This is a genomic window from Paraburkholderia sp. Tr-20389 (assembly GCF_017104565.1).
Classification (GTDB): Bacteria; Pseudomonadota; Gammaproteobacteria; order Burkholderiales; family Burkholderiaceae; genus Paraburkholderia.
This window is the reverse complement of the sequence record NZ_JAAGPD010000007.1, coordinates 229059-276443: the sequence shown is the minus strand read 5'-3', so window position 1 is coordinate 276443 and position 47385 is coordinate 229059. Positions and strand designations below refer to the sequence as shown.

The window sequence follows — 47385 nt, the reverse complement described above, 5'->3', positions numbered from 1 at the left end:
CGCAACCTTGCGCGGGGCGGCGACGGGCGCCGTGTGACGTACGGCGCGTTTGGCAGGCGCCGCGGAGAAGCTGCCGCCCGCTTCGTCGACCTGGAACACCGAGACGGTCGTGCGCAGCTTGGCCGCCTGTTCTTCCAGCGATGATGCCGCTGCCGCCGCTTCCTCGACGAGTGCCGCATTCTGCTGCGTCACCTCGTCCATCTGCGTAACCGCGCGCGCGACCTGGTCGATGCCGCTGCTCTGCTCTTCCGAAGCCGCCGCGATTTCGCCCATGATGTCCGTCACGCGCTGCACCGCGCCGATGATCTCCGTCATCGTGCGGCCCGCTTCGTCGACGAGCGCCGAGCCTACCTGGACGCGCTCGACGGAGGTGTCGATCAGCTCCTTGATTTCCTTCGCCGCCGCCGACGAGCGCTGCGCCAGGCTGCGCACTTCGCCCGCGACCACCGCGAAACCGCGGCCTTCCTCGCCTGCGCGCGCCGCTTCGACGGCTGCGTTCAGCGCCAGGATGTTGGTCTGGAAAGCAATGCCTTCGATGATCGCGATGATGTCCGCGATCTTCGCCGAACTCTGGTTGATGTCGCCCATCGTGCCGACCACCTGGCCGACCACCGAGCTGCCCTTGTTGGCGATCTCCGACGCGTTCGCCGCGAGCGCGCTCGCCTGGCGGGCATTGTCGGCGTTCTGCTTCACGGTGCCCGTGAGCTGTTCCATGCTCGACGCCGTTTCCTGCAGCGCGGACGCCTGCTCTTCCGTGCGCGACGACAGATCGATATTGCCCGCCGCGATCTGGCGCGTGGCCGTCGCGATCGACTCGCTGCCCGAGCGCACCGTGCGGACCGTGTCCGTCAGGCTGCGCTGCATCTTGCCGATGCCTTCGATCAGCTGGCCCATTTCGTCGCGCGAGGTCGGCACGACGGGACGGCGCAGATCGCCTGCCGCGATCGCATCGAAGTGGTCGAGCGCTTCCGACAGCGGCCGGGCGATCGCGCCCCGCAGCGTGACGTACGAAAAGAACGCGGCGATCACGCCGGCCGCGAGCGCAACGATGCTGATCACGCGGAACGTCGAGAAGGTCGACTGCGCGCTCTCGTAGCCCTGTTTGGCCTGTTCGAACTGGAGTTTGCGCAGCGCGTCGTCGGCGTTCGACAAGTCGTTGTAGGTCGCCTGGAGACGCTTCGCGCCGTCGAGAACCTTCGGTTGATCGTTTGCGCTAACGATTGCGTAAAACGCTTCCATAGCCTGATGCAGCGTATCGCGCTTGCCCGCGACGTCCTGCGCGAGGCGATCTTCTTCGGGGCCGCGCGGCGTCGAAAGATATCGCTTCCACCAGTCGTCCGAGGTCGAACGCATCGAACGGGCACGCTCCAGCGTCGCGGCGACCTCAGGCGTGCCGATCATGAAGGCGGCGCGGTCGAGCGCGAGACGCTCGCGCGCGGCGTACAACTCCGCATTGCCGATATCGACGGCGCTCGGCATCTGGTTCGTGAACACGTCGCGCAGCGCATCGTTGGAGCGGCTCAGGCCGAACAACCCGAGCAGCCCGATGGCGACCAGCAACGCGGCGAGAAAAGCCATCGTCAGGCCAATTCGTGCCTTGATGGTGATGCCCTTGTTCATGCTTCTTCCTGTGAGATGTCTGTGAGAGGCGCGTTGTCGCTTCAACGCATGTCGTACGCGGTGGTGTTGCGTGGCGGTATTGCGTGGCGCCGCTTCTTGTGGAACGTGGTGCTCTGACCGCGTTTACGGCATTCGGGCGGAAGACTTGAAGGTTCTATATGGTCTGACGAATACGACCGGACGGCTCTGTAATTATTACAAACGCGATGTGCGCGGACGGCTGAGCGCCCGCGCACGGAAGGTGGGAAGGACGGATCAGGCGCCGATGACTTCGGCGCGGGTGGGAATGGATGGCTGCGCGCCCGCGCGCGTCACCGAAATCGACGCCGCGCGCTGCGCGAAGCGGATGGCGTCGGCAACGTCGCCACCGCGCGCGAGCTGCGCCGCCAGGCCGCCGATGAAGGTGTCGCCGGCCGCCGTCGTATCGACGGCCTTGACGCGCGGCGCATCGAAATGCTCCGGTTCGGCATCGCCGAGCGCCGCGACGACGCCTTGCGCGCCGATCGTCACGATTACGTTGCGGGCGCCCGCGTGGCGCAGCGCGCGAGCCGCCGCCTGCGCTTCCTGCGGCGACGTCACGGGCAGGCCCGTCAGCGTCGCGGCTTCGAGTTCGTTCGGGATCAGATAGTCGATCAGCGGCAGCCAGTCCGCGGGCAGCGGCCCCGTGGCGGGCGCCGGGTTCAGGATCACGGTCTTGCCGAGCCGGCGCGCGGTGGCGAGCGCCGCGTGCACGGCGGCGGGCGGCGTTTCCAGCTGACAGATCACCACGTCTGCCGCGGCCAGCGCCGCTTCGTGACGCGCGATGGTCTCGGGGGTCACTTCGCCGTTGCTGCCCGCGATGATGACGATCGCATTCTGGCTGCCGTCGTCGACGATGATGAGCGCGACGCCCGTCGGCGCGGCCGGGCTCGTTTCCAGCGCGGCGCAATCGATCCCTTCCGCTGCGAGACCCGCGCGCAACTGTGCGCCGTTCGCATCGGCGCCGACGCAGCCGAGCATCGTCACCTGCGCGCCGAGCCGCGCCGCTGCGACGGCCTGGTTGCCGCCCTTGCCGCCCGCGACCTGCGCGAACGCATGGCCCGCCAGCGTTTCGCCCGGCTGCGGCAGGCGCGGCGCGCGCGCGACGAGATCCATGTTCAGACTGCCGACCACCGTCACGTGTCCGCGCGCTTCATCCGTTGCCACTGCTGTCTCCTTGCTGTCTGCTGGACGGACAAAAGCATGCATGCAATGCCCGCTTGCGTCCGCCTTGCATCGGGCGCGCTTCGTTGCGCCCGCATGCATCGCCCGATGGGGCGCCGAGCTAATTCGTTATGCCGCCTGAGCCGTGCGGCGCGCGCCCGCGAATGCGGCCGTCGATTCGCGCAGGATCAAGCGCGGCGCAATCACGCGGCGCCGGAACAACGCGCCCGTCGACGCGCCGCTGATCCGCTCGATCAATGTCTGCGCGGCCATTTCGCCGAGCGCGCGGACCGACTGGCCGACCGTCGACAGCGCCGGATAGGTGAAGCGCCCCAGTTCGATGTCGTCGAAACCGATCACCGAGCAGTCCTGCGGCACGCGCAGGCCGCGCTCGGCAGCGGCGCGCAGCGCGCCGATGCCCATCATGTCGTTGCCCGCGAAGATCGCCGTCGGCTGCACCGTGTCGAACAGCTGCGCCGCCGCACGGTAGCCGCCGCTGCCCGAGAAGTCGCTTTCGACGATCCCGTTCGGCGCGATCTCGATGCCGCGTTCGGCCATCGCGCGGATGAAGCCGTGCACTCGCATCGCGCTGACGGCCGTTTCGATCGGACCCGTGATGCAGCCGATCTTCGAATGCCCGAGTTGCAGCAGATGGCGCGTCGCCAGATAGGCGCCCTTTTCATGGTCGATCTGGACCAGATCGGCGGACAGGCCTTCGATGTTCCGGTCGACGATCACGAGCGGCTCGCGCGAATCGGCGAGCGTCTGTGCGAGCGTCGCGTCGTCGCCCGCGGAGGCGACGATCAGCCCGTCGATACGCTTTTCCTGCAGCACGCGCAGATAGTTGCGCTGCTTCGCGGGATCGTCGTCCGAGTTGCAGAAGAACACGCAGTAGCCATTGCGCGCGCAACCGTCTTCGATGCCGCGCGCCAGTTCCGCGAAGTACGGGTTCGTGCTGTTCGGCACGACGAGCCCGATCGTCGCCGTCGAACGCGCCTTCAGCGACCGCGCGACGGCGGACGGCACGTAGTTGAGCTGGCGGATCGCCAGCTCGACCTTCGAGCGCACATCCGCCGACACCGGACGCGTATTGTTCACGACATGCGACACCGTCGTGAACGACACGCCGGCTATCGCCGCCACATCCTTGATCGTCGCCATAAGCTGATACTCCCCTGCCTGTTTTTTACTGCTGGCCAATGCAGCTCATGCTGCATCCGCGGTGCTCTCGTTAGGTTCTTACCCGGCGGCCGCCGTCCCGCGCCACGACGGCCGCCCTGTGCTCAACTGCGTCTTCAGCTGCGTATTCAACTGCGCTTGCGCCTGCTGCGGTACGTGTCCAGCACGACCGCCACCACGATCACGGCACCCGTGATGATGCGTTTGGTCGGTTCGTTCGCGCCGATCTGCGCGAGGCCGGCCGCCAGCACCGAAATGATCAACACCCCGAAAAACGTGCTGATGACAGAACCGCGCCCGCCCATCAGACTCGTGCCACCAATCACGACAGCGGCGATCACCTGCAGTTCCAGGCCGACGCCCGCATTCGGATCGGCGGCTTCCAGACGCGAGATCTGAAACAGCGCCGCGAGCCCGGACAACGCGCCCATCAATGCAAACACGATCACCTTGTACGGCTTCGGGTTGACGCCCGCGAGCCGCACCGCTTCCTCGTTCGTGCCGATGCCGACCAGGTAGCGGCCGAACACCGTGCGCGTCAGCACCAGTTGCGCGACGATCATCACGGCCACCGCGATCAGGAACGCCGGCGAAATGCCCAGCGCGATCGGGTTGGACAGGAAGTCGAACGCATCGCCGATGTACGCCGTGCGCGAGTTCGTCATCTGGTACGCAAGACCGCGCGCCGCTTCCAGCACGCCGAGCGACACGATGAACGACGGAATCCGCCAGCCCACCGTCACCGCGCCCGTGACCGTGCCCGTCAGCGCCGCCGCGACGAGACCCAGCGCCGCAGCCGCGAACGGCCCGAGTTGCCACTTCAGCGCGGCGACGCTCACGACGGACGCGCCGAGCGCCAGCACCGAGCCGACGGACAGGTCGATGCCCGCGATGATCAGCACGAACGTCATGCCCACCGACATCACCACGAGATCGGGAATCTGGTTCGCGATCGTGATGAACGTGTCGTACGTCAGGAAGTGCGAACTCAGCACCGAAAACAGCGCGATCATCGCGACCAGCGCGCCCGCGAGGCCGAGATAGTTCGAAAAGCCCAGCCGCGTGCCCGCCGGTTTGCCGCTCGCGAGCGGCGCCGACGGATCGGCGGTGCTGGCCGTGGCCGCACTCGCGTCCTTCTCCGTGACCCTCTGATTGCTCATGACTGCGTCTCTCCTTCGTGGGTGTCGTGCGTGTGCAGCAGCGCCTCGCGATTGCGATAGCCGGCGAATGCCGCGGCGAGCAGCGCATCCTGCGTCCACTCGTCCCGTTTGAACACGCCCGTCATGCGTCCCGCCGACATCACGCCGATCCGGTCGCAGATCAGCATCAGTTCGCGCAGGTCGCTCGACACGACCACCAGCGCGCGCCCTTCACGGGCCAGCGCACCCATCAATCCATAAATATCGAACTTCGCGCCGACATCGATGCCGCGTGTCGGTTCGTCGAACAGCAGTACCTTGCACTCGCGCGCCAGCCACCGGCCGATCACGACCTTCTGCTGGTTCCCGCCCGACAGCTCGCCGACCGGCTGCGCCGGACCCGAGGTGCGAATGCGCATCGCGTCGATCTGCTTTTTCGCCAGCGCGTTCTCACGCTTCGCGTCGACGATGCCATGCCGCGCGACGGCGCCGAGATTGCCCAGCGACACGTTCGCCGCGATCGGCTGCGGCAGCAGCAAACCTTCGCCCTTGCGGTCTTCCGTGATCAGCGCGATGCCGTGCCGCACGGCATCGACGGGCGTGGCGATCTGCACAGGCACGGGCGCCGCGCCCGGCGCGGCCGCCAGCGACACCGTGCCGCCGTCCTTCTGGTCCGCGCCGTAAATGAGCCGCATCAGTTCCGTGCGGCCCGCGCCGATCAGCCCGCTCACGCCGAAAATCTCGCCGGCCTTCACCTCGAACGACACGTCGTGCACCACGGGCGCGCGGCTCATGTGGTCGACCTTCAGCAGCGTCGCGCCGATGTTGCGCACACCCAGATCGATCCGCTCGCCGAGTTCGCGCCCGACCATCAGCGTGACGATCTGGTCGCTCGTCAGGTTCGCCATCGCGTCGACACGCACCAGCCTGCCGTCGCGCAGCACGGCGATCCGCTCGGCCACGCGCGCCAGCTCCTCGAGCCGGTGCGAGATGTACACGAGCGCGACGCCGCGTGCCTTCAGCGCGTCGATCTGCTCGAACAGCAGATCGACTTCGCGCGCCGTCAGCATCGCCGTCGGCTCATCCAGAATCAGCACGCGGCAATCGCCGATCAGGTTGCGCGCGATCTCGACCATCTGCTGATGACCGATGCCCAGTTCGCCGACGAGCGTGTCCGGGTCGATCGCCTCCAGCCCGACTTGCGCCATCGCCTCGCGCGCGTGCTCGCGCAGCGTGCTGCGGTCGATCCAGCCGAAGCGGTTGCGCGGCAGCCGGTTCAGGAACAGGTTCTCCGCGACCGACAGCGTCGGCAGCAGGTTCAGCTCCTGCATCACCATCCGGATGCCGAGCGCTTCCGCTTCCGTGCGGCTGGCGGGCGCGTACGGCTTGCCTTCGAGCTGCATCGTGCCCGTCGTCGGATCGACCAGCCCGCCGATGATCTTCGACAGCGTGCTCTTGCCCGCGCCGTTCTCGCCCGTCAGCGCGAGCGCCTCCCCGGCGTGCAACGCCAGCGAGACGTCGGCCAGCACGGGCTCGACGTAGGTCTTGCCGATGCCCGTTACGGACAGCACGGCAGGCAATGCTGCCGGGTCGGCTTCTTGGTCGCTAAATGCCATCGTCATCCAGATCTCGTAGCCGCCGCGTGGCGTTGGCGCGGGTTCCGGCCATGCCGGCCACCCGTCGCGAACGCCGCCCGGCGGCCGCGCAAGTCATGCGGGCAGCAGGCGCACAGTCTTGCGCACCCCGAAGCAAAGCCGCTCGGGCTGTGCGCTGTCCGTCCCTGCGTTGCGCGGCTCGCCGGCCGTCATGACGCTTATCTCTGGCATAACGGCGGCGCGGCGGATTTCTTGAGCGATTGGTGAGGATTCGCACGCGGGCAGGCAGCGGCGCCTTCGCGACGCCGCCCGCCGCCGTGCGGCCGTTACTTCGTGACGAGATCGACAGGCGTTTCCACGACGCCCGACAGGTCCGCCTGCTTCTTGTGCTCGGCGATGCCCTTGAGCGCCACGTCGATGCCGAACACGGCCTGCTTGGCTGCGTACTGGTCAGCCGTGGCGAGCACGCGGCCATCCTTCAACATCGGCTTGATCGCGTTGATGTTGTCGTAGCCGACGACGTACACCTTGCCCTGCTTGCCCGCCGCGCGCACCGCCGACACCGCGCCGATCGCCATGTTGTCGTTGCCGCACAGGAGCGCCTTGATGTTCGGATATGCATTGAGCATCGAGGACGCGATCGCATTGCCCTTGTCGATTTCCCATTCGCCCGACTGCACCGTGTCGATCTTCGCGCCGACCTTCTGCATCGCCGCCTTGAAGCCGGCCGTGCGCTGCTGCGCGTTGGTCGTCGTGGACACGCCTTCGATGATCCCGACTTCGTCACCCGACTTCAGCTTCTTCGCGAGATAGTCGCCGACCTTCTCGGCGCCCTTCGCGTTGTCCGGTCCGACGAACGGCACGTTCAGATCTTTCGACTTCAGCACATCGGGGTCGAGCCGGTTGTCGATGTTCACGACGATGATGCCGGCGTCCACTGCCTTCTTGACCACAGGCACGAGCGCCTTTGAATCGGCCGGCGCGAGCACGATCGCGTCGACTTTCGACACGATCATCTGTTCGACGATACGGATCTGGTTCGCGGTGTCGGTTTCATCCTTGATGCCGTTCGTGATCAGGTCGAACTGGTTGGCGTTGTGCTTCTGGTAGTCCTTCGCGCCCGTTTCCATCGTGAGGAAGAACTCGTTGGCGAGCGACTTCATCACGAGCGCGACCTTGGGCTTCTTCGCGCCCTGAGCCCAGGCGGACGAAAACGGCATCGCGGCAGCCGCCGTGAGTACGACGGCAGCGCTCAACACGCGGCGACGAATGCGTTGGTTCATGCAGTATCTCCAGTTGTTGGACTCGGACGAGCCCGTTTTTTGATTGTGCGCAAACGTTTGCGAGCGCTATTCTCGGCGGCGCCTGTTCGCGATGTCAACGACTGGCGGTGCTGCGCTGCACAGCGCGCCGCGCCCCGGTGCGCGTGGCTGGATCCGCTGGCTGCCGTGCTGCTTCGGCGATACGGCGAATGACGTCGTGACAAGAATGGCTCGCTTGTTCTGCGTGGGTCAGCCGATACGAACGACCCGGTCCCTGCGTGGGTGACGTTTCGTTCGCGACGGCATTCGTGATGCCCGGCGTCACAACGCGCCGGCACTGCCTTTCTGATGCTTCCCATCTTCCCGCGAGCCGCAAGTTCTGTGGCAGGCAGGACGCATATGCTGGCCCTTTATTGCGTACGCTGCAAGGGAAAAAGCGGATGCCGTCACGATCTGCGCAACAGCTGGGACGTAGGTAACATGAGTTCCAATGAGTCTGGTCAGCGGGTCGGCAACGAAGCCGGCCGGCTATTCATGCGTGGAGTCGCCATGTTCGGCATCAGCCAGTTTCCGCTGTTTCTCGTCGCCGTCACCGTGCTCAATCTGACGCCCGGACCGGATATCGCGTACGTCGCGGGTCAGAGCATCGCGCAGGGTCGGCGCGCGGGCCTGCTGTCCGCACTGGGTGTCGCATTCGGCGGCTGCATGCATACCGTTGCATGCGCGCTCGGCATCACGGCGCTGCTCGCGGCGTCGCCGGGCGCCTTCAATGCGGTCAAGTGGATCGGCGCTGCGTATCTGATGTACCTCGGACTGCGGATGCTGCGGCCTGCGGCGGCGGCCGTCGCCAACGGCGATGCCATACCCGACACGCCGCGCCTGTCGCGCGTTACGCTGCTGTTTCGCGGCTTCGTCACGAACGCATCGAACCCGAAAGTGCTGCTGTTCTATATCGCGTTCTTCCCGCAGTTCGTCAACGCGGACAGCCCGCACAAGACCCTCGCGTTTCTCGTGCTGGGCGCCGTGTTCGTGATGCTCGGGCTGATCAACGATTGCGTGATCGCGTGGATCGCCGCGACGGCTGCGCGCGCCGTGCGCTCGCAGCCGGCCGTGCGGCGCTGGATCGATCGTGTGGTGGGTGCGGGCTTCATCGGTCTGGGCGTGCGGCTCGCGTTGACGAAGCGTTGACGCATCAAGGTCGCGCGGGCGAATCGTCGGCGCGGGGTTCGCACGCGCTACAGCCAGTTCGCCTTCTTGAAGCCCCGGTAAAGCGCGATGTCGATCAGCAGCATCACCAGCAGACAAACGGGATAGCCGTATTTGAAGTGCAGTTCGGGGATCTCCTGGAAATTCATCCCGTAGATGCCGGCGATCATCGTCGGCACCGCGAACAGCGCGGCGAATGAACCGAGCCGCTTGGTCACTTCGTTCTCGGCGAGCGAAATCATGCCGAGGTTGACCTGAATGGCCGTGACGATGATTTCGCGCCGGCCTTCGATGGTGCGCACGATCCGGTCGAGATGATCGTAGACATCGCGGAAGTACGCCTGCATGCCGACGCAGATGGCGGGAATGCGTCCGCCCGTCAGCCGGCTGATGCCTTCGAGCAGCGGCTCGATGTGATGCTGCAGCATCACGAGCCTGCGTTTCAACGAGTACAGGTCTTCGATGATCGCGCGCGACGCCGCCAGATCGTGTTTGTCGAAAATGCGGTCTTCGATCTCCTCGATTTCGGCGCCCATCGCCTCGAGAATCGGAAAGTAGCGGTCGACGACGTTGTCGGCGAGCGCATACAGCACGAACGCCGCGCCTTCCTTCAACAGTTGCGGCTCGCGCTCGCAGCGCGCCCGCACTTCCTGAAACCCGTGACGCGTGCCGCGCCGCACCGACAGCGCATAGTTCGGGCCGACGAACACATCGACCTCGCCGATCACGAACTCGCCGTCGTCGTCGGTCTCGATGGTGTGCATCACGGCGAACAGCGAGTCGCCGTACTCCTCGATCTTCGGCCGTTGATGACCGTGGCGCACGTCCTCGACGGCCAGTTCGTGCAGGCCGAACTCATGCTTCATCACTTCGAGTTCGCCGGGACCGGGATCTTTCAGCGCGACCCAGACGAAGCACTCGGGCTTGGCGACATACACGCTGATATCGTCGATCTCGATGTCGGCCAGTTTGCGGCCATCCTGGTACGCGGCGCAGTTGATCAGCATGGGTGGATACCTTGAATTCGAATCGGCTTTGCGGATTACAGATTGTCAGTTGGGATGGACGGTCCGACGTCTCCTGCCGGACCGGCATGCAAAGCCGCGCAGCGCGCGGTGTCAAGCCCGGATGTTACGTGGAGTTGAGTGGCTGCGCTGTGTCGAATTGTCAACGACGCAGCCGGCGTGCCTGCCGGTACTCTCAATTGGCGACGCGCCGCAGCATGATGCGGTGATCGTCGTTGAACGACACGCTTGCGCGATTCGAGTAGCGCTGATCGGACGTGACGATGAAGTTGATCTCGACGACGGGATCGAACTGCGTCGATACGCCGATGCGATGCGTACCTGGCGTGAGCCAAAGGACGATGTGCTCGCCGTTCATGATGTCCGCGACCCGCTCGCCGTCGACGTAGACGAGCGCGTCGCGGAAACGCACGATGACGTTGTCGGTCCGCTCGCGGCGCAGGTCGACGGCGACCTTGCCTTCGCCCGGCTGCGTGTAGCCCGGCTTGACGATGCGCTCGACGGGAACGTCCTTGAACGGCACTTTGTCAGCGGGCGTGGATGCGCAGCCGGCGACGAGTGTGGCAACCGCGAGCGCTGCTGCCAGAACGGCGGCAGTTGCCCGCGTCGTGAGGCCTTGCGGGCGTGTCATGATTCGTGTCCCCGTCGCATCATGGTCCTCTTCATTGTCACGCACGTCGCGAGGCAGCACCTTCTTCGTTGCACACCGGGTGTCGCCTGCGGTATGTCATGCGTCCAGCGTCTGGAACGGATTCAGAACCCGTGCCCCCGTGCCATCGAAGTCTGCCACGTTACGTGTCACGACGGTCAGGTTGTAGATCAACGCCGTTGCGGCGATCAGCTTGTCCAGCGCGTGTCCAGGGTCAGGCACGCGCAGATGCCCCCAGGTCTGCGCGACGTCGGTGCCGACATTCAGAATGTGGCTGCCGAACGAGTTCATGATCGTGTCGAGCCACCCTTCGAGGCGCAACGCCTGAAACCGGTCACCGCGATGCCGGATCAGGTCGACACCGCGCCGCAATTCACCCACTGTCACCACCGACAGATACAGGCGATGTTCGCCTTCCCTGGCAGCATCAAAAAAAGCCTGTACGCCTGGATTGGCGCGGCTGCTCTTGCGCATTTCGCTAATTACGTTGGTATCAATCAAATACACCCGGTCCCTCGCTTTCGTCAGTTGCGTCATTGAGGCGCTTGAAGTCGGCGTCTTCGCCGACATCCGGCATGCTCATCAGCAACTCTGCGAAGCTGAGCTTCTTGGGCTGTACGAGCGCCTGCGCCAGGATTTCCCGATGCTCTGCTTCGACGCTACGCCCGTGTGCCGCAGCCTGCTCCCGCAGGCTCTGCACCAGCGCATCGTCCAGACCTCGGACCAAAAGATTTGCCATAACGACTCCCCGATACACGTGTGATAGCAATGATATCACTGCAATTCGCGCCGTCAATCGGCCAGATGGCATAGGGGTTGCGACTAGTCGTCATCCCGTTCAAGATCGGCGTTCGCCGTCCAACTTCCACACTGGGGATTCATCGACGTGACGCATCTGGTGTTTATCTGCGGCCATGCCGGCACAGGCAAGACGACGCTTGCCAAACGGCTGATCGGTCCGCTGATGAAGGCAACAGGCGAAGCCTGCTGCCTGCTCGACAAGGACACGCTGTACGGCGTCTACAGCGCGGCCGCGATCGGCGCGCTGACGGGCGATCCGAACGATCGCGACAGCCCGCTCTTTCTGCAGCACTTTCGCGACCCGGAATATCGCGGCTTGTTCGATACGGCCGCCGAGAATCTGCGGCTCGGCATCGGCGTGATCGCCGTCGGCCCGCTGTCGCGCGAAGTGCGCGAGCGCAAGCTTTTCGATCACGCGTGGCTCGGCGTGCCGAAGGATGTGAAGATCAGCGTCGTCTGGGTCTCGACGTCGGAAGAAACGGCACGCGAGCGCATCACGGCGCGCGGCAATCCGAACGACGCCTACAAGCTCGCTCATTGGGACGACTACCGGCAGCGGCGCTTTATGCCGGCGGACGACACACGCGAAGGCCTTCTGATGTTCGACAACACGTCGCCCACGCCGGCCGATTTCGACGCGCTGCTCGCGCAGATCGTGAGGTCGCCGCAATCGTCCGGTGTCATGTTGCCGCCGATGCCCGTATGAAGGCGCCGCGCATCGGATAACACAACGCCACAAACACAAAACGGGCGTCCCGCCGGAAAAGCGGGACGCCCGTTTCGCTGTCGATTCACACGCGGCTCTCTACGGAGCCTCGATCATCCCAGTTGGCCCCCGGTCCGGCCGACGTCCTGCAAAAAATCAGACCGTCGCCATGGCTTCCAGCGTGCTGCCCTCGTACAACTGGCCAAAGCGGTTCGCGAGGAAATCTCGCAGCGACACCTGCTCCTGACGCACGAAACCGCTTTGCGGCAGCTTCTTCTCGCGGAACAGGTCGAGGACCGCGCACATCGCGCCTGCCGTCGTGATCTGGATCGCGCTCATCGGCACACCGCACACGGTCTTCGCGAAGATCTTGCGCGTGAACACTTCCTGCACCAGCTGGCCGTCGCGCATGCCCGTCACGGTAATGAAGACGAGCACGACGTCCTGAGCCGTCGACGGCACCGAGCGGCGCATGATCGTCTTCAACGTGTCGCGGTCGGTGGCGAGGCGCAGGTCTTCGAGCAGGAACTGCATCAGCTCGCGGTGGCCGGGATAGCGCACCGACTTGTAGTCGAGCGTCTCGACGCGGCCCGACAACGTCTCGCACAACGTGCCCAGACCGCCCGACGTATTGAATGCCTCGTACTCGATACCGTCGAGCGAAAAGTGTTCGAGGCCCTCGAGCGGCTGCACCCATTGCGTACGGCCATCGCGAATCGCCTCGCAGGGCTGGCAGTATTCGTTGATCAGACCGTCGACGCTCCACGTCAGGTTGTATTTCAGCGCGTTGGTCGGAAATTCGGGCAGTGCACCGACGCGCATCTTCACATCGCGGATTTCGGTGAAGCGGTTCGCCAGTTCATGCGCGGCAATCCCGATGAAACCCGGTGCGAGACCGCACTGCGGCATGAACGCATGCTCGGCGCTGTCGGCGATCGCGCGGATCGCGTGGGTGGCCCGCACGTCTTCCGTCAGATCGAAGTAATGCACGCCCGCGCCTTTCGCCGCCGACGCGACGCTGACGGCCAGGTAGTAAGGCAGCGCATTGACGAGGGCATCGAAGCCCTGGATTTCGGCGCGCAATGCAGCGGCATCGGCGGAGTCGACGCGGCGCGTCGGAATGCCTTGCGCGGCCAGCTTGTCGAGCGCGTGCTGATCGCGGTCCATCGCGACCACTTCGTAGTCGCCCGTCTCCCGCAGCATGTGCGCGATGGTGTGACCGATCAGACCCGCGCCTACGATGGCAACTTTCATGCGCTTCTCCTTTGTTCTCTGTCTGGTGAATGTCGGTCCGCCGCAGCGAACCTCTGCATAGAAGTTTAAGGAGAAGGCCCGTCGGTTCATAGGCGCAAAGTGCTGCGCTATGACCATGATTTTCGTCAAAATGACGATTAATGCTGACGAATCGTCGAAAACGCATCAAAACCGCGTAAACGGGACTGACAAGACAGCCGTGAAATCACCCGCCCGTCATGTCATGCCGCGATCGATCTTGCGCGACAGAATGATCGACGTCGTCGTGCGCTCGACGCCCGCGAGTCCGCCGATCTGATCGAGCAGATCGTTGAGGCGCTCGGGCGAATCGGCGCGCAACCATGCGACGTAATCGAACTCGCCGCTCACTGCGCACAACAACTGCACTTCGGGCATCCGGTTGAGCTTCTTCAGCACATCCGGCCCATACTTCGGCGCGATGATGATGCCCACGTACGCGTGCATGCTCGCGTCGAGCACATCCTGCCCGAGCCGCACGCTGTAGCCCGCAATCACGTTGGTCTTTTCGAGCCGCGCGATCCGCGCGATCACGGTCGTGCGCGCGACACCCAGTTGCCGCGCGAGATTCGCGACGTTTTCGCGTGCATTGGCTTGCAGCAGCGCGACGAGGTTGCGGTCGAGTTCGTCGAGTTGATCGAGGCGCGGTGGTCTCATCGTTTGAAGATCAAGGTCGAGGTTGAAAAGTGATAGTCCGGCAGACGTGACGGGCCGATGACGCGGATTATGCACCTTGCTCACGTCCGTGCGAATACATGCGGGTTGCACATATTGCGCGAGCGCGCTTCGCAGCGTGGATCGTGAACCTCACGCGCCGAAGCGTTCGATCACGAAGTCGATGAACGTGGTGAGCTTCGGCGTCGGTTGCCGGTCGCGCGGATAGATCAGATGCACAGGCGCGCCCTCCGGCAGATAGTCTTCGAGCACGGACACGAGTTCGCCCCGCTCGATCTCGCTGACGAGCAGCGCTTCCGGTTGCAGCACGAGGCCGAAGCCGCGCAGCGCCGCCATCTTCAGCGCCTGGCCGTTGTTCGCGCGAAAACGTCCCGGACGCAGCTGATAGTCCGCCTCGGCATCGCCGTCGAGCCGCCACAGCCCTTCGCGTCCCCAATGCAGAAAGCCGAGGCACTCGTGATGAACGAGATCGGCGGGCGTCCTGGGCGTGCCCATGCGTTGCAGATACGCGGGCGACGCACACGCTCGCATCCGGTAAGGCTTGAGCGGCCTTGCGACGAGGCTCGAATCAGGCAGTCGCCCGATGCGCACGGCCGCGTCGAATCCCTCATCGACGAGATCGAAGATGCGGTTCGACAGATCGAGTTCGAGACTGACTTCGGGATAGAGGTTCAGATAGTCGGTCATTGCGGGCGAGAACACTTCGACGCCGTACGTGAGCGGCACGGTAACCTTCAGCGTGCCGCGCGGCGCGGAGGTCATCGCTTCCGCAAGCGATTCAGCAGCCTTCACGTCGGCGAGAATGCGCCGGCACTGCTCGTAATACTGACGGCCGATTTCCGTCAGGCTCTGACGCCGCGTCGTGCGCGTGAGCAGCCGCGTGGAGAGCTGTGTTTCAAGCGAACGGATATGCTTGCCGACCATCGCGGACGACAGATCGAAACGCTCCGCGGCCGCCGTGAGGCTGCCCGCTTCGACGACGGCCACGAACACTTCCATGCTGACGAATTTATCCACCGGCTATTTCCGATCGTTTCGGTTGTAAGCAGTTGTCGCAATAGAGACGCAATGAAGCGATAACGTGTTACTAATAACGCACGGCATGATGCACGTCGATCACGATGCGTCGTCCAGCTTCAGCCTCATAGAGCAGACAACAGGAGTCTCAATGAAAAAAACCCTCGCCACACTCGTTACCGTTGCTTCCGCGCTGACCATGCACGCCGCATTCGCACAGACTGCCGCGCCTGCCGGCGCCTCGGCACCGGCGATGTCGGCTGCATCGCAGGCTGCGGGCAAGGCACGCCACGAGCAGCGCGTCGAAGACCGCATCAACTATCTGCACACGCAACTCAAGATCACGTCGGCGCAGGAATCGCAGTGGAAAACGTTCGCCGACGTCATGCGCAACAACAGTGAAACGATGGGCAAGCTGTTCGAACAACGCCGCGCCAACGCGAACGTCTCGGCGCTCGACGACATGAAGCAGTACGCCGAGATCACGCAGGCGCACGCCGACGGTACGAAGAAGCTCGTCGATGCGTTCGACCCGCTGTACAACAGTTTCTCGCCGGAGCAGAAGAAGCTGGCCGACGAAACCTTCCGCCGCCAGCCGCCCGAAGGCCGTCCGCAACATCGCCGCTCGGGCAAGGCCGCCGCGCCCGCTTCGGATGCAACCGTGAAGCCGTAATACACGCCGCTTCATATACTGCTTTGCGCACGACGCCTGCCCTCACCGGCAGGCGTTTTTTCTTGCGCGTCGCGAGAATCTGGCATCATGCGCGCGTGCGCCGCGTTTGCGACTTCCGCTTACGATACCCGCTTGCGATTTGCATCGGCAACGCGCGCTTCCGTCAATCTCTGCTCTTCGCCTTATGATCGAACTCAAGAACATCGACCTGCTCACCGACCCGGCCGCGCAACGCGTCGTCAAGGACGAAACCGTCGCCGTGCAATTTGCCGAAGGCGACGGCGAACTGATGAGCCTGGAAGGACCGAACCGCTATACGCGCGGCGACGCGCTGATCACGGGCTCGACGGGCGACCGCTGGGTCGTGTCGCGCGAACGTTTCGACGCGAAGTATCTGCCCGCCGATGCCGCGCTCGCACACGGCGAACCGGGCCCGTATCGCAACCGCCCCGCCGTCGTGCTGGCGAAGCGCATGGACGAAGCGTTCTCGCTGGCGCGCTCCGCGCAAGGCGGCGATGTGCTGAAAGGCACGGCGGGCGACTGGATCATGCAGTACGCGCCGGGCGACTACGGCGTCGTGCAGGCCGCGCGCTTCGCCAAGGTGTATCGCGTCGCGGACTGACTGAATGCGCGGGGCGAGACGCCCTCGCCTCAGGCGAATTCGTCGCCCAGATCCACTGTGACTTCGCGCGGCACGGCCTTGCCGGCCGCGTGTTCCTCTTCCAGCGATCCCAGCGTCGCTTCCACATACGCGCGCAGCACCGCGAAGCTGCGGCCCCGCACGCGCGGCGGCATCGCGCGATAACGCGCCAATGCAGCAGGCGCGATGGCGACCGTCAGTTCCATGCGGCGCGCCGTCGCGCCGAAACGCATCGCGACCCAATGCACGACGATCTGCGGCACGCCGTTCTCATCGGGACGCTCGATGAACTGCGTCTGCTCGGGAAAGAGATCGCTGATCACGCGCGCCAGCTCTTCGATCTCCGCGTTCGCGCATTCGTACTGATAGGCTTCCATGTCGATTGGCCTCTGGCCTGTTGTTCGGGTTGAGCGTTGTAGCCGTCGATCACACCACGCGGGAATCGCGTCCGCGCAAACGGATCAGCACGGCAGCGACGGCGATGGCCGCAACGGCGTAGATTGCATCGACGGTCACGAGCGACAGCAGCCCGGCCTGCGACATGGCCGCCGGCACGTCGATCAGCGCATGTGCGGCGATCGCGACGGGCAGTATGGCACGCCAGCCGGCACGCACGCCACGCCACATCAGCACCGACAGTCCGATCTGGAACACCAGCGCCGCCACGCGTTCGATCACGAACACGCCCGCCATCGCCGGCGACAGGCTCGCGAGCAGCAGATGGATACGCATCAGCGGTCCCGCCGGAAGATTGCCGAGGTACGTGTCGAGCTGCCCGCGATTTTCGAGCACGCCGAACGCGATCCATTGCGCCTGCACCATCACGCCGACGAGCCACGCTTCCGCGCCACCGTGACCCAGACCGTAAGCAAGCGCGGTGCCGTCAGGGCGCGTGCCGTTGGCGTTGCGTCGCGCGAGCCAGCGCATCGCAATGAAGCGCCCCACTTCCTCGCAGATGCCCGCGGCCAGCACACCGTAGACGACGAATGCGAGGGGGTCGGACAGCCACTCGCTGGTGGCTGCGTTCTGCCTCAGCAGATAGTCGTTGAGCGCACGCTCGACCAGCATCGCGGACAACGCGAACACGGCAATGCCCGCAATCGCGTCGCGCCGGTTCAACGCGAACGGCACGCGCCAGCGGCGATACAGAAAGATGGGAAGCAGCGCGACGAAGATCGTCGCGGCGGCGAGCACGGCAAGCGTGACGGGAGAAACAGGTAAACCGGACATGTGCGTGAACCAGGCGAAAGTCGGAACTCGCCGCGCATTGTAAGCGCATGCCGCGATGAAGGTCGATCAGCGCGCAGTCAACCTGCTGTCAACGCAGCGTCGATGCACGCTCGATCAGGACGCCCGGCAGCAGACAGTCGCGCGCGCTGGTCTGCTCGCCGTCGATGCGCTGATGCAGAAACTCGACGGCCCGATAGCCGATGTCGTAAGTCGGCTGACGGATCGTCGTGATACCCGCAAGCTCGGCCCATTCGGGATCGTCGATCGACAGCAGCGCGACGCGCTTCTGCCAGTTTGGGCCATGCCGCTGGTTTAGATGCCGGGCGAGCGCCAGCGCGACGGGACCGTTGGCCGCGAACAGCGCGACATGCGGCTTGTTCGTGGCGCCTTCGCGTTGTTCATGCGCGGCAATCGCCGCATCGAGTTCGGCGTCGAGCGCGCTCAAGCTTTGCGACAGTTCGTCCGCATCGCCGAGTTCGAGCACGACAGTCCGGCCGCTCACCTGTGGATACTGTTCGAGCGCCCGCCGAAACGCGGCTTCGCGCTGACGCCGCGAACTGATGCGTTCGAACGGCTGGACGACGAACCACAGATGCTCGAAGCCGCGTTCGACGAGATGCCGCGTCCCGAGCGTCGTCGCGCCTTCGTTGTCGAGGCCGACCATGTCCGTCACGAGCCCATCCACACTGCGGTCGACCAGCACGGCCGGAATCCCGCCGCCGCCCACTGGCCGCAGCGTTTCTTCGCTGACGCCGAGCGCATTGACGATCACGCCTTCCACGCGATACGTGGTAAGCAGTTGCAGAAAGCGCCGCTCCATGTCGACTTCGTTCGCGGCATGGCAGATGAGCGGCATGTAACCGAGCGCGTGACACGCGGCCTCGACGCCTTGCAGCACTTCGACGGAATAAGGATTGGTCAGGTCGGCGACCAGCATGCCGATCAGCCGGTTGCGGCCGCGCTTGAGGCCGCGTGCCATCTGGTTCGGCTGATAGTCGAGCCGCTCGATAGCGGCTTCGATACGCGCGCGCAGTTGCGGCGACAGCACGCTCAGTTCGCCGTTCAGATAGCGCGAGATGCTCGTCTTGCCCGTGCCCGCCTCGCGCGCGACGTCGCTGATGGTGGCGCGGCGCGGTGCGCCTGACGTCGGCGTACTCATTGCGAAAGCACGTCGCGATTGACGAGGTTGATCTTCAGCGTGCCGTCGAGCGCGCCGACGAGGTTCTCCGCCGCGCAACGCGCCATGGCGTGGCGCGTCTCGTGCGTCGCCGAGCCGATGTGCGGCAACGCGACCACGTTGCTCATCGTCAGCAGCGGCGAGTCGGGATCGATCGGTTCCTTGTCGAACACGTCGAGGCCCGCGCCGTGAATCGTGCCCGCTTGCAACGCCTCGATCAGCGCGAGTTCGTCGACGGTCTGGCCGCGCGATGCATTGATCAGGATCGCGCTCTTCTTCATCTTGCGCAGTTCATTCGCGCCGATCATGTGACGCGTTTCCGGCGACAGCGGCACTTGCAGGCACACGAAGTCGGACATCGCGAGCAGTTCGTCGAGTTCGACGCGGCGCGCGCCATAGCGCTGTTCGGCTTCCGCGTTCGCGCTGCGGTTCGTGTAGAGCACCTTCATGTTGAAGCCGAGCGCCGCGCGGCGCGCCACGGCGCCGCCGATGCGCCCTAGACCGACGATGCCGAGCGTCTTGCCCTGCACGTCGACGCCATACAGTTCAGGACCGATGCTCGCCCTCCACTCGCCCGCCTTGACCCAGTCCGCGAGTTCGACGACGCGCCGCGCGCTCGCGAGAATCAGCGAGAACACCGTGTCCGCCGTCGATTCCGTCAGCACGTCGGGCGTATGCGCGAGCAGGATGCCGCGCTTCGTCAGATCGGCGACGTCGAAGTTGTCGTAACCGACCGAGATCGTCGAGAGGGCCTTGAGCTTCGCTGCGCCGTCGAGCATCGCCGGCGTGATCTTCACGCTCGCGCCGATCGCGCCGTCGGCGTCCTGCAGCGCGGCGACGAACGCGTCGTGCTGCGCGGCGTCCGCCTGCACGACGTCGGCATGCTGCTGGAGATACGAGAGCACGTCATCCGGCAGCGGCTTGTACGCGACGATCTTTCGCTTCATCGATTCACTTCCCTTGGGTGGCGAGTGTTGGAGTCTGCATCGGCTGCGGCTTCACGGCAAGCGTCAGGATCACGGAGGCGAGCAGCGCGACGCTCATGAACGCATACGACGCCGCGGGCGAACCCGTCGCGCCGTTCAGATAACCGACCACATACGAGCCGACGAACGAGCCGAGCGCGCCCATGCTGTTGATCAGCGCCATCGCGCCGCCCGCGACGTTCTTCGGCAGCAGTTCCGGCACGATCGCGAAGAACGGGCCATACGGCGCGTACATCGCGGCGCCCGCGATCACCAGCAGCGCGTACGACATCCAGAAGTGCGTCGTGCCGAGCGCGTATGAACCCGCGAAAGCCAGCGCGCCGATCAGCAGGAACGGCCATACGAACGCGCGCCGGTTGTTGAGTTTATCCGACGCCCATGACGCCGCGAGCATCGCGATCGTCGCAGCCAGATACGGCAGCGCCGACAGCCAGCCCGTTTCGACCATGCCTAGCGACGAGCCGTTCTTCAGGATGGACGGCAGCCACAGCACGAAACCATACACGCCGATGCTCCAGCAGAAGTACTGCGCGCACAGCTTGACCACGGCCGACGAGCGGAACGCCTCGCCGTAGTTGCGCACCGGCTTGATGGCGGCCTGCTCCGCGCGCAGCGTGTCGGCGAGCTGCTTCTTGTCGGCGTCCGACAGCCACGACACCTGCTCGGGCTTGTCCTTCACGATGAACCACCAGCATACGGCCCAGACGATCGCGGGCACGCCTTCCGCGATGAACATGTGGCGCCAGCCGAACGAATGCACCAGGTAGCCCGATACGACCGACATCCACAGCACCGTCACCGGGTTGCCGAGAATCAGGAAGGTGTTGGCACGCGAGCGTTCGCGCTTCGTGAACCAGTTGCTGATGAAGATCAGCATCGCGGGCATCACGGCCGCCTCGACGACGCCAAGCACGAAGCGGATCACCATCAGCGACGGAATGTTGCTGACGACGCCCGTCAATGCCGCGCAGCCGCCCCACAGAACGAGGCTCCAGAACACGAGCTTCTTGACGCTCTTGCGCTCCGCGTAGATCGCGCCGGGAATCTGGAAAAAGAAGTAGCCGAGAAAGAACAGCGCGCCGATCAGCGACGACAGTCCCTTGCTGATGCCGAGATCCTGATTGATGCCGGCGGCGGCCGCGAAGCCGTAGTTCGCGCGGTCGAGATAGGCGAGGCTGTAGGTGATGAAGACGATCGGCATGATCGTCCACCAACGGCGAATCGCGAGCGATGAGGACATGGTTGTCTCCTGTATCTTGCTGAGGCGGTCGGTCGGCGTGCTGTTGAGCCGCGCGTCTTGCGTTGTCGCAATCGTGCGGCCGGGCATCTTGTCGTTGTCGTCCTGTACTGCTGACTGCTGAAATCTGAAGCGTGTTACGCGGCCAGTGCGGCGGCGCTTTCGAGCGCGTCGAGTTCGGCGCGCGTCGGCAGCCCTTCGGAGTCGCCGATCACCTGGATCGCGAGCGCGCCGATCCGGTTGCCGCGCGCCACTGCTTGCGGCAACGTGCGCCCTTCCAGCAGTGCGCTCACGACACCGACGGCAAAGCCATCGCCGGCGCCGACGGTGTCGACGACCTGCTCGACGCGCTGTGCCGCGACGACGCCCGAGTCCGTCGCCGTGCGGTAGTACGCGCCTTGCGCGCCGAGCTTCACCACGACGCCCTTCGCGCCGCGATCGAGGTAAAACTGCGCAATGTCTTCGGCCTGCGTGTAGCCCGTCAGAATCTCGCCTTCGCCGATGCCGGGCAGCACCCAGTCGGCGAACGTCGCCAGTTCGTTCAGCGCAGTCGCCATTGCTTCGCGCGACGGCCACAGGGTCGGCCGCAGGTTTGGATCGAACGAGATCGTCTTGCCTGCCTGCCGCATTTCGCGCGCCAGATGGAACGCGAGTTCGCGCGAACTCCGCGAAATGGCAGGGGCGACGCCCGTCAGATGCAAATGGCGCGCGGGAAGCACGTAGTCGCCCACGTAATCGACGAGCGACAGATGGCTCGCCGCCGAACCCTTACGGAAATACTCGACAGCGGGATCACTGCCGTCGTCGTTCTTCGACTTCAGCTGGAAACCCGTCGGATAGCGTGCATCCGTCGTCACGCAGCCCTGGTCGATGCCTTCCTTCGCGAGCGTGTCGCGCACGTACTGGCCGAACGAATCGCCACCGACGCGGCTCATCCAGCCCACCTTGAAGCCCAGACGCGACAGGCCGATCGCCACGTTGAGGTCGGCGCCCGCAATGCGCTTCGTGAACTGGCCGACGCCCGCGAGCGGGCCCGTTTCGGCCGCGACGAACATCGCCATCGCTTCGCCGTAGGTGATGACATCGAGTGTCGGATGCATGACTTCTCCTTCGTGATTCAGTCGACGCTCGCGGCGCTCAGGCGGATGCGAGCCATGCGACGAAGTGCGACGCGTCGGCGGCGACGCGCGTGGCGTCGAACGGAAATTCGATGCCGCGCGGCACATTGCGCGGCAGCAGCGGCAGTACGGCCGCGAATACGGGATCGTCGGCGGCGGGCGCGACGGCGAAGCGGCGCGCGCCTTCGCCCGCGACTGCCTTGCAATGGATGTATTCGACGTGGTCCGCGAGCTTGCGGGCCGCTTCGGCGGGATCGACGCCGGGCCATTGCCAGTTGCCGATGTCGAACGTCATGCCGACGAGCTTGTGACGGCCTTCCTTCGCGAGCGCATTGAACAGCCCGTCGAATTGCGCGAGCGAGCCGCCGCGCTCCATCTGCCCGTTCTCGACGACGAGCCGCGCCGCGACGCCTTTCGTACACGTGGCGATCGCGTCGCCCCAGGCGCGTCCCGCGAAACCGCCCAACTGCAACTTGACGAAGCGCGCGCCGAGCGCCGTCGCTTCGATCAACGCCTGGCGAAGGGCGGCTTCGTCGAGGGTGCCGTCAGACATGTACAACTCGGCGGGCGTCGAATACACGGACCACAGGCCTTTCGCCGCAATCGACTTGCCCAGCGCCGACAGCGCCTCCGACGACGCCTCCGCTTCCAGCGCGAATAGCTCCCGGCGCACTTCGAAACCGGCTGCGCCCGCTTGCGCCGCCGTCTTCAACCACGCGTGATGGCCGTCCTTGCGGATCGCATCGGCTCCAAACGCACTCGCGACGATGACAACTTCCGACATGCCCTATACCTTGCTCTGTTGCTTAAAAACGATCTTTGGAATCGGTTCCAAAGATGGATATCAAAAAAGCGCGACTGCGCTTGAGGCGAATACTGCCCCTCGACGTACCGGCACACCATAGTGGTAATCCCTTAAGCGCCGGACTCGCCCGCCAGAGGCTTCGCGTCGCCGTTCAGGCACAGTTCGAGAAAGCGTCCGACGAGCCGCGACGGCGCGCTCGCATGCGGCACGAGGATCGAAAAACGCCGCGTGAGCGGCTCGGGTCCGAGCGGCAGGCGACAGAGCGACTCATTCTCGTGACGCATCGACATCGCCGATACGAAGCCAACGCCCATCCCGGCGCGCACCGCCTCCTTCACGCCTTCGACGCCGGCAATCGCCAGCGCGATCCGCATCGGCGCACCCGCCCGCGCAAACGCGCGCTCGATCAGTTGCCGCACGCCGGAACCCTCTTCCCGCAGCACCAGCGCGTGCTCGCTCAGACCTTCGAGCGTGACGGCCTGCAAGCCAGCGACGGCAAGCGGATGCGAGCGCGGCATGATCGCGACGATCTCGTCTTCGTGCCACGGATGCACCACCGTGTCAGGCGGCAGATCGCCGCCGACCTGCCCCTCCACCAGCGCGACATCGAACGACGCGAGCGCGCCGACGATATCGGCCGTATTACCGTCGTCGGTGTGCACGGTGACGTCGGGGTGAAGGCGCTGAAACTCCGCGATCAGATACGGCAGCAGATAGCTTGCAGGCGTCGTGCTCGCACCGATGCGCAGCGTGCCCTGCTCCATGCCGCGCAGCGCGTCGCGATATGCGTACGCCTGGCGAAACGTGTCGCGCAGCCGCGACGCATAGCTGGCGAGCTGCTCGCCGGCAGGCGTCAGGCGCACGCCGCGACCGTCGCGCAGATAGAGCGGCTCGCCGAATTCATCCTGCAACTGGCGCAACTGGCCGGACACGGCAGGCTGCGACAGATGCAGCGCCAGCGCGGCGCGGCTGATGTTGCGATGCTCGGCGACGGCGGCGAACGTTATAAGCTGATCCGGGGTCATGGCGACAAAATATCAGATTAGCCGATACATTACATCCCAAATCACGATTTTTCATATCGATATATCTAAATTAGGATTAGGCCATCGAATCAAGCAGCCTTCAACGAGAGGTTGAGCCCATGTCCACCACCATTCACACCCATGCCGTTCCCGCCGCGCCGTCATCGACGCGCGGCCAGATCAACGGCATTCTGTTCGTCGCGCTGTTCGCCGCGGCCGTCACCCGGATCGCCGCCATCCCGGCGATTGCCAATCTGGGCATTAGCCCGCTGATCGTCGGCATCGTCGGCGGGATGATCTACGGCAACGCGCTGAAAGACGGCATGCCCGATAGCTGGGCGGCCGGCGTCAATTTTTCGGCGCGCAAACTGCTGCGTATCGCCGTCGCCTTTTTCGGCCTGCGCGTCAGCTTGCAGGAAATCGCGCAAGTCGGCTTGCCGGGTCTCGCCGAATCGCTGCTGATCGTGGTCAGCACGCTCGTGATCGGCACCTGGGCGGGCATGAAGCTGATGAAGCTCGACCGCGACAGCGCGCTGCTCACGGCAGCGGGCAGCGCGATCTGCGGCGCGGCCGCCGTACTCGCGTTCGAATCGACGCTGCAGTCGAAGCCGCACAAGAGCGCAATGGCCGTCGGCAGCGTGGTGCTGTTCGGCACGCTGTCGATGTTCCTCTACCCCGCGCTGCTGCGCGCCGGTCTCATCCATCTCGACACGACGGGCGTCGGCCTGTTCTTCGGCGGCACGATTCACGAGGTCGCGCAGGTGGTCGGCGCGGCGAGCAACGTGAGCCCGGAAGCGACGCATATCGCCACCATCGTCAAGATGACCCGCGTGATGCTGCTCGTGCCGGTGCTGCTGATCGTCGGCCTGTGGGTGAGCCGCTCGGCACGCAACGCAGCGGCGAAAGCCGGACACGACGCAGCGCATGCACCGCGCAAGCTTGCCGTGCCCTGGTTCGCACTCGGCTTCCTCGCCTGTGTCGTCGTGAATTCGCTGCACATCCTGCCCGAAGCCGCCACGAACACCGTGAACATGCTCGACACGTTCGCGCTGACCATGGCCATGACGGCGCTCGGCATCGAAACGCGTCTGTCGCAGATTCGCGATGCCGGTCCGCGTGCACTGACCACGGGTCTCATCCTCTACGTGTGGCTGTTCGCAGGCGGTCTGGGTATCACATGGCTCGTCCAGCACCTGTTCGGCTAAGCCGTCACCCCGTTCAAACAAGCCCCGCCGCGTGCGGGGCTTTTGTGCTTTTTGCCTACACCTTCCGGAACACGCCAACGTCACCCGTCGCGCGGCATACTTCTAGCTCCCTTCCGTGTGCAAACGCGGCGCGACCCGCGCCGCCGACAACCGAATGAGGACCGACCGATGACTTACCGACTCTACTACTGGGATGGCTTGCAGGGCCGCGGCGAATTCGTGCGGCTCGCGCTGGAAGAAGCGCGCGCGGACTACGTCGAAGTCGCGCGCGGCGACGAGCAGGACGGGCTCGGCACGGGCGCGATGATCGACGTGATGAACGACCGGTCGGAAGCGTATCCGCCGTACGCGCCGCCCTTCCTGCAGGACGGCGACCTGATCCTGTCGCAGACGGCCAACATCCTGTTCTACCTCGGGCCGAAGCTGAATCTCGCGCCGACAATCGAGAGCCTGCGCTACGTCGCGAACGGCCTGCAGCTGACCATCGCCGACATGGTGACGGAAGCGCACGACACGCATCATCCCCTCGCAGCGGGCATGTACTACGAGGAACAGAAAGAGGCCGCGAAAATCCGCGCAACGGATTTCATCGACCATCGCATTCCGAAGTTCATGGGCTATTTCGAGCGCGTGCTGAAGCAGAACCCGGCGGGCGACGCGCACATGGTCGGCGACACGCTGACATATGTGGATCTGTCGATGTTCCAGCTGATCGACGCGCTGCACTACGCGTTTCCGCGCGCCATGAGGCCTTTCGGCGAGCGTTATCCGCGCCTGGCCGCGTTGCACGATGCGGTGCTCAAGCGCCCGAACATCGCCGCGTATCTGGACTCCGAACGACGCCTGCCCTACAACGAAACCTGTGTCTTCCGGCACTACCCCGAACTCGACAAGGACGTGCGCTGACATGAACTGACACTGCACTTTCGTCTCGCCGCGGCGCGCATCGGAACGGGCGCGCCGTCCTTCAACCCGCCATCGCGCACGGCCGCCGACATGCAGGCCGCACGCTTCGAACAACCCTAAACGCCCGCTCCTGCCGTGCTTTCATTCCTGCTGAGACTGCGAACCCGCGCCGCCCATCTCTTCCGCCTGTCCGATGCGCACACGATGCTGGTGTGGTCGGTGATCGTCGGCATCGCGGGCGCCTTCGCGACCATTGCCTTTCGCGAAGGCATCTCGCTGCTGCAGCGCGTGTTCACCGGGCAGGACGGCAGTCTCGTCGAAATGGCACGGCGCCTGCCGCTGGCGATGCGCATCGGCCTGCCCGCGTTCGGCGGCCTGATCGCGGGCATGCTGCTGCTCCTTGCGCAGCGCGGCGTCGACAAGAAGCTGCATACGGATTACATGGAAGCCGTCGTGATCGGCGACGGCGTCGTGCCCGTGCGCGTGAGTCTGTGGCGCAGCGTGTCGTCGCTGTTCACGATTTCCAGCGGCGGCTCGATCGGCCGCGAAGGTCCGATGGTGCAGCTCGCCGCGCTCGGCGCGTCGCTGATCGGACGCGTGGTGCATTTCGACCCGCCGCGTCTCAGGCTGCTCGTCGCCTGCGGCGCGGCGGCGGGTATCACGTCCGCGTACAGCGCGCCCATCGCGGGCGCGTTCTTCGTCACCGAAATCGTGCTCGGTTCGATCGCGATGGAAAGCTTCGGGCCCGTCGTGGTGTCGTCGGTGGTGTCGAACATCGTGATGCGCGAGTTCGCCGGCTACAAGCCTCCTTACGAGATGCCTGTGTTCCCGCCCGTCGCCGGGCTCGAAGTGCTGCTCTTCGTCGCGCTCGGCCTGCTGTGCGGCGCGGCGGCGCCGCAGTTCCTGCGGCTCATCGACACCAGCAAGTCGATGTTTGGCCGCCTGCCCGTCCCCTTGCCTTTGCGGCTCGCGCTCGGCGGACTGGTCGTCGGTATTCTGTCCATCTGGACGCCCGAGGTGTGGGGCAACGGCTATAGCGTCGTCAACTCGATCCTGCATTCGCCATGGACCTGGACGGCACTGGTCGTGGTGCTCGTGTTCAAGCTGATCGCGACGGCGGCCACGGTAGGCTCGGGCGCCGTCGGCGGGGTGTTTACGCCGACGCTCTTCGTCGGCGCCGTGATCGGCTCGCTGTTCGGCATCGGCATGAATGCGCTGTGGCCGCATGCGACGTCCGCGCCGTTCGCCTACGCGATGGTCGGCATGGGTGCGTTTCTGGCGGGCGCGACGCAGGCGCCGCTGATGGCGATCCTGATGATCTTCGAAATGACGTTGAGCTATCAGGTCGTGCTGCCGCTGATGCTGTCGTGCGTAGTTGCCTACTTCGCGGCGCGCGCGATCGGCAAGACCTCGATGTACGACATCACGCTGCACCGCAATCGCGCGGAACAGGAGCGCATGCGGCTGCGCGCGACGCAGATGCGCGAACTGATCCGCCCGCCGCAAACCGTCGTGCAGCCGGACGCGACCGTGCACGACATGACGCGCGTGTTCCTCGAATATCCCGTCAAGTATCTGTACGTGACGGACGAGAGCGGTGCGTTTCTCGGCGTGGTCGCGCTGAAGGACATCACATCGGACCTGCTCGATCGACGCGACACCTCGACAAAGACGGCCGCCGATTATCTGCAGCCGCATTTCGACGTGCTCACGCCGGACATGCCGCTCGGCGTCGCGCTCCAGCATTTCATGGCGTTCCAGGGCGAACGGCTGCCCGTCGTCGAAAGCAGAGCCCGGCCGACGCTCGCGGGCGTCGTCTACAAGACCTCGTTGCTCGACGCATACTTCCGGATGAACCCGGCGCGCTAGCCCGCGAACGTCCGCACTCGCAACCGTTCGGCGCCTGGCAAAGCGTGGCAGGTTCCCTACAATGAATTGACCCGGAGCCGGGCACGACTCCGGGCGCGAAGAAGCCACAAGCCGCATCCCGTCACACACGGCGCTGAGCAACGCCGGCGGCGATGCCACGTACGTACGAACGGGAGCGAAGATGAGCAAACCGTCCATCGATGCCGTGCGCCGCGATCATGCGGGCTGGATCTTCGTGCACGTCGAAGGCGAGCCGTACGACCGTGGCGAACAGCACGGCCAGTTGCTTGCCGCCGAAATCCAGAACGCGATCCGCACCGCCCGCTATCTCGCGAAATGGGACACGGGCGAGGATTTCGACACCTTCGTCAATGCCGCCGTCGAGCAGTTCGCGCCGCGCATCGACAGCGAATACGCCGACGAAATCCAGGGTATCGCCGACGGTGCGAAGCTCACGTTCGCCGAAGTGCTCGCATGGAACGGCTACATGGATCTGCTGCAAAGCTGGTGGCCGCAGCACGCCGCCCAGCAGAAGCCGCAACTCGGGTTGAAGCCGTGGCGCGGCCGGCGCGGCCATCATTGCAGCGCGTTCATCGCGACGGGCAGCGCGACGCGCGACGGCCGCATCGTGATGGCGCACAACTCGTGGGACCGCTACGCGGCGGGCGACGCGTTCAACGTCGTGTTCGACATCGTCCCCGAGTCGGGCAACCGCATCCTGATGCAGGGGCTGCCCGGCTGCATCTCCAGCCTGACGGACTTCTGGGTGACGTCGGCGGGTCTGATGGTGACGGAGACGACGATTTCGAATTTCGCGGGCTACAACGCGTCGGGCGCGCCGGAGTTCTACCGCTCGCGACGTGCAACACAGTACGCGAACAGCATCGGCGAATGGTGCGAGATGTTCGCGCTGGCCAATAACGGCGGCTACGCGAACAGCTGGCTGATCGGCGATACGAAGACGGGTGAAATCGCCCGCTACGAACTCGGCCTGCACTACTCCGGCTTCGAAAGCACGAAAGACGGTTTCTACAGCGGCTACAACGCGGCCACCGACCTGAAGATCCGCAACCAGGAATGCACGGGCGAAGGCGAGGACTACACCGATGTGCGGAGAAATGGCGCGCGGCGGCTGCGCTTCATGCAGCTCGAAGAGATGCATCGTGGTCAGATCGACGTCGAACTGGCGAAGGCGATGATTGCCGACCATCACGACGTCTACCTCGATCGCCCCGACAACCCGTGTTCGCGCACGATCTGCGGCCACCTCGAACTCGACGACCAGCGTTTTGGCGGCTCGGATCATGGCCCGTTCAATCCGTGGGGCGCGAACGACGGCAAGGTCGTCGACAGCGAAATGGCGGGCGAAATGGCGTTCTTCGCGCGCTGGGGACATCCGTGCGGCCGGCCGTTCGATGCGCAGGCGTTCATGAAACGCCATCCGCAGTGGAACTGGCTGAACGGCTATATGCGCGACCGCCCGTCGTGGCCGTGGACGCGCTTCGAGGTGCTGCGCTGAGCGCGTGCTGCGTGACCGCGTGCGCTGCACGCCGGGTTAACGCGACCCGCTTTCTACATACGTGATGCCGCGTGCATGGCGCCCAGCCGCCCGGCGCCTCGCGATGCCACGCCCGGCCACTACGAAACCGCCTCAAACCTCCATCAACGCCGCGCCATATCCCTGCTTCCTTGCGCCTCTCCAGCGCTTGTAAAAATAACTGGCGTAATATGAGGGGGACGCGCGGTGCTCGCAGACGGCAACCGCGTGGGGCGGGCGCCTGAAATGGTTATCGAAATGGCATACCGCTTGCATGCAGTTCCTGCGCTGCCTGGCATAAGGAGGTCGAGCGATGAAAACCTCGACGCTGTTGATCATGGTGACGTTGTCAGCTTCGTGTTTCGCCGCGCCTGTGCATACCGCGACGGACGGCACGATCGACACGGCCGCCGCCCGCGCCAATGCCGCTCCCGTCGCGCCAGCCGCGCCGGACGTCGCGGCCCAGACCGACATCCGGCCGGAGCGATGGGAACACATTGCCCTACCCAAGTCGCGACACCTGGAGCGCGGCTTCGTGGCCCAGGACGAACATCTGCAGACATGACGGCGCGAATGTTGCGCGGCAATGCGCGATTCGATGGGCGGGTCGTCCCGCTCGCGTCGACAACTTTCAGAACAATGGAGCGCGAGCATGACGGAATCGGCTATTCCGGGTGAATCGATCGACCTGCAGATCGCAGATGTGCTGAACGGCGTCACCTATCCGCTCAACAAGGACGCACTCGTCGATGCCGCGCGCGAAGCCGGCGCGAGCAACGAAGTGCTGTCGATGCTCGACGGGCTGCCCGAGCAGGACTACGCGGACATTCAGTCGGTGACGAAGCTGATCGGCAGCAATTTCGGGCCGGGCCTTGGCATCTGACGGCGCGCGTCAACAGGCAGCCAGTATGCAGACAGTCGACGTGACGGCCGGGTCGAAGGCGAGCACGCCGACGCATACGCTTGCGCGCAATCACGACTGGATCCGGCGCGCGCCCGTGCAGGACGGCGTCGAACGCATCGAGGCATTTTTCCAGCACAACGGCTACGCGCTGCATCGGCACGACACGTACGCGATCGGCCGCACGCTCGCCGGCGTGCAGAGCTTTCATTACCGGCGCAGCGTGCGCAACAGCCTGCCGGGCGGCACGATGGTGCTGCATCCCGACGAAGTGCACGACGGCCAGGCAGGCACCGACGAAGGCTTCCGCTACCGGATGATTTACGTCGAGCCCGCCGTCTTTCAGGCGGCGCTAGGCGGCAAGCCCTTGCCGTTCATCGAAGGCGGGCTGTCGGACGATCCGCGTCTCGCCGGCGCGACGGAAGCGCTGCTGCAAGGTATCGACCGCGCGCTGGATCCGCTCGAACAGGACGACGCGCTGTTCGATCTCGCGCATGCACTCGACGCCGTGTCGGCTGGCCGCCCACTTCAGCGCCTGCGCCCGTCCGCCGATTTCCACGCCGCGCAGCTCGCGCGCGATTACCTGCACGCGTCGCTCGAGCGCCCCGTCACGCTCGACGAACTGGCCGCCGCGAGCGGACGCGACCGCTGGAGCCTGTCGCGCGATTTCCGCGCGTTCTTCGGCACGAGTCCGCATCGCTATCTGACCATGCGCAGGCTCGATGCCGCGCGTCAATCGATGCTGCGCGGCATGGCGCTCGTCGATGCCGCCGCTGCAACGGGCTTCGCGGATCAGAGCCATATGACGCGGCACTTCGTGGCCGCGTACGGCGTGACGCCCTCGCGCTGGCTGCGGATGCTCACCTCGAATCTTCGCTGAGCACGGCGTCGCGCGTTTGCACGAACGTTCAAGACGGCGGCATACGCGCGTCACTACACTCGCCGGCATTGACTTTCAACGAAAGGAAACGCCATGTCCGCCACACCCTATCAGCCGATCAATTTCGCCGACAAGCTGAGCCGTATCCACGATCAGTGGCAACCGCGCGTGATCGCCGAAATGAACGACTACCAGTTCAAGGTCGTGAAGATCGAAGGCGACTTCATCTGGCACGATCATGCCGATACGGACGAAACTTTCATCGTGCTGGAGGGCCAACTGCGCATCGATTTCCGCGACGGCGCAGTGCTGCTGTCGGCCGGAGACATGTTCGTCGTGCCGAAGGGCAAGGAGCACAAGCCCTACGCAGAAAAGGAAGTGAAACTGTTGCTGATCGAGCCGCGCGGCGTGAAGAACACAGGCAGCGAAACCAGCGAGCGCACGGCCGCCAACGATGTGTGGATTTGAGCGGCCGCTTGAAGGACGCTTGCGTCACTCCATCGACCGGCCGAACACCACGCGCGCAAAGAAACTGCCCAGCACTTGTTCCGCGCGCTCGCCGGAGAAGCGTTGCGGATCGACGGTGAAGAAGAACTGCATGCCGTCGCACAAGCCCATCAGACCCAGCGCCAGGGTTTCGGCCGGCAATGGCAGCGGCGTGCCGACGCGCACCGAAAACTCCGTGATGTACGCCGTCAGTTGTTCGAGCTTTTCGTGCATGAAGGCATTGAAGCGGACACGGAACCGCGCATCGCGCGCGGCGAGCAGCTTCGCTTCCACCCATAAGATGAAACACTTGTTCTCGCTCGGCATGCGGCTGTAGTAGCGCAGCACGCTCGCCTCCATTTCCTCGCGCGTCGCGTTCTCTTCGAAGATGCCTTGCAGATCCGCCTGCATCGACTCGTGATCGCGCCGCAGCAGTTCCAGAAACAGTTCCGGCTTGCTGCGGAAGTTCGAATAGAACGCGCCGCGCGTGTAGCCCGCCGCCTCGGCGATGTCCTCGACGCTCGCCGCGACGAACCCCTTCTTCATGAAAATGGCCTGCGCAGCATCGAGCAGACGCAGACGCGTCTGGTCTTTGCTCTGTTCGCGGGTGAGTCGTATGCGTTTCATATTTAACAGTCTAGCATCGATCCGACACCAGATTCAGTTTTGCATTCAGATACAGGTGTGTATTAAAATTCGCGTCAGCATCTAAAACAATCAGTGCAGCACCTGGTGAAGCGGCGCGCGTTTCGATGGGCCTTGAATCGAAGCGTGTGCGTTGACGCTACACCGCACGCCGTCGGTAGCCTCTGGCCTGCCGTATCCGTTTGCATCTCAGCCTGGGGGCATCGTGAATCGTTCCCGTCGTGGCGCGCCAGCTATCGCGCGCAAGCTGTTCCGCCCGTCCGCATCGACTCCATCGTCATCTTCATCGGTGGGCCGTACGACGCTCGCCGCGCTCGTTCTCGCCAGCACGCTGACACTCGCCGCCTGCCACAACAAGGAAGCCGCCGCGCCCGCGCCGCGCCCCGTGGTCGCCGTCGCCGTGCATGCCGATGGCCAGCCGCTGGCCGCGTCGCTGCCGGGTGAAGTGCAGGCGCGTTACTCGACGCCCCTTTCGTTCCGCCTGGCCGGCAAGATCGTCGAGCGGCGCGTGCGTCTCGGCGACGTCGTGCAGAACGGCCAGATCGTCGCGCGTCTCGATCCCGCCGACGCGCAGAAGAACGCCGCCAGCGCCGACGCGCAACTCGATGCCGCCCAGCACCGCCTCTTCTATGCGAAGCAGCAGCTCGACCGCGACCGCGCGCAGGCGCGCGAGAACCTGATTGCGCAGACACAGCTGGAGCAGACGGAAGACGCCTATGCGTCGGCGGCCGCGCAACGCGACCAGGCGCAGCAGCAGGCCGCGCTTGCAAAAGACCAGCTGCAATACACGACGCTCGCCGCCGATCACGCGGGCGTCATCACGGCCGAGCAGGCCGATACGGGGCAGAACGTGTCGGCTGGACAGGCCGTCTACAACCTCGCGTGGTCCGGCGATATCGACGTCGTGTGCGACGTGCCCGAAGGCGCGCTCGCGTCGCTGCACGTCGGCACGACGGCCACCGTGAAGCTCGGCGCACTGCCCGGCCGCACGTTCAACGCGCGCGTGCGCGAACTGTCGCCCGCTGCCGATCCGCAAAGCCGCACGTATCGCGCGAAGCTCACGCTCGATCATGCCGGCGCGGACGTGCGTCTCGGCATGACAGCCGACATCGACTTCGCACACGACAACACCGCGGCGCACGCCAGCCTCTATACGCTGCCCGCCACGGCCCTCTTTCATGACGGCACGCAGCCCGCCGTGTGGGTGGTGAAGAGCGGCAGCGATCAGCTCGAACTGCGCCGCGTGCAGGTCTCGCATTACGCCGAGCGGACCATTGCCGTCTCGCAGGGACTCAACGAAGGCGAGCGCGTCGTCTGGCAAGGCGTGCATACGGTGACGGCGGGCGAGAAAGTCCGCGTCGTGGCGCCCCTGCATCCCGAGGATTTCGCGTCATGAGCGGCACACACGACGAAGAAGGACGCTTCAACCTGTCCGCGTGGGCGCTGCGGCATCAGGCGCTGGTGGTGTTTCTGATCGCGCTCGCGACGGCGTTCGGCATTCTTGCGTACACGAAGCTCGCGCAATCGGAAGATCCGCCGTTCACGTTCCGAGTGATGGTGATCCGCACCTTCTGGCCCGGCGCGACGGCGCGCCAGGTGCAGGAAGAAGTCACCGACCGCATCGGCCGCAAGCTGCAGGAAACGCCTGCAATCGACTTCCTGCGCAGCTACTCGCGCCCCGGCGAATCGCTGATCTTCTTCACGATGAAGGACGCCGCGCCCGTCAAGAATGTGCCCGAAACCTGGTATCAGGTACGCAAGAAAGTCGGCGATATCGGGCAGACCTTGCCGCAAGGCATTCAGGGCCCGTTCTTCAACGACGAGTTCGGCGACGTCTACACCAACATCTACACGCTCGAAGGCGACGGCTTCTCGGCGGCGCAGCTGCACGACTACGCCGACGAATTGCGCACGGTGCTGCTGCGCGTACCGGGCGTCGGCAAGGTCGACTATTTCGGCGATCCCGACCAGCACATCTACGTCGAGATCACGAACACCCAGCTGACACGCCTCAACATTTCGCCGACGCAGCTCGCGCAGGCGATCAACACGCAAAACAGCGTGTCGCCGTCGGGCACGCTGACCACGCACGACGACCGCGTGTTCGTGCGTCCCACGGGGCAATTCAAAGACCTGAACGCGCTCGCCGACACGCTGATCCGCATCAACGACCGCTCGTTCCGGCTCGGCGATATCGCGACGATCAAACGCGGCTACGACGATCCGCCCGTCACGCAGATGCGCTTCGCGGGCAAGCCCGTGCTCGGTATCGGTGTGACGATGCAGAACGGCGGCGACGTGATCCGGCTCGGCAAGGCGCTCGACGCGAAGATGACGGAACTGCAGGCGCATCTGCCCGCGGGCCTGAAGCTCGTCGAAGTGTCGAGCATGCCGCACGCGGTCGCGCATTCCGTCGACGACTTCCTCGAAGCCGTTGCCGAAGCCGTGGCGATCGTGCTGGTGGTGAGTCTCGTGTCCTTGGGCGTACGCACCGGCATGGTCGTCGTGATCTCGATTCCCGTCGTGCTCGCCGTTACCGCGCTGTGCATGTATCTGTTCGACATCGGCTTGCACAAGGTGTCGTTAGGGACGCTGGTGCTGGCGCTCGGCCTGCTGGTCGACGACGCGATCATCGCTGTCGAAATGATGGCCGTGAAGCTCGAACAGGGCTGGAACCGCACGCGCGCCGCAGCGTACGCGTACACCAGCACCGCATTCCCGATGCTGACGGGCACGCTCGTCACCGTGGCGGGCTTTCTGCCGATTGCGCTCGCGAAGTCGAGCACGGGCGAATACACACGCTCGATCTTCGAAGTGTCGGCGATCGCGCTGATTGCGTCGTGGCTCGCGGCCGTCGTATTGATTCCGATGCTCGGCTATCACCTGCTGCCCGAACGCAAGCGCCAGGCGCACGAGCCCGAAGATCACGAGCACGACATCTACGAAACGCGTTTCTATCGACGCCTGACGGGCTGGATCAGCTGGTGTATCGAACGGCGCTACATCGTGCTCGCGATCACGGTGATTCTGTTCGTCGTATCGCTCGCGGGCTTCACGCTCGTGCCGCAACAGTTCTTCCCGAGCTCGGACCGCCCGGAGCTGCTCGTCGACGTGAGACTGCCCGAAGGCGCATCGTTCGAAGCGACCTTGCGCCAGGCGCAGCGCATCGAAAAGGCACTGGAAGGCCGGCCCGAAATCGATCATTCGGTGGACTTCGTCGGCTCGGGTGCGCCGCGCTTCTATCTGCCGCTCGACCAGCAATTGCAGCAGCCGAACTTCGCGCAGTTCGTGATCACCGCGAAGTCGGTCGAAGATCGCGAGAAACTTGCGCGCTGGCTCGAACCGAAACTGCGCAACGATTTCCCCGCGATCCGCACGCGCCTCTCGCGCCTCGAAAACGGTCCGCCCGTCGGCTACCCCGTGCAGTTCCGCGTGAGCGGCGACGACATCGCGACCGTGCGCTCGATCGCCGAGAAAGTGGCCGCGACGATGCGCGCGAATGCCGGCACGGCGAACGTGCAGTTCGACTGGGACGAACCCGCCGAGCGTTCGGTGCGCTTCGAGGTCGACCAGAAGAAAGCGCGCGAACTGGGCGTGACGTCGGCGGACGTATCGAGCTTTCTCGCCATGACACTGTCGGGCTATACCGTCACGCAGTATCGCGAGCGCGACAAGCTGATCAGCGTCGATCTGCGTGCGCCGAAAAACGAGCGCGTCGACCCGTCGCAACTGCTCACGCTCGCGATGCCGACGCCGAACGGCTCGGTGCCGCTGGGCACGCTCGGCCATATGCGCGACGACCTCGAATACGGCGTGATCTGGGAACGCGACCGTCAACCGACGATCACCGTGCAGTCCGACGTGCGCGGCAACGCGCAAGGCATCGACGTCACGCATGCCGTCGACAAACAGCTCGCGCAGATCCGCTCGACGCTGCCCGTCGGCTATCGCATCGAGATCGGCGGATCGGTCGAGGAAAGCGCGAAGGGACAGACGTCGATCAACGCGCAGATGCCCATCATGATCATCGCGGTACTGACGCTGCTGATGATCCAGTTGCAGAGCTTCGCGCGCGTGCTGATGGTGGTGCTGACGGCGCCGCTCGGACTGATCGGCGTGGTCGTGACGTTGTTGCTGTTCGGCAAGCCGTTCGGCTTCGTCGCGATGCTCGGCGTGATCGCGATGTTCGGCATCATCATGCGCAACTCGGTGATTCTCGTCGACCAGATCGAGCAGGACATCGCGCAGGGGCACAAGCGCTTCGATGCGATCGTCGGCGCGACCGTGCGGCGCTTCCGCCCGATCACATTAACGGCGGCCGCCGCCGTGCTCGCGCTGATTCCGCTGTTGCGCTCCAACTTCTTCGGACCGATGGCGACAGCGCTGATGGGCGGCATCACGAGCGCGACGGTGCTCACGCTGTTCTATCTGCCCGCGCTTTATGCCGCGTGGTTCCGCGTGCGCGGCAACGAGCGCGATCCGCGCCCGGCGCCGGGTGAACATTCGGGGAATTGATCATGAGCCTCTTTTCGATGACCCGCAGGTCTTGCGCAGTGGCCGTGGCTTCCGTGTTCGCGGCGGCCTGCTCGTTCGGACCAAACGGCAACCCACCCGCAATGCCCGAACCCGCGCATTACGGCGCCGCTGAGCAACCGGCGCAGACGGTGCCCGCGCAAGGCGTCACGCAGCAGTTCGTCATCGGTGCCAAGGCGGTGCCGGAATGGTGGCGCACGTTTCAATCGGATGATCTGAACGCGCTCGTCGACGAAGGCTTGCGCAACAGTCCGACGCTCGCCGCCGCCGACAAGAGTCTGACGGCGGCCCGCGAGCAGTTGCGTGCGCAGATCGGCAGCAACATGCTGCCGACCATCGACGGCGGCGGCCAGGCCGCGCGCCAGCGCGCGCTCGGCATTCCCGAGGCCGGGCCAAACACGTTTCTGTACAACACCTTCGTCGGGCAGTTGCAGGCGCAGTACACCTTCGACATCTTCGGCGCGGCGCGGCTCGCGAACGCGGCGCTGGCCTCGCGCGTGAACGTGCAGGCGTTCCAGTTCGATGCGGCGCGGCGCGCGCTCGCCGCGAACATCGTGACGGCGTCGGTATCCGCGGCGATGCTCGATGCGCAGGTGAAGACCACGGAACGCCTCGTCACGCTCGCCAACGAGCAAACGCGCGACACGCAACGCCGCTACGATCTCGGCGCGCTATCGCATAGCGATCTGCTCAATGCGCAGCAAAGTGCGGCGTCGCTTGCCGCGAGTCTGCCCGCCGCGCGCCAGCAACTGCTGACGACGCGCCATGCGCTCGCCGTGCTGCTCGGCCGTACGCCGGACGCCGCGCCGCCGCCTCTCGATCTCGCGTCGCTGCATGTGCCCGAACAGGTGCCCGTGTCGGTGCCGTCCGATCTGCTGAAAGCGCGCCCGGACATCGAGGCAGCCGACGCGACGCTGAAGGCAGCCGCCGCCGATGTCGGCGTCGCGACGGCGCAGATGTATCCAAGCATCACGTTGAGCGCATCGATGGGCCAGGGCGGCTTCAGCTGGCCCGTCGCGCTCTCGGGCGCGGGCGCGATCTGGAGCATCGGCGCATCGATCACGCAGCCGATCTTTCACGGCGGCGCGTTGTTCGCGCAGCGGCGCGCAGCGGTGGCTTCGTATGAAGCCGCAACGTCGCAATACAAGCAGACGGTGTTGGCCGCGTTTCAGAATGTCGCCGATACGCTGGCAGCGCTGGAACATGACGCGCAATCGCTCGATGCCGCGAATGTTGCCGCGCGCGCGGCGCAGCACGCGTTCGACGAAACGTCAGCACGGTATCGGCTGGGCGCCGTGCCCGTGACGTCGTCACGAGCCAGCGAGCAGCAGTATCAGAACGCGCGGCTCGACGAGATCCGTTATACGGGCGCGCGTCTGAACGACACGGCCGCGTTGTTTCAGGCGATGGGGAATCCGCCCGCGGATGTGGCGCACGCTGCGTCGGTCTCGACGGGTGCGGGATCCGCTGCGCAGTGAGCGACGTGCATCGAGTTATCCCCAGTTTCTGGGGATGATCTTGTTGAGATCGCCGGGACAAGCGGGATAAGTCATTGAGCCAGCGACGGATTTTTCCCGCGATGCAGATTGCGCTGCGGGTGCCTGAAAAACGGACGATGCGCGTTCAGCGAGGTTATCAACAGATTCTGTTGGCAGGGTTGTTGATAACACCTGGACATCTTCGCTAACCCGCTGAGCGCACAACGAAATCACCGAGTGGCGCGCACGCCGCCACTAGCGCAAAAGAAAACGCGCCCGTGATGTACACCACGGGCGCGTCTTTCACTACATCGAAACCTCAAACCATCAAGGCTTGTTCGACTCGAACAAATCCATGATCTGCTTCTTCTCCGTCGACGTGACGTTCGGCGGCGGCGCGGGCGGCGTCATCCCCGCAGGTCCCACCGCACCGACGGCATCGCCGCCGCTCGCCAGCGGATTCGCCGAATCCATGCCGATGCTCGCGACAAAGCCTGCGCCCGGCGTCATGTCCGCATAGAACAGTTCGCCATCGACGGTCGTCACGCCCGGCGGCACTTCCGGCTCGGCTTGCGGCACGCCGCGCAGTGCGCGCTGCATGTACTCGACCCAGATCGGCAGCGCCAGCTGCGCGCCGAATTCGCGGCTGCCGAGCGACTTCGGCTGGTCGTAACCCATCCACGCGACGGCCACCAGCGATTGCTGATAGCCGGCGAACCAGCCGTCCTTCGCGTCGTTCGTCGTACCCGTCTTGCCTTGCAGGTCGCTTCGATGCAGCACGTTGGTGCCCGCGCCCGTGCCCGCCGTCGCCACCGAATGCAGCAGGCTGTTCATGATGTACGCGTTGCGCGGCTCGAGCGTGCGCGGCGCATCGCGACCCGCCGTCAACGGCTGGGCGCGCGACAGCGGCTGGCCGTGCGCATCGTCGACTTCGGCGATCAGATACGGATTGATCCGGTAGCCGCCGTTCGCGAACACGCTATACGCGCCCGCCGATTGCAGCGGCGTGACCAGACCCGCGCCGAGCGCCATCGGCAAGTACGGCGGCGTCTTGTCGGCGTCGAAACCGAAGCGCTGCGTGACGAAGTCCTGCGCGTACTTCGTGCCGATATACGACAGGATGCGAATCGACACCAGGTTCTTCGACTTCTGCAGCGCGAGACGCATCGGCATCGGACCGTCGGGCTGGTCGTCGTCCTTCGGCTCCCATGCGTCGCCGCCCGGCGCGCTCGGCGGGAAGTACAGCGGCGCGTCGTTGATGATCGTCGCCGGTCCGAGGCCCTTGTCGAGCGCAGCCGAATAGATGAACGGCTTGAAGCTCGACCCCGGCTGACGCCATGCCTGCGTCACGTGATTGAACTTGTTCTTGTTGAAGTCGAAGCCGCCGACGAGCGAGCGGATCGCGCCGTCCTGCGGCGTCATCGACACCAGCGCGCCCTCCACTTGCGGCAACTGCGTGATCTGCCATTTGCCGTTCGCATCGGCCACCAGTCGCACGATCGAGCCTGGCCGGATCTTCTGCGCCTGCGCCGCACGCGCCGACAGCGAACCCGCGGCGAAGCGCAGGCCGTCGCCCGTCACGCTCGCCTGCGTGCCGTCGAGCAGTTGTGCCTTCACTTCCTTCGCCGTCGCCGACGTCACGACGGCGGCGACGATCTCGCCGTTGTCAGGGTGATCGTTCAGCGCGTCTTCGATCGCCTCGTCGCGCTCGTCGCCCGCAGCCGGCAATTCGACGAAGCCTTCCGGCCCGCGATAGCCGTGGCGGCGCTCGTAGTCCATCACGCCCTTGCGCACCGCGCGATAGGCGGCTTCCTGATCGGCGGAGTCGATCGTCGTCGTCACGTTGAGACCGCGCGTGTACGTTTCGTCCTTGTACTGCGCGTACATCATCTGGCGCACCATTTCCGCGATGTACTCGGCATGCACGCTGTACTCGTTGCCCGCCGTCTTCGTGCGAATCTCTTCCTTCACAGCCTGGTTGTACTGGTCCTGCGTGATGTAGTTCAGGTCGAGCATCCGCTTCAGGATGTATTCCTGACGGATCTTCGCGCGCTTCGGATTGACAACCGGGTTGTACGCGGACGGCGCCTTCGGCAGGCCCGCGAGCATCGCCGCTTCCGCGAGCGTGATGTCTTTCAGATCCTTGCCGAAGTACACGCGCGCCGCAGCCGCGAAGCCGTAAGCGCGCTCGCCCAGATAGATCTGGTTCATGTACAGCTCGAGAATCTGGTCTTTGGTGAGCGCGCGCTCGATCTTGTACGCGAGCAGCATTTCATAGACCTTGCGCGTGTACGTCTTTTCGCTCGACAGGAAGAAGTTGCGCGCCACCTGCATCGTGATCGTGCTCGCGCCCTGCGACGAACCGCCGTGCATGATGTCCGCGAAACCCGCGCGCAGAATGCCGATGAAATCGACGCCGCCGTGCTCGTAGAAGCGGTAGTCCTCGATCGCGAGCACCGCCTTCTTCTGCACGTCGGGGATGTCCTGGAAGCGCACGAGGCTGCGGCGCTCTTCGCCGAACTCGCCGATCAGCACATGGTCCGCCGTGTAGATGCGCAGCGGCACCTTCGGACGATAGTCGGTCAGCGCGTCGAGCGACGGCAGCTGCGGACCCATCACCACGAGCGCGTACCCGATGATCAGCGCGCCGACCACGGCAAGCGTCGCGAACAGCCCGGCGAACCACATCGCGATCGTGCCGCCTATCGAGCGTCCCCCGGAGCGCCCTCCACGGCCGCGCTCATCGCCGGCGTCTTCTTCGCGCTGCGCGTAGCGGTAATCGCGGCTCGGGTTGTCGTTGCTGCCGAAAGATGGCTCGCGGCCCGGATGCCCGGAGGAACTGGAAGAACTCGGTCGTTTGATAATTGGCATGACTGGAATGATGGGCGCGTCCTGCACGCCCGGTATGCACGCTTGGTGCGCTTGAATCGTGATCGTGGCGCCGTCCGCAGGTTAAGCGCAGCCGCGGCACCGTTGTGCGCCAGATCGGCGCCTTCGCGCCAGTCCGTTCAACGGCGCAGTCGTATGCCGCGTGGCGCGACGCTTCATACCCGGCGATTGCCTCCGCGCAGCACCGGCTGTTTTACCCCGTCCCAGCCGGTCGCACGGCGCGCCCGGGCAGTGTCTGGCGCAACGTAACAGCGCATTTTAAAGAAATCAAGCGGCGCCGATCGTGATTTTTTTGTAAGAATTCCCTCATGATTGCGCCCCGAAGTACGTAAATACACCGCGTTGCACCGCTCAGACCGGCTTGTGCGCCGCGCATGCGGTTATCAACAGAAAATGTGGAGAGGCCTGTGGACAATCCGCCCGGAAGCACGCCAACCCATTGATGTGACAGCCATTTTACGCCCACGCCCGATTTGCACCCGCGTGTAACCGCGCGCCGCGTTTTCGTCTTATGATGGTTCGACGCGCGACAAGCAGGATTCGCCGCCTGCCCGGATTCCACCGCAGTTCGACACCAACAAAGAACGCGAGCCGATCTATGAACAAGCCCAGCGAACGCATCGTCGTCTTCGTGACACCCGCCCAGAAACGCGCCATCTCCTCGACGGCCGAAAACCTCGGCATCAGCGTCAGCGAACTGATGCGCCGTGCGGTGCTGAGCTTCGGCGCGACCAGCGAACAGGTCAAGGCGGCGAGCATCGTCGACCGGCTGCGCGCGCCGCGCGAACCCGATGCGCTGAACGAAGCGCTGCAGCGTGTCGCGCGGTCCAGCAAGCATCTGCGGCAGGCTGCGCCGGCTGCGTTCAAGACGCCTGCGCTGCGCGACGCGCCCGCGCCGTCTGAAAACGATACCGGCTTCCCCGCCTCCGACACATCGCAAGAAGCGCTCGCCCCTATCGATCTCGCGCGCCCGTCGTCCGTTGCCGCTCTTTCTGCGCTCGACAGCATGGACGAAGATGCCGCCGGGCAGGCTGCAACCCAGGCCGCCGCCGAAGCAGCCGCGCGTGTCGCGGCCGCAAAAGCCGCCGCCCTCGCGTCCGCCGACGCAGCGGACTCGCCTCAAGCAGGCGCCGACATGCGCACGCCATCCAGAACCCCCACACTGCTCACATCGAAACGTAACGCAACTGGCAAGCGTCACCAGGAGCAGGACGACGACGAATCGGGCATCGATCCCGCCAAAGGCAGCGGCCGCTTCGCGTGAACGCCCAGCGGCGCGTCGTATCGTCGGCTATCCGAAAGAATCCGGCCATGCGTGTCCGCGCGTTTCGACACGCTTTGACAAACGCGCGCGCTGATTCGTTCATGTCGTTGCGCGCACTCTTCGACGCTGCAAAAGATTGCAAAGAGAGCCGCTAAAACACGCAGGAAATCGCACTTTAAGTCGGGTTTAAGTGTGCCCGTGGTGTAATATCCGCGAGCTGTTGAATACCCGCTCACTTATCGCCTGCAAGGTGCAGACGATGCGTCAACGGGTGCGAAGTGCGACGTTGCGGCGGCAGGTTAAATTTGCATGCCGCTATTGCAATCCGCCTGTGCGCCCCGATGTCAGGACCGGCTGCATGGTCATCCTGGAACCTGCGTGAACGGACGCATAGCGGATGACATGCAGCAGACCCGCAGCGTCGTGCACGGCGGCGTAAACTACGTGTAGTCGACGTCGTCACGCACCCTGTTCCACGCGCCGGGTATTCAGCGTCGATTTCAATCAATGGAGGGTTTCATGTCGCTTTTTGACAGCATCACGCGGACAGTCAAAGGTCTCTTGAACGACGCAGCCGATTCCGTGCAGGACCCGTCGCGTGATGCGCGCCAGATCGTGCGCGAACTCGACGACAGCATCGCGAAAGCGGAGAACTCGCTGATCGAGATCCAGGCGCAGGTCGCGACGCAGCAAAGCAAGCGCGACGTGGCAGCCGACAAGGCAAAGAAGTACGAAGACGGCGCGAAGCGCGCGCTGCAAGCCGGCGACGAAGCGCTCGCACGCGAGGCGCTCGGCGCACAGGCGACGGCGGAAGCCGAGCGCGATGCACTCGCGAAGGAACTCACCACGCTCGAACCTTCCGTCGAGCAGTTGAAGACGCAGATCGACGACATGCGTCAGCGCCGCAACGACCTCAACGCGCGCTCGAACATCCTGCAGGCCAAGCAGCAGATCGCGCAGGCCAAAGACACGGCGGCCACCGCGCTGGGTGGCATCGGCGGCAAGAATCTTGCTGAAGACTTCCAGAAGCTGGAGGACAAGGTCGCGCTGTCGAATGCACGTTCCGACGCGCGCCTGAATTCCGCCGACACGAAGAGCGGCAAGGCGCTCGACGACAAGCTCGCGGACCTGAATCGCGGACCGTCCGTCGACGACCGTCTCGCCGCGTTGAAGAAGCAGCTGGACACGCCTGCGCAGTAAGCGCAACAGGCGATGTGCCGCGCGTGTTTCGACACGAGGCCGCGCGGCACGGCAACTCGTTAGTATGGAGACGGGCGTCAATGCGCCCGGCCCGCACATGAAAAAATTTCTCGCAGCAGCCGGTGTTTCCCTGACGCTCTCGCTGATGCTGTTATCGGGTGCCGCGTTCGCGGTGCCGACCGCGACGCAGATCGAAACAACGATTCAACAGGGCGACTGGCAGAAGGCCGACTCGCAGTTGAACGAAGTGCTGAAGGCACATCCCGACAGCGCGCGCGCGCACTATCTTTACGCGCAGGTGCTCGACCGCGAAGGCCGCCCCGCCGACGCGCTCGCACAGCTTCAACAGGCAAAGACGCTCGACCCGCAAGTCCGCTTCACGGACCCCGGCCGCTTCGCGCAGACGGAAGCACGTCTGCGCGCCGACGCCGCGCGTGTCGGCGGCGGCAGTGGTGGCGGTGGTGTCACCCATCGCACCGGCAATCCGTTCGCGCAGCAGGAATCCGCGCCTGCCACGCAGTCGGCGATCCAGCAGGCGCCGCAGCGGCACGGCCCGTCGATGGGCATGTGGATCGGTATCGTCGTGCTGATCGCCGCGATCGCACTGATTCTGCGCTGGACCCTGCGCCGCGCGCGCTCGCAGGACGACACGCGCGCCAACGACGATCGCCGCGCGCAACTCAAGCGCGCCACCGATCTGCTCAACGACGTGCGTTCGCTGAAGCTCGACGTGAAGCTGTCGACGGCACCGGGACATGAAGCGCTCGAACGCGAAGTCGAAGGCGCGGAAACGCAGTTGCGGCAACTGGTCGAATCGCTGTCGAACAGCAAGAACCCGGTGCCGCCGTATCAGATCGAAGATCTCGAACGGCAGGTCGCGAGCCTCAAGGCCCGCGCCGAAGGCAGGCCCGATCCGAACGCGGCACCTGCGGCCTCGGCGGCGGGCGACTCGCCATATGCACGTGAAGCGAACGAGGCGTTTGGCCGCAGCCAGCAGCCGGGCTATCCTCCTCAAGCACCCTACCCGTATCCGCAGCAACAGCAGCCGCCCGTTATCGTGCAGCAAGGCGGCGGCTTCGGCAGTGGCATGGGCGGCCTGCTCACGGGCGTGCTGCTGGGCGAAGCGCTCAATTCCGGCAGAGATCGCGTGGTCGAGCGCGACGTGATCGTCGACGACGAATCGCGCAAACGCGGCGGCAACGACGCGGGCTCGATCGACTTCGGCCAGGGCACCAACGACTGGAACGACGGCGGCGGCGTGGACATGGGCAGCAACGACGACTCGGGTGGCTGGAACGATACCTGATGGCCTGAACTGCATATCATCTTCGGCTGAACGGCAGCAAACACGAAGGGCTCCTCACGGAGCCCTTTTTCATGATGCGTCGACACGCGATGCGATCGCACGCATCAGCCATGCGCCTCATGCTGCGCGAGCACGACGGCACCCGCGAACAGCCTGACGATGAAGCGCTCCGAGTAATCGATCAACGACTCGCGCTGCGCCGCATTGCCGATAAATTCGTGCGACAGATGAAAAAGCTGCAGCACGATCTGCGTGCAGATTTCTTCGACGGTCTCGCGCGGCAACGCAGGCATCAGATTCAATTGCACGACGTCCTCGGCCATCTCCGTCGACACTTCGTTCAGGTTGACGCGCACGGCCTCGCGCAGCACGGGCGACGTGCCGTGATACTCGGCCAGCGCGCTCAGGAAGGCCTCACGGTTGTCCAGCGCAAACGCAAAGAACGCAGCACATGCGCGACGAGGCATGCTATGCGGTTCGTCGTGCGCGGCGAGCCAGCGTTCGCGTCGCAGCATCGGCCGCAAACGGCGGCTGACCCATTCGACGGCTTCGCGCGCGAGATCGTCGAGCGTGTCGAAGTGACGATAGAAGGTATTCGGATTGAGTTCCGCTTCTCGCGCGAGTTCGCGCAACCCGAGACTCGTGAAGCTGCGGCCACTCGCCGTGAGCCGCAACGCTGCTTCGATCAGTTTGCGCTTGCCGGGCGCGAGTTCCGGTTCCGATGCGGGTTGCATGAGCGTCCGTTTAGCGATGCAATGTCAATGCAATACGGCCGATACCATGTCTCGGCCTTCGAGCGAGCACTGTACAACGATCTTGACGCGATGTGTACAGTTGTCTACCCTGCGCTTAAACCGTCGTAGACGGATGTAAATCAAACCACTTTCATCCTATTCGCCATCGAGAGTTTTCGGATTCCAACGATGCGCCGGAGCACCTCACCTATGCGCTCTTCCCCTCCCCCCGAACTGCGTATCGCGATCGTTGGAAGCGGCTTCTCGGGCATCGGCATGGCGATCCGGCTCAAGCGGCTCGGCTATACGTCGGTGACGATCTACGAAGCAGCCGGCGAGTTGGGCGGCACGTGGCGCGACAACGTCTATCCGGGCGCCGCATGCGATGTGCCATCGCATCTGTATTCGTTTTCATTCGAAGCGAATCCAGCGTGGTCGCGGGCGTTCAGTCATCAGCACGAGATACTGGCGTATCTGAAGCATTGTGCACGCAAGTATCAGGTAGACAGTGCAATTCAGTTCAATGCGCGCGTCATGGCTGCACGTTTCGATGAAGCGCGCCTCGTCTGGCAACTCGATATCGCGCGCAATGGCGTGCATGAGACCGTCGAAGCCGATATCGTGATCGCGGCAAGCGGTCCGTTGTCGCGCCCCGCTATGCCGCGCATCGACGGGATCGATGCGTTTAACGGCAAGATATTTCACTCGGCACGCTGGGATCACGACTATCCGCTCGAAGGCAAGCGCGTCGCCGTCATCGGCACGGGTGCGAGTGCAATCCAGTTCGTACCGCAAATCCAGCCGCGCGTCGCGCAGTTGCTGCTGTTCCAGCGCACCGCGCCGTGGATCATGCCCAAGCCCGACAAGCCGATCGGCGACCGCGCGCGCTGGCTCTTCAAGCATCTGCCGTTCACCCAACGCTTCGTGCGCAGTGCGATCTACTGGCAGATGGAGTCGCGCGGCATCGCGTTCTTCGTCAATCCAAGGCTCGTGAATCCCGCGATGAAATTTGCACGCAGCTATCTCCAACGGCGTGTGAAGGATCCTGCACTGCGCGCGAAAATCACGCCCGACTACAGGCTGGGATGCAAGCGTGTGCTGCTGTCGAGCGACTACTATCCTGCACTCCGTCAACCGAATGTGGATGTCGTGACGACGCCCATCCGCACCGTCGTGCACGACGGCATCGTGACGGCGGACGGCGTGCATCACCCAGTCGACGCGATCATCTGCGGCACTGGATTTCAGGTCAACGATGTCGGCGCACCATTCGACGTATCGGGCATCGGCGGCGCCGACCTTGGCGCGCTGTGGTTGCGTGACGGTCCCGAAG

The 47385-nt window shown here is 64.7% G+C and carries 43 protein-coding genes (1 of these 43 cut by a window edge); 19 read left to right on the top strand and 24 right to left on the bottom strand.

Annotated elements, in window-relative coordinates:
* The 6 genes from G3N95_RS11515 to G3N95_RS11490 form a co-directional block, all read right to left on the bottom strand.
* Window positions 1–1620 (bottom strand): methyl-accepting chemotaxis protein (locus G3N95_RS11515; RefSeq protein ID WP_205970105.1); only part of this gene is annotated, 1620 nt, incomplete at its 3' end.
* 255 nt (window positions 1621–1875) lie between these two features.
* Window positions 1876–2805, bottom strand: a complete 930-nt coding sequence (gene rbsK, locus G3N95_RS11510) for a ribokinase (RefSeq protein WP_205970104.1) — start codon at window positions 2803–2805, stop codon at window positions 1876–1878.
* 126 nt (window positions 2806–2931) lie between these two features.
* Window positions 2932–3963, bottom strand: a complete 1032-nt coding sequence (locus tag G3N95_RS11505) for a LacI family DNA-binding transcriptional regulator (protein WP_205970103.1) — start codon at window positions 3961–3963, stop codon at window positions 2932–2934.
* 146 nt (window positions 3964–4109) lie between these two features.
* A complete protein-coding gene (locus G3N95_RS11500) occupies window positions 4110–5141 on the bottom strand; it encodes an ABC transporter permease (RefSeq protein WP_205970102.1) in 1032 nt (343 codons plus the stop codon).
* Window positions 5138–6736 carry a sugar ABC transporter ATP-binding protein gene (locus tag G3N95_RS11495; protein WP_205970116.1) on the bottom strand — a complete coding sequence of 533 codons (1599 nt, stop codon included), beginning with the start codon at window positions 6734–6736 and terminating at the stop codon, window positions 5138–5140. The genes G3N95_RS11500 and G3N95_RS11495 overlap by 4 nt, the downstream gene beginning before the upstream one ends.
* A 305-nt stretch (window positions 6737–7041) precedes the next feature.
* Window positions 7042–7998 carry a sugar ABC transporter substrate-binding protein gene (locus tag G3N95_RS11490; RefSeq protein WP_205970101.1) on the bottom strand — a complete coding sequence of 319 codons (957 nt, stop codon included), beginning with the start codon at window positions 7996–7998 and terminating at the stop codon, window positions 7042–7044.
* Window positions 7999–8526: 528 nt separating this feature from the next.
* Here G3N95_RS11490 and G3N95_RS11485 point away from each other — a divergent pair.
* Window positions 8527–9165 (top strand): LysE family translocator, encoded by a 639-nt coding sequence (locus G3N95_RS11485; RefSeq protein WP_205970115.1) that lies wholly within the window; start codon window positions 8527–8529, stop codon window positions 9163–9165.
* A 47-nt stretch (window positions 9166–9212) separates the two neighbouring features.
* Here G3N95_RS11485 and corA read toward each other — a convergent pair whose 3' ends face one another.
* The 4 genes from corA to G3N95_RS11465 all read right to left on the bottom strand — a co-directional run bounded on the left by corA (window position 9213) and on the right by G3N95_RS11465 (window position 11596).
* A complete protein-coding gene (gene corA / locus G3N95_RS11480; RefSeq protein WP_205970100.1) occupies window positions 9213–10190 on the bottom strand; it encodes a magnesium/cobalt transporter CorA in 978 nt (325 codons plus the stop codon).
* 193 nt (window positions 10191–10383) lie between these two features.
* On the bottom strand, window positions 10384–10839 hold the full coding sequence (locus G3N95_RS11475) for a hypothetical protein (RefSeq protein ID WP_205970099.1): 456 nt from the start codon (window positions 10837–10839) through the stop codon (window positions 10384–10386).
* A gap of 96 nt (window positions 10840–10935) precedes the next feature.
* Window positions 10936–11364 (bottom strand): type II toxin-antitoxin system VapC family toxin, encoded by a 429-nt coding sequence (locus G3N95_RS11470; RefSeq protein ID WP_205970114.1) that lies wholly within the window; start codon window positions 11362–11364, stop codon window positions 10936–10938.
* A complete protein-coding gene (locus G3N95_RS11465) occupies window positions 11351–11596 on the bottom strand; it encodes a DNA-binding protein (protein ID WP_205970098.1) in 246 nt (81 codons plus the stop codon). Before G3N95_RS11465 ends, G3N95_RS11470 begins: the two co-directional genes overlap by 14 nt.
* 147 nt (window positions 11597–11743) lie before the next feature.
* Between G3N95_RS11465 and G3N95_RS11460 the strand changes: the two genes are divergently transcribed.
* Window positions 11744–12364, top strand: a complete 621-nt coding sequence (locus tag G3N95_RS11460; RefSeq protein WP_205970097.1) for an ATP-binding protein — start codon at window positions 11744–11746, stop codon at window positions 12362–12364.
* A 156-nt stretch (window positions 12365–12520) separates the two neighbouring features.
* On the opposite strand, the gene G3N95_RS11455 is transcribed toward G3N95_RS11460, so the two are convergent.
* From G3N95_RS11455 to G3N95_RS11445, 3 genes are all read right to left on the bottom strand, one after another.
* Window positions 12521–13618 (bottom strand): saccharopine dehydrogenase C-terminal domain-containing protein, encoded by a 1098-nt coding sequence (locus tag G3N95_RS11455; RefSeq protein ID WP_205970096.1) that lies wholly within the window; start codon window positions 13616–13618, stop codon window positions 12521–12523.
* Between the two features lie 216 nt (window positions 13619–13834).
* Entirely contained in the window at window positions 13835–14293 is a 459-nt protein-coding gene (locus G3N95_RS11450) for an Lrp/AsnC family transcriptional regulator (RefSeq protein WP_028368238.1), read from the bottom strand.
* 150 nt (window positions 14294–14443) lie between these two features.
* Window positions 14444–15328, bottom strand: a complete 885-nt coding sequence (locus G3N95_RS11445) for a LysR substrate-binding domain-containing protein (RefSeq protein ID WP_205970095.1) — start codon at window positions 15326–15328, stop codon at window positions 14444–14446.
* Window positions 15329–15479: 151 nt separating this feature from the next.
* Between G3N95_RS11445 and G3N95_RS11440 the strand changes: the two genes are divergently transcribed.
* Both G3N95_RS11440 and G3N95_RS11435 read left to right on the top strand, forming a co-directional pair.
* Window positions 15480–16001 (top strand): Spy/CpxP family protein refolding chaperone, encoded by a 522-nt coding sequence (locus tag G3N95_RS11440; RefSeq protein WP_205970094.1) that lies wholly within the window; start codon window positions 15480–15482, stop codon window positions 15999–16001.
* Between the two features lie 184 nt (window positions 16002–16185).
* Complete coding sequence (locus G3N95_RS11435) at window positions 16186–16623, top strand: PGDYG domain-containing protein (protein ID WP_205970093.1); 438 nt, start codon at window positions 16186–16188, stop codon at window positions 16621–16623.
* A gap of 29 nt (window positions 16624–16652) precedes the next feature.
* Here the strand turns inward: G3N95_RS11435 and G3N95_RS11430 are convergent, their stop codons facing one another.
* The 8 genes from G3N95_RS11430 to G3N95_RS11395 all read right to left on the bottom strand — a co-directional run bounded on the left by G3N95_RS11430 (window position 16653) and on the right by G3N95_RS11395 (window position 24219).
* On the bottom strand, window positions 16653–17018 hold the full coding sequence (locus G3N95_RS11430) for a DUF3022 domain-containing protein (RefSeq protein WP_205970092.1): 366 nt from the start codon (window positions 17016–17018) through the stop codon (window positions 16653–16655).
* Between the two features lie 49 nt (window positions 17019–17067).
* Window positions 17068–17871, bottom strand: a complete 804-nt coding sequence (locus G3N95_RS11425) for a YhfC family intramembrane metalloprotease (RefSeq protein WP_205970091.1) — start codon at window positions 17869–17871, stop codon at window positions 17068–17070.
* A gap of 88 nt (window positions 17872–17959) precedes the next feature.
* Window positions 17960–19030: a LacI family DNA-binding transcriptional regulator gene (locus tag G3N95_RS11420; RefSeq protein ID WP_205970090.1), complete on the bottom strand. Its 1071-nt coding sequence runs from the start codon at window positions 19028–19030 to the stop codon at window positions 17960–17962.
* Window positions 19027–19995, bottom strand: a complete 969-nt coding sequence (locus tag G3N95_RS11415) for an NAD(P)-dependent oxidoreductase (protein WP_205970089.1) — start codon at window positions 19993–19995, stop codon at window positions 19027–19029. The genes G3N95_RS11420 and G3N95_RS11415 overlap by 4 nt, the downstream gene beginning before the upstream one ends.
* 4 nt (window positions 19996–19999) lie before the next feature.
* Window positions 20000–21274, bottom strand: a complete 1275-nt coding sequence (locus G3N95_RS11410) for an MFS transporter (protein ID WP_205970088.1) — start codon at window positions 21272–21274, stop codon at window positions 20000–20002.
* 134 nt (window positions 21275–21408) lie between these two features.
* The gene (locus tag G3N95_RS11405) at window positions 21409–22371 is read right to left on the bottom strand and encodes a sugar kinase (RefSeq protein ID WP_205970087.1); all 963 of its coding nucleotides are present in this window, start codon (window positions 22369–22371) and stop codon (window positions 21409–21411) included.
* A 37-nt stretch (window positions 22372–22408) separates the two neighbouring features.
* Window positions 22409–23173: a TIM barrel protein gene (locus G3N95_RS11400; protein WP_205970086.1), complete on the bottom strand. Its 765-nt coding sequence runs from the start codon at window positions 23171–23173 to the stop codon at window positions 22409–22411.
* Between the two features lie 131 nt (window positions 23174–23304).
* The gene (locus G3N95_RS11395; RefSeq protein WP_205970085.1) at window positions 23305–24219 is read right to left on the bottom strand and encodes a LysR family transcriptional regulator; all 915 of its coding nucleotides are present in this window, start codon (window positions 24217–24219) and stop codon (window positions 23305–23307) included.
* Between the two features lie 119 nt (window positions 24220–24338).
* Between G3N95_RS11395 and G3N95_RS11390 the strand changes: the two genes are divergently transcribed.
* From G3N95_RS11390 to G3N95_RS11355, 8 genes are all read left to right on the top strand, one after another.
* Entirely contained in the window at window positions 24339–25424 is a 1086-nt protein-coding gene (locus G3N95_RS11390; RefSeq protein ID WP_205970084.1) for a YeiH family protein, read from the top strand.
* 168 nt (window positions 25425–25592) lie between these two features.
* Window positions 25593–26330, top strand: coding sequence for a glutathione S-transferase (locus G3N95_RS11385; protein WP_205970083.1), 738 nt, complete (start codon window positions 25593–25595; stop codon window positions 26328–26330).
* A gap of 135 nt (window positions 26331–26465) precedes the next feature.
* Complete coding sequence (locus G3N95_RS11380) at window positions 26466–28199, top strand: ClcB-like voltage-gated chloride channel protein (RefSeq protein ID WP_205970082.1); 1734 nt, start codon at window positions 26466–26468, stop codon at window positions 28197–28199.
* 181 nt (window positions 28200–28380) lie between these two features.
* The gene (locus G3N95_RS11375; protein ID WP_205970081.1) at window positions 28381–29718 is read left to right on the top strand and encodes a C45 family peptidase; all 1338 of its coding nucleotides are present in this window, start codon (window positions 28381–28383) and stop codon (window positions 29716–29718) included.
* A 331-nt stretch (window positions 29719–30049) separates the two neighbouring features.
* Window positions 30050–30301, top strand: coding sequence for a hypothetical protein (locus tag G3N95_RS11370; RefSeq protein WP_012400657.1), 252 nt, complete (start codon window positions 30050–30052; stop codon window positions 30299–30301).
* A gap of 87 nt (window positions 30302–30388) precedes the next feature.
* Window positions 30389–30619, top strand: a complete 231-nt coding sequence (locus G3N95_RS11365) for a DUF2795 domain-containing protein (protein ID WP_205970080.1) — start codon at window positions 30389–30391, stop codon at window positions 30617–30619.
* A 25-nt stretch (window positions 30620–30644) separates the two neighbouring features.
* Entirely contained in the window at window positions 30645–31517 is an 873-nt protein-coding gene (locus G3N95_RS11360) for an AraC family transcriptional regulator (RefSeq protein ID WP_205970079.1), read from the top strand.
* A gap of 93 nt (window positions 31518–31610) precedes the next feature.
* A complete protein-coding gene (locus G3N95_RS11355) occupies window positions 31611–31985 on the top strand; it encodes a cupin domain-containing protein (protein WP_205970078.1) in 375 nt (124 codons plus the stop codon).
* A gap of 24 nt (window positions 31986–32009) precedes the next feature.
* Here the strand turns inward: G3N95_RS11355 and G3N95_RS11350 are convergent, their stop codons facing one another.
* Complete coding sequence (locus tag G3N95_RS11350) at window positions 32010–32630, bottom strand: TetR/AcrR family transcriptional regulator (RefSeq protein ID WP_205970077.1); 621 nt, start codon at window positions 32628–32630, stop codon at window positions 32010–32012.
* Window positions 32631–32937: 307 nt separating this feature from the next.
* Between G3N95_RS11350 and G3N95_RS11345 the strand changes: the two genes are divergently transcribed.
* The 3 genes from G3N95_RS11345 to G3N95_RS11335 are packed head-to-tail and all read left to right on the top strand — an operon-like array spanning window position 32938 to window position 38659.
* The gene (locus G3N95_RS11345; protein WP_205970113.1) at window positions 32938–34044 is read left to right on the top strand and encodes an efflux RND transporter periplasmic adaptor subunit; all 1107 of its coding nucleotides are present in this window, start codon (window positions 32938–32940) and stop codon (window positions 34042–34044) included.
* The gene (locus tag G3N95_RS11340) at window positions 34041–37163 is read left to right on the top strand and encodes an efflux RND transporter permease subunit (RefSeq protein WP_205970076.1); all 3123 of its coding nucleotides are present in this window, start codon (window positions 34041–34043) and stop codon (window positions 37161–37163) included. The genes G3N95_RS11345 and G3N95_RS11340 overlap by 4 nt, the downstream gene beginning before the upstream one ends.
* A gap of 2 nt (window positions 37164–37165) precedes the next feature.
* A complete protein-coding gene (locus tag G3N95_RS11335; protein WP_205970075.1) occupies window positions 37166–38659 on the top strand; it encodes an efflux transporter outer membrane subunit in 1494 nt (497 codons plus the stop codon).
* Window positions 38660–38986: 327 nt separating this feature from the next.
* Here the strand turns inward: G3N95_RS11335 and G3N95_RS11330 are convergent, their stop codons facing one another.
* Window positions 38987–41530 (bottom strand): penicillin-binding protein 1A, encoded by a 2544-nt coding sequence (locus tag G3N95_RS11330; RefSeq protein ID WP_205970074.1) that lies wholly within the window; start codon window positions 41528–41530, stop codon window positions 38987–38989.
* 616 nt (window positions 41531–42146) lie between these two features.
* On the opposite strand from G3N95_RS11330, the gene G3N95_RS11325 reads away from it, so the two are divergent.
* The 3 genes from G3N95_RS11325 to G3N95_RS11315 all read left to right on the top strand — a co-directional run bounded on the left by G3N95_RS11325 (window position 42147) and on the right by G3N95_RS11315 (window position 45318).
* Complete coding sequence (locus tag G3N95_RS11325) at window positions 42147–42812, top strand: hypothetical protein (protein WP_205970073.1); 666 nt, start codon at window positions 42147–42149, stop codon at window positions 42810–42812.
* 519 nt (window positions 42813–43331) lie between these two features.
* The gene (locus G3N95_RS11320) at window positions 43332–44012 is read left to right on the top strand and encodes a PspA/IM30 family protein (RefSeq protein ID WP_205970072.1); all 681 of its coding nucleotides are present in this window, start codon (window positions 43332–43334) and stop codon (window positions 44010–44012) included.
* A gap of 97 nt (window positions 44013–44109) precedes the next feature.
* On the top strand, window positions 44110–45318 hold the full coding sequence (locus G3N95_RS11315) for a tetratricopeptide repeat protein (protein WP_205970071.1): 1209 nt from the start codon (window positions 44110–44112) through the stop codon (window positions 45316–45318).
* A gap of 104 nt (window positions 45319–45422) precedes the next feature.
* Here G3N95_RS11315 and G3N95_RS11310 read toward each other — a convergent pair whose 3' ends face one another.
* Window positions 45423–46052, bottom strand: a complete 630-nt coding sequence (locus tag G3N95_RS11310; RefSeq protein WP_205970070.1) for a TetR family transcriptional regulator — start codon at window positions 46050–46052, stop codon at window positions 45423–45425.
* A gap of 210 nt (window positions 46053–46262) precedes the next feature.
* On the opposite strand from G3N95_RS11310, the gene G3N95_RS11305 reads away from it, so the two are divergent.
* Window positions 46263–47385, top strand: the 5' portion of a protein-coding gene (locus tag G3N95_RS11305; RefSeq protein ID WP_205970069.1) for an NAD(P)/FAD-dependent oxidoreductase. The gene runs 359 nt beyond the window's last position; the window shows 1123 of its 1482 coding nt (coding positions 1–1123); it begins with the start codon at window positions 46263–46265; its stop codon lies off the right edge, out of view.

Excerpts from the sequence above, each read along its gene's own strand:
- G3N95_RS11405 (WP_205970087.1), bottom strand. The coding sequence starts at position 22,371 with ATGCATCCGACACTCGATGTCATCACCTACGGCGAAGCGATGGCGATG.
- G3N95_RS11320 (WP_205970072.1), top strand. The coding sequence starts at position 43,332 with ATGTCGCTTTTTGACAGCATCACGCGGACAGTCAAAGGTCTCTTGAAC.
- G3N95_RS11450 (WP_028368238.1), bottom strand. The coding sequence starts at position 14,293 with ATGAGACCACCGCGCCTCGATCAACTCGACGAACTCGACCGCAACCTC.
- corA (WP_205970100.1), bottom strand. The coding sequence starts at position 10,190 with ATGCTGATCAACTGCGCCGCGTACCAGGATGGCCGCAAACTGGCCGAC.
- G3N95_RS11390 (WP_205970084.1), top strand. The coding sequence starts at position 24,339 with ATGTCCACCACCATTCACACCCATGCCGTTCCCGCCGCGCCGTCATCG.
- G3N95_RS11440 (WP_205970094.1), top strand. The coding sequence starts at position 15,480 with ATGAAAAAAACCCTCGCCACACTCGTTACCGTTGCTTCCGCGCTGACC.
- G3N95_RS11505 (WP_205970103.1), bottom strand. The coding sequence starts at position 3,963 with ATGGCGACGATCAAGGATGTGGCGGCGATAGCCGGCGTGTCGTTCACG.
- G3N95_RS11385 (WP_205970083.1), top strand. The coding sequence starts at position 25,593 with ATGACTTACCGACTCTACTACTGGGATGGCTTGCAGGGCCGCGGCGAA.
- G3N95_RS11495 (WP_205970116.1), bottom strand. The coding sequence starts at position 6,736 with ATGGCATTTAGCGACCAAGAAGCCGACCCGGCAGCATTGCCTGCCGTG.
- G3N95_RS11335 (WP_205970075.1), top strand. The coding sequence starts at position 37,166 with ATGAGCCTCTTTTCGATGACCCGCAGGTCTTGCGCAGTGGCCGTGGCT.
- G3N95_RS11400 (WP_205970086.1), bottom strand. The coding sequence starts at position 23,173 with ATGTCGGAAGTTGTCATCGTCGCGAGTGCGTTTGGAGCCGATGCGATC.
- G3N95_RS11475 (WP_205970099.1), bottom strand. The coding sequence starts at position 10,839 with ATGACACGCCCGCAAGGCCTCACGACGCGGGCAACTGCCGCCGTTCTG.
- G3N95_RS11370 (WP_012400657.1), top strand. The coding sequence starts at position 30,050 with ATGAAAACCTCGACGCTGTTGATCATGGTGACGTTGTCAGCTTCGTGT.
- G3N95_RS11435 (WP_205970093.1), top strand. The coding sequence starts at position 16,186 with ATGATCGAACTCAAGAACATCGACCTGCTCACCGACCCGGCCGCGCAA.
- G3N95_RS11355 (WP_205970078.1), top strand. The coding sequence starts at position 31,611 with ATGTCCGCCACACCCTATCAGCCGATCAATTTCGCCGACAAGCTGAGC.
- G3N95_RS11350 (WP_205970077.1), bottom strand. The coding sequence starts at position 32,630 with ATGAAACGCATACGACTCACCCGCGAACAGAGCAAAGACCAGACGCGT.
- G3N95_RS11490 (WP_205970101.1), bottom strand. The coding sequence starts at position 7,998 with ATGAACCAACGCATTCGTCGCCGCGTGTTGAGCGCTGCCGTCGTACTC.
- G3N95_RS11430 (WP_205970092.1), bottom strand. The coding sequence starts at position 17,018 with ATGGAAGCCTATCAGTACGAATGCGCGAACGCGGAGATCGAAGAGCTG.
- G3N95_RS11315 (WP_205970071.1), top strand. The coding sequence starts at position 44,110 with ATGAAAAAATTTCTCGCAGCAGCCGGTGTTTCCCTGACGCTCTCGCTG.
- G3N95_RS11340 (WP_205970076.1), top strand. The coding sequence starts at position 34,041 with ATGAGCGGCACACACGACGAAGAAGGACGCTTCAACCTGTCCGCGTGG.
- G3N95_RS11485 (WP_205970115.1), top strand. The coding sequence starts at position 8,527 with ATGTTCGGCATCAGCCAGTTTCCGCTGTTTCTCGTCGCCGTCACCGTG.
- G3N95_RS11415 (WP_205970089.1), bottom strand. The coding sequence starts at position 19,995 with ATGAAGCGAAAGATCGTCGCGTACAAGCCGCTGCCGGATGACGTGCTC.
- G3N95_RS11310 (WP_205970070.1), bottom strand. The coding sequence starts at position 46,052 with ATGCAACCCGCATCGGAACCGGAACTCGCGCCCGGCAAGCGCAAACTG.
- G3N95_RS11425 (WP_205970091.1), bottom strand. The coding sequence starts at position 17,871 with ATGTCCGGTTTACCTGTTTCTCCCGTCACGCTTGCCGTGCTCGCCGCC.
- G3N95_RS11500 (WP_205970102.1), bottom strand. The coding sequence starts at position 5,141 with ATGAGCAATCAGAGGGTCACGGAGAAGGACGCGAGTGCGGCCACGGCC.
- G3N95_RS11365 (WP_205970080.1), top strand. The coding sequence starts at position 30,389 with ATGACGGAATCGGCTATTCCGGGTGAATCGATCGACCTGCAGATCGCA.
- G3N95_RS11330 (WP_205970074.1), bottom strand. The coding sequence starts at position 41,530 with ATGCCAATTATCAAACGACCGAGTTCTTCCAGTTCCTCCGGGCATCCG.
- G3N95_RS11465 (WP_205970098.1), bottom strand. The coding sequence starts at position 11,596 with ATGGCAAATCTTTTGGTCCGAGGTCTGGACGATGCGCTGGTGCAGAGC.
- G3N95_RS11395 (WP_205970085.1), bottom strand. The coding sequence starts at position 24,219 with ATGACCCCGGATCAGCTTATAACGTTCGCCGCCGTCGCCGAGCATCGC.
- G3N95_RS11375 (WP_205970081.1), top strand. The coding sequence starts at position 28,381 with ATGAGCAAACCGTCCATCGATGCCGTGCGCCGCGATCATGCGGGCTGG.
- G3N95_RS11410 (WP_205970088.1), bottom strand. The coding sequence starts at position 21,274 with ATGTCCTCATCGCTCGCGATTCGCCGTTGGTGGACGATCATGCCGATC.
- G3N95_RS11420 (WP_205970090.1), bottom strand. The coding sequence starts at position 19,030 with ATGAGTACGCCGACGTCAGGCGCACCGCGCCGCGCCACCATCAGCGAC.
- G3N95_RS11455 (WP_205970096.1), bottom strand. The coding sequence starts at position 13,618 with ATGAAAGTTGCCATCGTAGGCGCGGGTCTGATCGGTCACACCATCGCG.
- G3N95_RS11325 (WP_205970073.1), top strand. The coding sequence starts at position 42,147 with ATGAACAAGCCCAGCGAACGCATCGTCGTCTTCGTGACACCCGCCCAG.
- G3N95_RS11360 (WP_205970079.1), top strand. The coding sequence starts at position 30,645 with ATGCAGACAGTCGACGTGACGGCCGGGTCGAAGGCGAGCACGCCGACG.